Here is a 57,671-nt window from a genome sequence, read left to right on the forward strand (position 1 = left end):
GCCCTTTTTTCTTTTGACATGCTAGACTTAACGAAAATCACGCGAAAGGATGTGCTTTCATGCATCAGCCGAGAATTGGTGTAGCCGTTTGGATTAAATCTGTCAAACAGGCGAGACAGCTGAGAAAGTACGGATTAGTGCACTACGTTTCAAAACAAATGAAATACGCAGTAATATATGTGGATCAGGAAAATGTCGATACAGCTATGAGCCAAATCGGGAATCTTGGTTTTGTGGAAAGAGTGGAACGTTCGGAAAAACCATTTATTCCGCTAGAATACCACAAGGTCGAAAAAGAAAGCCAACCGCAGGATGACAGCATTGGAATATAAATAAGGCTCCTTTTATTGTCCGTGGGGAGACGCTGTTTTATAATAAGGGAGGCGGAAAGAAGGGACCTCTCTTATGGTAAGATGGAGAAAAAATTTATATATATTAATGGCAGCCCAATTTTTTGTAATGGCAGCCATGACGATGATCGTTCCATTCCTGCCGCTGTATCTGCAGGAGCTTGGAGTCACAGACCCTGGGCAGATAAGTATCTGGTCAGGTGTTATTTTTGGCGTCAATTTTTTAACGGCATTTTTATTTGCCCCGCTCTGGGGTAAAATTGCAGACAGACAGGGCCGTAAGCTGATGGTGCTCCGGTCCGGATTCGGGATGGCAATAGTAATGGTATTGATGGGATTTGCCACCGGTCCATGGAGTTTGTTTTTCCTGAGAATGCTAAACGGGACCATCAGCGGCTTTATCCCTGCTTCGATTGCGCTCGTGTCTACAAACACACCGAAGGAGTATGCGGGGCGTGCGCTCGGCATGCTGCAGTCGGGCACTGTGGCAGGAACGATCTGCGGTCCGCTGATCGGCGGCCTTTTGGCAGACGCCTTTGGCTTCCGGGCTATATTTAACATTACCGGAATCGGCATCGCCGTGGCGGCGGTTGCTGTTTTGTTTTTAGTGAAGGAAGATTTCGAGAAACCTGAGCAGGCTGAGAAAACGAAAACGAGTGATGATTTCAAAAGGATTGCAGGCGTGCAGCCTATGATCCCTCTGTATACCGTTATTTTTCTTGTGCAGTTCGCACTGATCGGAGTCAATCCGCTCATTTCCGTATTTGTTGGTGAACTGAGCGGCAGAGAGGAAAATGCTTTTTACGCTGGTCTGGCTGTGGCTTCCCTGGGAGTAGCGAACATGCTTGCTTCGCCAAAGCTTGGTAAACTCAGTGATACGAAAGGGGCGCAATATGTGCTGTTCGGTTCGTTAATCGGTGCAGTGCTCCTTTCCATACCGCAGGCGTTTGTAACAAACCTTTGGCAGCTGATTGCTGCACGTTTTTTTGTTGGTCTGTGTCTTGGCGGCCTTCTGCCGGCGGCTAACACGTTAATCCGCCAGCTGTCCCCCCAGGGGATGGAAAGCAGAGCCTACGGCTTTTCCAACAGTTTTTTGTTTCTGGGAAATATGCTTGGACCGGCCGCCGGAGGGCTGATCAGCGCCGCTCTTGGTATGCGAGGTTTGTTTTTAATCAGTGCCGCCATATTGGGTGCTGCTGTATTTGTTATGTACAAAAAGGTGATTCCAAAGCTGGCGCAGCGCACAGAATCATAGAGTGAGGCGAAACGTATGAGAGTGATAGCAGGAGAGCTTAAAGGGCGGAGGCTGAAAGCGGTGCCCGGGCAGGGCACACGGCCGACATCCGATAAAGTGAAAGAGGCATTGTTTCATAAGCTGGGCCCTTTTTTTACTGAGCAGGAAACGGTCCTTGATTTGTTTGCCGGCACCGGAAACCTCGGAATTGAGGCGCTAAGCAGAGGGTGCGGTTCAGCTGTTTTTGTCGACAAAGCCCAGAGCGCGGTTACGGCCGTCCGGGCTAATATTGACGCGCTCGCGCTGGGTGGTCGCGCGGAGGTTTACCGTTCGGAAGCCTCTAAAGCACTGGATCGTCTTGAGAGCCGGGGACGGCAATTTGATCTGATTTTTTTTGATCCTCCTTATGCAGAAGAAAAAGCAGGGCAGCTGGTGGAAAAAATACTGGACTGCTCTGTGTTAAAAGAAGATGGAATGCTTATATGGGAGCACGCCGCAGCAAAATCAGCAGCGTTTGACGAACGTCTGTCTGTATATGCAGAAAAAAATTATGGAGATACCACACTGACAATATTACAGCTGGCAGGAGGCGCTAAAAATGGCGAATAAAGCAATTTATCCAGGAAGCTTTGATCCGGTTACGAACGGACATCTGGACATCATCGAACGGGCGTACAATGTATTTGACCATGTGGTGGTGGCAGTACTGCATAACCGGAAAAAAGAACCGTTCTTTTCCATTGATCAGCGGGTGAAGCTGATAGAAGAATCAGTCAAGCATATGCCCGGAGTGGAAGTGGATGCTTTTCACGGGCTTTTAGTGGATTATGTAAAAGAAATAAAAGCTGATACGATCGTAAGGGGACTCCGGGCGGTTTCTGATTTTGAATATGAAATGCAGGCAGCGTCAATAAACAGAAAACTCGAACCCGGCGTGGAGACGTTTTTTATGATGACAAATCACCAGTACTCTTATCTGAGCTCGAGTATTGTTAAAGAAGTAGCGGAATACGGAGCGGACGTATCCGGACTTGTGCCTGCGCACGTAGAAGACGCGCTTAGAGAACAGTTTGAGAAGAAAAACCGGGGATAAAAGTGCGATTCATTGTAATTCCCATTCAGTCCTTCGTGTGATGAAGAATAATTGTTTATAAAGGATGAAGATCATGTATCGCACCCGAAGCAGGAAGAAGCGGCGGATTATCACTGCAGCTGTGATGGCAGCTGTGGTGCTTATATTAACTCAGGTGCCTCTTCCGTACTATTATATACAGCCTGGATCAGCAGTCAGTTTGTCTTCGGTGGTGGAAGTGGAGCAGGGAGCAGAGGAGTCCGGTGAAATGTATTTAACGACTGTGTTTCAGCAGGGTGCTACGCCGGCACTTGCTTTATGGTCCGTATTTTCTCCGTACCGCGAGCTTTCCCCGAAAAATTCCTACCAGTTTGAAGATGAAAGTGAAGAGGAATTTTTTGAACGTCAGCGCCAGGTGATGGAGGCCTCCCAGGAGTCTGCAGAAATAGCAGCGTATGAAGCGGCCGGAAAAACTGTCAATGTGGAGTACCGCGGAGTAAGGGCTGCGGACTTTATTGACGGGATGGATGCGGCAGAAAAGCTGGAGGAGGGCGACCTGATACAGGCGGTTGATGGAAAAGAAACCTGGACGCTTGAAGAGTTGAACAGTGAGATTGCAAACATCGAAGCCGGCGAAGAAGCAATGATCACCTTCCGGCGGAATAAAAAGCAGATGGAAGCAGAGATTGCCGTGGAATCGTTTCCGGCTTCGACCGGAGAGGAGGAAAACTCCGGCCTTGGAATACTTTATCCCTATACGGAAAGAACTGTTTCTCTTGATCCCGAGGTTACGATCGACGCAGGATCTATCGGAGGACCATCCGCAGGTTTGATGTTTGCACTTGAAGTATACAATCAGCTCACCGAAGAAGATCTTACAGACGGAGAGAAAATAGCCGGTACCGGTACCATTGATGAACAGGGCGTAGTCGGTCCGATTGGCGGAATAGACAAAAAAATCGTGGCGGCGGACAAAAAGAATATAGATGTCTTTTTTGCCCCTGCGTCCGGCATGGCTTCGCCGTCCAATTACGAAATTGCCAGACAGACGGCGGAAAACATCGGTACTGATATGAAAATCGTACCGGTGGAATCATTTGATGAAGCTTTAAACTATCTAACAGATGAGCAGAAAATGGCTGAAAGCAAATCTTAGAAAAGCAGCAGGGGCGGAAGGTCATAATCCTTTCGCCATTCTTTTTGTCTTTCAGCAGGCGGAAGTAAAAGCGCATAAGCATTATCGGCGCGTTCGCCGAGGGCGAGCTGCGGTGTTTTTTTACTGCTCATTTTCGTATAAAGAGGTACGGATATATGTTTTTTTGCCTGGTTTAAATAGAGGCGGCCCTGCGCGTTCATGCCCAGGATCCGTATATGATCAACGTTCTGGCCGTCAGAGGCTGCAGTGGCTTCATCCTTTGTCAGGCCGGTCAGTATATGCACAGCGGTCCGCTGAAGACGTGTCAATGTATAACGCTTCGTTTTTACCAGGTGCAGCCACTGCTCAAAAGCGTCTGCTTCTTTCATCAGCCGCTTCATACGGTTATGAAGGCCTTCAGACATATCATAGTGGGAAGCAAGCTCTGTATCGGAGGCAGTTACCATCTTGGCCTGCAGGATAGAAAAATAGTCCTCCCAAAACCGAAGACGCGGCAGCTGGGTAAGAATGCGTCTGGAGGCTTCGGGAATAAATGAACTGATGTCTTCCCCCTGCTGAAGCATCCGCCGCAGGCTGGTGGCACTCGCGATAGAAGCATCCTGCGGAGAAACGTCATGATAGGAAGCACCTTTTCGTTTTACGGTGTCAATCCGGAGCTCTGGGTAAGCCTTTGCTGCAGCTTTTGTGTAATGGAAGCCAAGAATATTGTTTGGCTGGCTTAAGTCCGGCAGGGAGCCCGGGGCCTCTAAGTCTCTGTATGCCAGCTCGTTAGCTTTAGCATAGCTGCACCCTCCCTGAATATGAAAGCGTACGCGTTCATCAAAACGGTCCTGGTGAGCGTAAAGAAAATCGACAAGCTTTATAAATGGAGCGGATTCTCCGTGCTCGCTTCCAAAATTTAAATCAGTAACGCCGAGCTCCCTGCAAATGGAAACAGCCCCGGCAGCAAATATGTCGGCATGCTGGCAGGCAAACATATAAGGAAGCTCGATAACAAGGTCAGCCCCGCTCGAGATCGCCATTTCCGCCCGTTCCCTTTTAGGAACGAGAGCGGGTTCGCCCCGTTGAAGAAAAGGGCCGCTCATAATACATACGACTACATCGGCCTTACTCTGGACTGCAGCCTGTTCGAGGTGATACAGGTGGCCGTTGTGAAAAGGATTGTATTCGACAACCACTGCTAGAACGTTCATTATAAGTCCGCCTTTCAAGTAGGGTATTTCGGGAGATATCGCTTTTCACGTTTCTTTATTCATGATACGATGTTTTTCGAGAGTTCAAAAGGGTTTACTGTAAAGAAAAAATGTTGACAAAGGACGTTACGATGGATATAATTACTCTTGTTGTCTGGAGGTGGATCCAATGAAATGGGGTATCCAGCAGTTACTTTCAAAGAAGCACGAACAGGCGTTTAACATCGAAGGAGACGCAGATGTTTCAGAGATGGTTGAGCGCGATAAAGAACTACGGGATATCAGTGCCGTGCATGTGCAGGGTGAAGGGACCATCGTTGAAGAAACCTTTCATGTACACCTGCGGCTGACGGGAACTATGATACTTCCATGTGCACGCACGCTCGCAGACGTCCATCATCCGTTTGATGTAGAAATGTTTGAAGCATTTCGGCTGGACGGGATGCCGGCGGACGAAGAAAACGTTAACGAACACGAGCCAGAAGATGGTTTTGTCGATCTTCTCCCATATATTAAAGAAAACATTTTCCTTGAAATGCCGCTGAGAGTCTTTGCAAAGGAAGGGGACGGTGAGCCGCTTGCTCCCCAGAGCGGAGACGACTGGCGGGTAATCTCGGAGGATGAATTAATAAAGGAACGGGAGCAGGAAGCTCCTAAAGTTGATCCGAGAATGGCTGATTTATCGAAGTATTTCGATAAAGGCTCCAGCTGATCCAAAATCATTCACTGGTTGGAATAATCTTTATCTTATAAGGAGGTGGGAATCATGGCAGTACCTTTTAGACGTACTTCTAAGACCCGTAAACGTATGCGCAGAGCTCATCAAAAAGTAGCAGTACCAGGTATGGTAGAATGCGAACAATGCGGAGAGCAGAAACTATCTCACCGCGTGTGCAGAAATTGCGGTTCTTACAAAGGCGAAACAGTTGTAGAAAAGTAATAAAAAAAGCAGGGTGCCAAAGACGGCACCCTGCTTTTTTATATAGATGCTAAAGAGCAGGATATTACGATTCGGTATCAGAAAGAGGCGGTTCTGCAGTTAATTCTTCTGCTTTTTGCGGCTGTACCCCTTTTGGATACCATACGTATGGATTTTCACCACGGTCTCTGACCGGGTTATATTCTGCAGGCTCAAAACCCATTTTCAGCCAGAAATCATCCGAACGCTGGCGCGCGTTTGTTTTCACTGGCAGTTCAAAGCTTTTTGCGTAGTTAACAAGCTCTTCTCCGAAGCCGCGACCCCGGTAAGGCTCGAGTACTTCGAGCTTCCAAAGCTCAAGGTAATCCTGCGGGGGATCGAAGAAACGGTCATATTTGCCGGTGATTGTATATAAACACATACGTGCAACCAGACGGTCTCCAAAATAGATGCCGTAAAATGGGGAACGGCTGTCGTTTTCCATAATGTTTTCTTCGAGCTCCTCCTGCATGGAAAGCTCCTGAGCGCCAACTTCTTTGAAGTTTTGAAATTCTTCTAGTGTCTTGTAGTTTATGAGTAAGGGTACAACTTCTATTCCACTCATGCGATTGGCCTCCTTCACTAATAACTTCCAACTTCATTATACACGAAAACGTTTTAAATCGAAAAGTGAAAAGTCGGTGTCCCCGATCGCCGGATGCTACTAGTCCGGAGAGAAGAGATATGCTAAAATGCTTGAGACATCTATAATTCATCAATAATATTGGTGTTTAATGTGATAGAGTTAAGAAAATGCGAGCAAACTGGATGAGGGAAAGTGACAAACATGCTACAGCAGATATATGGATGGTTAATGGAAGCAGCTCTGGCCTTTCCGCCGGCTTTTTGGTACATAGCCTATCTGGTCACGGCAAAATTAACGAAAAGAAAAGCATACGCCTTCCGCGCTGCCTGTGATTCAACTACGCTGTTGTTTATCGCTTCGGTGCACAGATGGTCCAGTGACCTGTGGAATGAATCCTACCTGTGGGTCATTTATTTAGTGATTCTGGCCAGTGCCATAGTGATATCCATTATCCATTATCATTCCCGGGAGGAGCTGGAATTTTTCCGGGTGCTGAAGGGCATATGGAGATGCAGCTTTTTTATATTTGCGGCAGGATATGTCCTGTTAGCCGGGTACTGGGTGTATCTGCAGTTCACGGCATAGAACGGAGCAAGGCATAAAGGATGGTAGTTTGATATGAAAGTGCTGTACGATCAACCAATAGAAAACAATCATTTTTTGCATGACTATCAACAGGGAGAACCCAGTGCCAGGCAGCTCTTTCATTACGCTGGGGATACCCAGGGGGTGCAGGACCGGCTTCGTTATTTAGACGGCCGGTCTTTTGAGCGCCGGCGCTTAAAGCAGCTTTTGCAGAAGTATAACGACAGTCTGTACTACGGAGAAAGAGCCGTTGCAGCTCTCGAAAAACTTGAAAGTGAAGAAGCTGTCATTGTAGCCGGCGGCCAGCAGGCCGGTATGCTTACCGGCCCTTCTATGGTTATATCCAAGGCCTTATCGGTGATTAAGCTGGCAGAAAAGGAACAAAAGCGGCTGGGCCGTCCCGTGCTTCCGTTGTTTTGGATCGCGGGCGAGGACCATGACTGGGGGGAAATAAACCATGTCAATTTCCCGGTCGATGGACATCTCGATAAAACAAGATTTGAAGGAAACTTTCTGCCGAACGTGCCTGTGTCCGAGCAGCCGTTTAACGCAGAGGAAGCGGAAGCATTTGTGGAAGAGGCCTTTTCGAAGCTCCGTGAGAGCCCGTTTACAAAGGAATTAAGAAACGAAGTGCGTGTACTTGTTCACCGATCGGTGTCCTGGTCCCAGTTTTTCGCAGAGATGATGCGCTGGCTGTTTAAAGAAACAGATCTCATTATGATGGACCCTCAGCAGCCGGAATGGAGAGAGCTGGGGGCTCCACTTTTTAAAAGCCTGCTCTCTAAGCCGGGAAAAATAAACGAGGCTGTTTATCAAGGCACAGTCGAAAGAGCAAAAGCTGGGTACGGGGATGTCGGGGGCATCAATTTTGACAGCGGGCACCTGTTTTATCATATAAATCATGTGCGGCACCTGCTTGAATATTCAGATGGCGTCTGGCGCAGCCGGAGAACAGGGGATGTGATGAACACGAAGAAATTACTGAGAGAATCGGTGCATTCCCCCTTTCTTTTCAGTACGGATGTAGTCACCCGGCCTTTGATGCAGGAGCAGATGCTTCCGGTTCTTCATTTTGTGGCGGGCCCGGGGGAAATGCAGTACTGGTCTCTTTTGAAGCCGTTGTTTGAAGCACTGGACCTGCGGGTCCCAGTGGTGCAAAAGCGGATGGAGGTGCATTATGTTACCCGGCAGGTGCAGCAGGCCGCCGAAAAAGAACGCATTCCCTTTAGAGAACTGCTGAATTTACCGGCACTAAAACAAAAGCTTCAGGAGGTAAAGCATGCTGCCCTGGAAGTGGACGGGAAAGCTAAAGCAGCAAGGGTAATGGAGGAAATGAAAGAAGCGCATGCCGCTCTTGCGGACGAATGGGTTCGCCAGTTTCCTTCGCAGGAAAGCTTTGCACAAGAAAACTGGCGGCGTATTGAAAAAGAAGTCGGTTATCTTGGAAACCGGCTGGATGCGGAGCAGGAGCGCACAGTTCAGGTTCATATACAGCGGCTCGAATTAATCATTGGGCAGCTGTATCCGCGCCGGGAGCCGGCAGAACGGCAGATCAATATTTTATTTATGCTCAATGAATTTGGCGCCTGTCTTCCGGAACAGGTTTCAGCCAAAACGGATTGGAAGAGCGGCCGGCAGAACATTATATTACTGTAGCATCTTCGTGCTGATTTATATATTATCCGGATGGAAGCTTCCCGAAATAGCGGGAAGTTTTTTTTGTTAAAAAATTTTCCGGAAAAAGTGGTACAAAGTGGGGGAATGTGGTAACTTAAATGTATGGAGTGGTGAAAGGTTGGGTCCATATGTTTATGGGAGAATATCAACATAATATGGACGATAAAGGAAGAATTATTATCCCATCCCGTTTTCGGGAGAAGCTGGGAGATTCTTTCGTCGTTACCCGTGGTCTGGATGGATGCTTGTTTGTTTATCCTTACGACGAATGGGAACGTATTGAAACCAAATTAAAAGCTTTGCCTTTCACAAAAAAAGACGCAAGGGCATTCACACGTTTTTTCTTTTCAGGTGCATCTGAATGTGAACTTGATAAGCAGGGACGTTCGATGATTCCAACCACCCTCCGCCAATATGCAGAATTAAAAAAAGAATGTATGATCATCGGGGTAAGCAGCCGAGTAGAAATATGGGATAAACACAAATGGGACGAATATTACGCAGAATCAGAGGAAGCATTTCCGGATATCGCAGAGAACATGGCCGATTTAGATTTTTAAAAGCAGTATCAAACACGTTTTTGCCGGAGGAATAGAAGTGCCGCCACAATTTGAGCATGAAACCGTATTAAAGGAAGCAGCAGTCCAGGGGCTGAATATACATCCGGATGGGGTGTATGTTGATTGTACTCTCGGGGGCGGCGGACACAGTGAAGAAGTCATGAAGCAGCTTTCTTCCGAGGGCCTTTTAATAGCCTTTGATCAGGATGAGGAAGCGATCGCTCATGCACAGCAGCGGCTTCAGGTTTATGGGGAGAATTTCAGGATCGTACATAGCAATTTCCAGTTTTTAAAAGAAGAACTGCTTGAGCTTCAAGCCGGGCAGGTAAACGGGATATTATTCGATCTTGGAGTTTCATCGCCGCAGTTCGACCGGCCGGAAAGAGGATTCAGCTACCGCTATAATGCCCCTCTTGACATGAGAATGGACAGGCACAGGCAGGAGCGTACAGCAGCACATATCGTCAATGAAGCATCATTTCAGGAGATCTGGCAGATTCTCTCGGAGTACGGGGAAGAGCGTTTTTCAAAGCAGATTGCCAGAAAAATCGAAAAAGCGCGTGAAGATCACCGTATTGAAACCACTGAACAACTAGTTGAAATCATCAAAAGTGCAATACCTGCACCGGCCAGGAGAAAGGGCGGGCATCCGGCGAAGCGGACTTTTCAGGCTTTGCGAATTGCTGTAAATAATGAAATTGATGTGTTTAAAGAAGCGCTTGGCGATGCGCTGACAATGCTAGCGCCGGGCGGAAGATTATGTGTCATAACATTTCATTCGTTAGAAGACAGAATTTGTAAAAGGTTGTTTAAACAGAAAAGTTCTCCACCTCCGCTTCCGAAGGGGCTCCCGGTCGTGCCCGATGAAGCAGAACCAGATTTTAACCTGGTTACAAAGAAACCGATCCTGCCATCAGAAGATGAACTGACGCAAAATCCAAGGGCGGCTTCCGCGAAGCTTCGAATCATCGAAAAACGCGAGGAGGGTAAACAATAATGGAGAATTTGGCACAGCAGATTAAACGCCAGCAGGAAGACAAACAAATCGTACATAAAAAAGTCCAGTACCACGTTCGTGGTGGGATTACAAAGGGTGAAAAACTGATAATGACGGCCGTTATTATCGGGATTTTAATCGCATCCTTTTTCATCGTTTCGAATTTCGCTACGATACACGCCCAGGACCAGCAGATTGACCAGACCGCAACACAGGTCCAGGAGCAGCAGCAGGTGAATCAGAACCTTGAGCTGCAGGTTGCTGAACTTAGTTCACCGGAGCGTATCATGGACTACGCGAAAAATGAGCTGGGTATGGAAATGAAGGATGAAAATATTCAAGTCGTAAACGGAACAGAACAGAACTGATGCAGAAGGGAGGGGAATCCGTGGAAACACGGTAGTACTGCTCCCTTCTTGCAAGTTAACTGCGGCCCCGGCACATGTAAAAACTCAGGTGGTGAACGTTCTCAGCATGAAGAAATTGAAAAGCACGAAAGTACGGGCGCTCTTGCTGGTCATTGCTGTAGCTGTTTTCTTTCTCGTTTTCACCGGCCGTATGGTGTACATCCAGGTGGGAAAAACAGTAGAGGGAAATGACCTTGCAAGTATGGCAGACTCCAGATATACCACGACTGAAACCGTTGATGCGAAACGAGGGACTATTTTTGACAAGCAGGGAGAACCTCTGGCAGAACAGGTGCCCTCTTATTCTGTGTATGCCGTCCTCGATGAATCCTACGATGACCATGTGAAAAACCCGGACAGGGTAGCGAGAGAACTTGGGCCACTGATCGGTATGGAAAATGCAGAGCTGAAAGACATGCTCGAACGCGATCAGTACCAGGTGGAGCTTGGTTCCGGAAGCAAGTATTTAACGCTGTCTGAACGAGAAGAAATCGAGCAGCTTGATCTTGCAGGTATACATTTTCGTGAGGAGCCGACGCGCTACTATCCGAACCAGACGTTTGCAAGCCATGTGCTTGGCTACATGAGTCGGGATATGTCAGAAGCTCACATGGGACTTGAAGCCGGATTGAATGAAGAATTGACCGGAAAAGACGGAACAAGAACAGAATCTGAAGAGAATGCTCTTCTTGACGAAGATGAGACCACAACGAACACAGCTGAAGACGGCAAAGACGTTTACCTGACTTTGGATGGAAATATTCAAAGCGTGCTTGAACAGTCGATGTCAGAGGTGGAAGAAAGCTACAGCCCAAACAAAATTATGGGCATTGTAGCAGACGCAGACAGTGGGGAAATACTCGGTATGAGCAACCGCCCGAGCTTTAACCCGAATGAATACGAAGAAATCGAAAACTACACCAACTATGCTGTCTCCGATCAGTTTGAGCCCGGGTCGACCATGAAAATCTTTACGCTGGCAGCTGCGATTGATAAAGGAGTCTTTGAAGGCAAGGATACTTATGAGTCCGGCACATATAACGTTTCCGGGGAAACAATCCGGGATCATAACAACGGGGAAGGCTGGGGAGAAATCACTTATAATGAAGGTCTCCGGCGTTCTTCGAACGTAGCATTTATGAGGATTGCGCTTGAAATTCTGCCTGAAGGAGCCCTGTTTAATTACCTGGAAAAATTCGGTTTCGGCCAGGAAACCGGAATTGATCTGCCGAATGAGGCGGACGGCGCATTAGCGGAAGAGACACCATTAAACGTTGGTATAACAGCCTTCGGGCAGGCTTCTACAGTTACTCCTATTCAGATGATTCAGGGGGCCACCGCTATAGCCAATGATGGTAAAATGATGCAGCCCTATGTGATCGACCACATTGAAAACCCGAACAACAACGAAACAACGTATGAATCCGAACCCAACGTAGCAGGCAAGCCGATCAGCAAGAAGGCAGCTGAAAAAACTAGGAAAAAGCTTCAAACCGTCATTGAGGGAGAGCATGGCACTGGGGCGCCGTACCAGATTGATGGAGTAGAGGTTGCGGGAAAAACAGGCACAGCTCAAATCTCTGATCCCGAGGGGGGAGGCTACTTGAGCGGGGAAAACCAGAATATCTTTTCTTTCATCGGCATGGCGCCGGTGGACGATCCGGAAATTATTGTCTATGTTGTCGTGGACCGTCCGGAGCTTGAGCCGACAGAAACAGGCTCGGATGCTGTGAGCGCTATTTTTAATCCGGTAATGCAGCAGAGCCTTTCATACATGAATCTTACCCCTTCGGATGTTGAGGATACAAAAGCCTATGAAGAATCAGGTATCGAATTTGAAGACTATACCGGGAAATCGGTGAATAAAGCTGAAAATGCCGCTGAGAACGCGGGACTGCAGCCGGTGGTAATCGGCAGCGGCAGCCAGGTGGAAAATCAGATTCCTACAAATTCGGAACGGCTGATCGTAGGTGAAAAAGTAATCATCCTTACAAATGGACAAAAAAGTATTCCTGATGTCAGCGGGTGGTCACTCCGGGAAATCCAGCGCCTTGAAGCGCTGCTTGAAATCGATATAGACACAAGCGGTTCCGGCTATGTCAGCTCCCAGTCGGTGGACCCCGGCACAGCCGTTAGTGCTGCCGGCAATATGGAAGTCGAGCTGGTTCCGCCGGACGAATTGGAGGACGCTCAGGCAGAGCAGACAGAAGCAGAAGAAACTGACGCGGAAAATGAAAACCGGGGACAACAGCCACAAGAGGCTGAAACAGAGGAACCTGAAGCTCAGGAAAATGATACAGAGGAAAGCTCCGGTGAAGAGCAGCCAGCAGAAAGTGAAGCACCGGTAGAAAATTAATGACGATTGTCCCATGACATGTTTTATCGTTCACATTAGAATGAGTGGGGTGTACGCAGAGAACGAACGCAGTTCTCTGCGTGTATATTCGTTTAAAAACAGCCGGGAAGGACGAAACACGTTTTTTCTATAATTAGTGGTAAACACTTGCTCCGGATAGAAAAGAGGCACGGAAATGAAATATATTACAGACATTATTCCAAGTATAATGGTTCGGGTTGAGCGCGAAGACAAAGAAATCGAGAGCTTACATATGGATTCCAGGGGAGTAATCCCAAATGGTCTGTTTTTTTGTATTGAAGGGACCAAAGTAGACGGCCATGATTTTGCCGCCGACGCAGTAAGTAATGGAGCGGCGGCTGTGATAGCTGAACGGCATGTGGACGTCGAAGCTCCTGTGTGGCTAGTGAAGGATACGCAGAAGGTAATGGCCTACGCGGCGGATCATTTCTACGGGCACCCTACAGAGGATGTCCGCATAATCGGTATTACCGGGACAAATGGTAAAACCACGACCAGTCATTTAGTTGAATCTATCCTAAACGAAGAGCAGACTAAGACAGGGTTAATCGGCACTATGTATGCAAAAATCGGAAGTGAATCCGTAGAGACAAATAACACTACGCCTGAATCCCTGGAGCTGCAGCAGCTGTTTGCGAAGATGCGGGAGGATAAAGTGGAAAGCTGTGTTATGGAGGTTTCTTCTCATGCGCTGCAGATGGGGCGCGTGCGGGGAGTCCAGTTCCGGACAGCAGTTTTTACAAACCTGTCACAGGATCATCTGGATTATCACGGCTCGATGGAAAGCTACAGAAACGCTAAAAGCCTCCTGTTTTCACAGCTGGGCAATAGCTTTGCGGGAGAGCTGAGCACTGCGGTATTAAATGGAGACGACGAAGCCTCCGATTACTTTCAGGCAGTGACCACAGCACCGGTGCTCACATACGGGATCAGTGACCGCAACGATATTTACGCTGAAAATATAAAAACCTCCGGCGGCAAAACATCGTTTACGCTGAACACCCCGTGGGGGAGCACGGAGGTGGAGTATCCACTGCTTGGAAGGTTTAATGTATACAACGCGCTCGCAGCCATCGCTGCATGTATTGCAGAAAACGTTTCTGTCACAAGCATCGTTGATGGCCTGAAGCATGCCCCGGTTGTAAGCGGCAGATTTGAAGCAGTGGAAGCAGGGCAGAAAAGCATCATTGTCGTTGATTATGCCCATACCCCGGGTGGACTGGAAAATGTTGCTCAAACAGCCTTTGATATGACTGAGGGGCGTCTTTATACCGTGATAGGGTGCGGCGGAGACCGGGACAAAGAAAAAAGGCCAAAGATGGCAGCTGCAGCAGAAAAGTTCAGTGACCTGGTCATTCTTACCTCCGACAATCCGCGCTCGGAAGACCCGGCTGAAATATTGGAGCAGATGGAAGCAGGGTTTGCCGGTACAGAATACGAAATCATTGAGGACCGCCGCAAGGCGATCGAACGTGCCGTATTCCTTGCCGGGGACGGGGACACAGTGCTTGTTGCAGGCAAAGGCCACGAAACGTACCAGGTAATAGGGGATCAAACATTGGAATTTGATGACCGCAAAGTAGCAAAAGAAGCGGTCAGAAAGAAAAATAATAAACAGGCTTAGTGCTTCATACTGAAAGGAGCTCCCTCGATGGGTTTTGCAGCTTTAATAGTAACAATAGTATCATTTATTATATGTGCGGTTTCAGCACCGGTCCTTATTCCAGCTTTAAAGCGGCTGAAATTTGGCCAGAGTATCCGGGAAACGGGGCCGGAATCGCATCAAAAAAAAGGCGGTACGCCAACAATGGGAGGCGTAATGATTATTGCCGGCCTTTTGATTACTGCTCTCATCGTGCTGCCGCTTTTTGTCGGCTACACAACAGAAATTTGGCTGCTCCTGCTTGTAACTGTAGGCTTTGGAATACTTGGATTTTTGGATGATTTCATTAAAATTGTCATGAAACGGAACCTCGGCCTTACAAGTATCCAGAAGCTGATTGGCCAGGTGGTTATTGCATTTATCTTTTTTATTGTTTTGTATAACGGCACGTTTGATACAAGTGTGGCTGTGCCGGGAACTGAATGGTCACTCGAATTTGGATGGGCGTATTTTTTTCTAATCATTATTATGCTCGTCGGTGCTTCCAACGCAGTGAATTTGACGGACGGCCTGGATGGACTGCTGGCCGGTACGGGAACGATGGCGTTTGCCGCTTATGCCCTGGTCGCTTTTTCGCTTGGGTATATGGACGTTGGGCTGTTTGCGTTTGCAGTTGTGGGCAGCCTGCTCGGCTTTTTAATCTTCAATAAATACCCGGCAAAGATTTTCATGGGGGACACCGGCTCCCTCGCGCTCGGGGGCGCGATTGCTGCTGTAGCTATTTTAACCAAAACCGAGCTGACGCTGATTGTGATCGGTCTCGTATTTGTTCTGGAGACGCTGAGTGTCATTATCCAGGTGATTTCGTATAAATTAAGAGGGAAAAAGGTATTTAAAATGAGCCCGGTTCATCACCATTTTGAACTGTCAGGCTGGTCGGAGTGGCAGGTTGTTACTGCCTTTTGGGTGGTGGGCGCTGCTGCCGGGCTGTCCGGGGTCGCATTAGAGGTGTTTTTATAATGGATCGCTTAGAAGAATACAAGGGAAAAAAAGTGCTTGTCGTAGGTCTGGCTAAAAGTGGTTTAGCGGCGGCGAAGCTGCTGCACCGTTCTGGGGCGGAGGTGACTGTGAATGACGGAGCAGAGGCGGAAAAAGGAGATGCGAAGGTTCAGGAGCTTGAGAATCTCGGCATTCGGCTGATTACTGGAAGCCACCCAGTCTCCCTGCTCGAAGAACCGTTTTCAGTCATTGTTAAAAATCCGGGTATTCCCTATCACCATCCTTTTATCAAAAAAGCTCTGGAAAAACAATTCAATATTATTACAGAAATTGAACTTGCGGCAGAGCTGTGTGAAGGGACGATGATGGCTATTACCGGCTCCAACGGAAAAACGACCACTACGTCACTGATCCAGGCCATTTTCAAAAAGGACCACAGGGAAGCTGCTGTAGCTGGTAATATTGGGAGTGTGGCATGTGAAGTAGCCCCCCGGATAAAAAAAGACCAGATTATGGTTACAGAGGTTTCCAGCTTTCAGCTGAAAGGGACACAAAAGTTCCGCCCGAAGGTTGGGGTGCTGCTGAATCTTTTCGATGCCCATCTGGATTACCATGGATCGAGGAACGACTACGAGCACTCAAAAGCAAAGCTATTTCAGAACATGACCGCAGAAGATACTGCAGTCTACAACTATGATCAAAAAGAGGTAAAACGAATTGCCGAAAGCTCGGACGCGGCACTTGTGCCTTTTTCCAAAGAGACTGTTTGTGAAAACGGCGCCTATTTGAAGAACGGTATGTTTTATTATAAGACTGAGCCGGTGATGGCTGTGGAGCGTGCCTCTCTTCCGGGGGCGCATAACAAGGAAAATATGCTGGCAGCGATTGCTGCTGCTAAAGTACTTGGCGCCTCCAACCAGGCCATCGATTCGGCCTTATCCGACTTCCACGGCATCGAGCACCGGCTTCAATTCAGCGGGATTGTGAATGGACGCAAAATCTACAATGACTCGAAAGCGACGAACATGCTTTCCACCCAAAAGGCGATCGAAGCTTTTGAAGAGCCGGTAGTGCTTTTGGCCGGTGGCCTTGACCGCGGCAACACCTTCGATGATTTAATTGAATCTTTCCGGAAAATCAAGGCGCTCGTTGCTTACGGCGAGACTCGGGACAAACTCGCGGCCTCCGCACAGGAAGCAGGAGTAACTGAAATCCACCGCACAGAATTTCTGGCAGATGCTGTAGACAAAAGCTTTCAGCTTTCTGAAAGCGGGGACGTGCTGCTGCTTTCACCTGCCTGCGCAAGCTGGGACCAGTTTCGGACGTTTGAAGAGCGGGGCCGGACGTTTATGGAATATGTAGAAAAGTATAAATGACATGGAGTGCAGGTTTGCTCCACTCCTGAAGCTACCTTTAAAAGGTGGTTTCAGGAATGGATCGAAATGATACATTCTTTAAAATAAGCCTATATAAAAATAAACACAAAAAAGTAATGGAATCCAGGGAGCCTGAAATAAACAAATGAATAAACAGGAGGGGACCGTATGGGACAAGAGGCGGAATCAGCACGGAATTTCGAAGACTTTGGCAAGGTATTGAAAAATGAACCACTGGCAAAGCACACAACCTGGAAAATCGGCGGACCGGCGGATTGGCTGGTTGAGCCTACAAGCGTGGAGGAACTGGCGAACGCAATGGAATGGATTCGTGAAGAGAATCTTCCATGGCGTGCCATTGGACGCGGATCGAATCTGCTGGTGGATGATGATGGAATTGAAGGCGTGGTAATAAAATTTGGTACGAAGCTTGCCAATTTGGAAAACGATAACGGTATAGTCACCGTGGAATCGGGCTATCCACTAGTCCGGCTTGCTACGATTTTAAGCCGGGATGGATACGGAGGCATGGAGTTCGCCGGGGGCATCCCGGGGAGCGTCGGCGGGGCAGTATTTATGAATGCAGGCGCCCACGGCTCTGATATGTCGAAGGTACTGATAGAAGCGTTAATTTTATTTCCGGACGGAACAATGGAATGGATTCCCAACGAAGAAATGGGATTTGCCTATCGTACCTCGAGGCTCCAGTCGGACAAAGGTATATGTGTAGCCGCCAGACTCAAGCTTGAGCAGGGAGAAAAAGATGTCATCTTTAAAGAAATGCAGGAATACAAAGAGTACAGAAGAGAAACGCAGCCGTGGGCTCATCCATGTGCCGGAAGCGTGTTTCGGAATCCCCTGCCTGACCATGCCGGTGAACTTATAGAGAACATCGGATTAAAGGGACACGTAATCGGCGGTGCGCAGATATCAGAGCTTCATGCAAACTTTATTGTTAACACAGGGGAAGCCAAAGCATCTGATGTGCTTGCATTAATTGAAAAAGCCCGCTCCTCCGTGAAAGAAGCTTACGGTATTGAGCTTGAAACCGAAGTGGAAATCGTAAACAGAAGATCAGCTGACAGCTGATAAGCGGGGAAATAGAGGAGGACTGCGGTTTGAGGAAGCCAAATGATGGCAAACTGGTCTCGCTCGAAGAGCATCACCCCAGTTTAAAGGAGCAGCGCCGGCAAAAATCACGGCGCCGGCTGTTTATCTATCTGGCTGTATTTTTTGTATTGATCGGACTGGTTATTTATTTTCAATCCCCGTTAAGTCATATCCGCAGTATTGAAACGAGCGGATCCCAATTTACAGATAAACAGGTTATTAAAGAAGACAGCGGGGCCCAGATTGGAACAAATATCTGGGAAATGGACAGAAAGGCGATCAAGAATAATGTAGAAAAGCTGCCGGCAATTGAAAAAGCAGAAGTAACAAGGTCGTGGCCGGCGACTGTAAACATTAAGGTTACTGAGTATGAAAAAGTTGCTTATACGCAGATGGAAGGCGCTTACGCCCCTGTGCTTGAAAATGGCTATGCGCTGACAGATGATGTGAACAGCGAACTTCCGGCTGATGCACCGCTTCTGCAGAATTTTGAAAACGAGGAAAGACTTGAAGCGTTCGCAGAGGAGCTGGGCAAACTGGGGGAAGGGGTGACCAACCGGATTTCAGAAGTGTATTTCGAGCCTTCTGAAAGCGAAGAGGATAACATCACTCTTTACATGAACGACGGTCTTGAGGTCCGCAGTTCTGTTTCCGGATTCTCGGAGTATATGAGCTCATACCCCTCCATTGCGAGAAATATTGATGCTGGGCAAAACGGGGTGCTTTATATGATGAGAGCTCCATACTTTGAAGCAGCAGAAACGCAGGAAAACTCCGGAGATGAAAATGAAGGGACACAGCAGATGCCTGAGGAAAGCTTCATTGAAGGAAATGACACTCCTGAAGAGGCGGAAAACGGAGCTTCCGGCACAGAAGAAAATGATAGTGCCGATGGAGCTGGGCAATAAAAGAATGAATATTGTTTGAAAATTGCCTTTTCCATTGAAGATAGTTGTTGTAGACTGAAAAGAAGGCGTATTTTTCTTAACCCAGATAAAAATACTGCCATATATTATTAATGGAAGCGCAACCGGGATAATTCTGGTGCGTATGGAATTATAAAAGGTACAATAGCTATAAAATTGAAACGAAAATAGATCTATAAGGGGGTGCCCAACCTTGAACAGTGAAAATTTGTATGTCAGTCTTGATGTCGGCACATCGTCTGTCCGAGCGATTATCGGAGATATGAGCGGTGGTGCCTTGAAAATTATCGGAGTCGGCCGGGCGCCGTCTATCGGCATGAGAAAAGGTGCAATCGTCGATATCGATGAAACGGTCAAAGCGATTAAAGAAGCCGTGGATCAGGCGGAACGAATGGTTGATTTAGAAGTAAAGCAGGTTATTGTAGGAATTAACGGTAATCAGGTGGAAATGCGGGCATGTAATGGAATAGTGGCCGTCTCAAGCACCGATCGTGAAATTCAGGACGAGGACGTGGAAAGAGTTATCGACGCGGCACATGTGATGAGCATTCCGCCCGATAGAGAAATTATTGATATTATTCCGGCCCAGTTTATTGTGGACGGGATGGATGGAATTAAAGATCCGCGCGGCATGCTCGGCACTCGTCTCGAAATGGAAGGAACTATTATCACAGGAGCTAAAACCGCTTTACATAACCTACTACGCTGTGTGGAGCGAGCAGGACTGGAAATTGCAGATATTGTGCTTCAGCCGTTGGCTTCAGGGAGCGTAGCCGTTTCAAAGGACGAGCGTTCTCTTGGGGTGGCACTGATTGATATTGGCGGCGGCTCGACGACGGTCTCTGTATTTCAGGAAGGCCAGCTGCAGACAATGTCCTTTCTCCCAATTGGCGGTAGCCACATCTCAAACGATATTTCTGTCGGCATCAGAACGACCGCTGAAGAAGCAGAGCGTCTGAAGCTTGAGCATGGCCATGCCTTTATTGATGATGCTTCTGATGATTTGTCCTTTTCTATTCAGACGCTTGGAAACAATGATCAGAAAAAATTCACGCAGCTCGAACTTGCAGAAATTATTGAACCGAGAATGGAAGAAATTCTTACATTAGTTCAGCAGGAAATCAACCGCATGGGCTATCATGATCTTCCGGGAGGTTATGTATTAACCGGAGGAGCGGTCATGATGCCGGGAACGCTCGAGCTTGCCCAGGACATCTGGAAGCAGCATGTCCGCCTTGCAATGCCGGACTATATCGGCGTGCGGGAGCCTACGTATACAGCCAGTATCGGCCTGATTGAATTTGCATATAAAAGCATGAAGGTTCATAGTGGAGAGGAATCCGTTGTAGCAGCGGGACGCTCTGAGAAATATGCAGAATCAGACCGCCCGGCTTCAGCAGGAGAAGCGAATTACCGCAATGGTTCAAGCACGCGCCAGCAAAACCGGACGAAGGAAAAAGATCCGGAGGAGCCTGGATTTAAAGAGCGTATGCGAAGCGTATTTAAATCTTTCTTTGAATAAGTAATGAAGGATAAAACGACTATATAGGAGGACCACATATGTTGGAATTTGAAATGGATATGGACCAGCTAGCCCAGATTAAAGTCATCGGTGTCGGCGGGGGCGGTTCGAACGCTGTGAACCGTATGATTGAGAACGGTTTACAGGGAGTAGAATTTATTGCGGTAAACACAGACGCCCAGGCGTTAAAATTATCAGAAGCAGAAACAAAGCTTCAATTAGGCGGAAAGCTGACAAGAGGCCTGGGTGCCGGAGCGAACCCGGAAATTGGTAAAAAAGCTGCTGAAGAAAGCAAAGAGCAGCTCGAAGAAGCGCTCACCGGTGCCGATATGGTATTTATCACAGCTGGCATGGGCGGAGGCACAGGCACAGGTGCTGCTCCGGTTATTGCTGAAGTAGCCAAAGAAATTGGGGCCCTGACCGTAGGAGTCGTTACGCGCCCATTTACATTTGAAGGTAAAAAGCGTGCGGTGCAGTCCTCCAACGGTATTTCCTCTTTAAAGGAAAAAGTGGACACGCTGATTGTTATTCCAAACGACCGTCTGCTTGAAATTGTGGACAAAAGCACGCCGATGCTTGAAGCGTTCCGTGAAGCAGACAATGTCCTTCGTCAGGGCGTCCAGGGCATTAGTGATCTGATCGCGGTACCGGGACTTATCAACCTTGACTTTGCCGACGTAAAAACAATTATGAGTGAAAAAGGCTCTGCGTTAATGGGCATCGGTATATCAACCGGAGAAAACCGTGCAGTGGAAGCGGCGAAAAAAGCCATCTCGAGCCCGCTTCTTGAAACGTCCGTGGAAGGCGCTCAGGGTGTGCTGATGAACATTACCGGCGGCTCCAACCTGAGTCTGTTTGAAGTGCACGAAGCAGCAGAGATTGTATCTGAAGCTTCGGACACGGATGTTAATATGATCTTCGGCTCGGTTATTAACGAAAACCTGAAGGACGAAATCGTAGTTACGGTTATTGCGACAGGGTTTCAGGACAGTGAAGACCAGCGGAGCGCGCAGGGAACACGTGGCGGAGGCCGTCAGACTGTTTCCCGGCAGCAGCCGACAAGGCAGCAGGCTCCGCAGCAGCCCCAGCAGTCTGCACCCCAGCAGGACTGGAAGGAAGAGCCTGTTTCTGAAAATGAACCGTCCAGAGATAGAGATGGACAGGAAGAAGACGAAGGACTCGATATTCCAACGTTCCTGCGCAACCGGCGCCGCCGTTAGGCGCGGGCAGGTGATAGAAGAAAAAAGCGGGCCGGATACGGCCCGCTTTTCTTCGCTGATGCTGATGTATTTCCGTTTAAGCCATATAATTGATCAACAAGCAGAAAGGTCGTGATGGCATGAAGCCTGAGCCGTTTCACCTTTTAACAAACGGTATTCTCGAGCTGCAAATGAACAGCAAAGCAGCTGCCGCCGGCTTTACTACAAGAGTAAACGGCGAGGGGAAGCCGCCTTACGAGAGCCGCAATACTGCCCTTCATGTAGGTGAAGACAGGAATGTAACGATAAACAACCGGCTGATCACCGCCGAACATATCGGCCGTCCTCTTTCCACCTGGACTGCTGAAGAGCAGGTTCACGGCAGCCGTATTGTAGAAGTCAGCCGCAGTGATGCCGGCAAAGGGAGTGAGCAGAGGGAAACCTCTGTGGCAGAAGCCGATGGCATGATTACCGAGTCGAAGGAAGTGACGCTTGTCAGTTTTTATGCTGATTGTGTTCCTCTGTTCTTTTATGCAGAAAGCGTTGCGATGGCAGGGCTAGCTCACGCAGGATGGAAAGGAACCGCCGCGGACATTGGGGCTGAAATGATTCGTGCTTTTGCAGATAAGGGGGTCCCGCCTGAACAAATATATGTGGCGATCGGACCGGCTATATCTGGAGCTAATTATGAAGTGGATGAAACGGTCCTGTCAGCATTTAAGAGTCAACTTGATTTTTCCAGCGGGGAGCCTTGGGTCGAAAAGGCAGATGGGCGTTACGCGCTTGATTTAAAGACAGCCAACAGACTGTTGCTTGAACAGGCAGGAATCCCCCCTGAACGTATTGCTGTCAGCGGTTACTGTACTTATGCCGAAGAGGATCTGTTTTTCTCCCACCGTCGTGATAACGGGAAAACTGGACGAATGATGAGTTATATCTATATTATATAGACAAGGAGGATGCTGCAATTTGAACACGGTGGAAGCCAACTGGAAAGTGATAAAGCGTAACATCCGCCTCGCCTGTGAAGCATCCGGCCGGGATACGGAGGATGTCACATGCATTGCTGTTACCAAGTACGTTTCCCCGGAGCGGGCGGTAGAGGCAGTAGAAGCCGGAATAACCAATTTAGGGGAAAACCGTGTGGAAGGAGCGCTTGAAAAATACGAAGCTGTTTCCGGCCGCGCGGACATTCATTTTATTGGCACCCTGCAGTCCAAAAAAGCGAAAAAAATTATCGGCAAATGTGCATACATTCATTCGCTGGACCGTTGGAGTCTGGCAGAGGAAATCAACAAGCGTTCCGGAGAAACAGTCACCGAATGCTTTGTGCAGGTGAATGCCTCTGGGGAAGAAAGCAAGGCAGGGCTTCCGCCAGAGGAAGTGGAGCCGTTTATCGAATCACTCGTGAAACTTTCCGGCCTCCGGATCGTAGGTTTAATGACACTCGCTCCATTTGAAGAGGACGCTGAAAAAACCCGGCCGGTGTTTCGTCAGATGAATGAGTTGCGCAGGCGTATCCAGGAAAACGGCTGGGCGCACGCTCCCTGCCGGTATTTATCCATGGGAATGTCCAACGATTATATGGTAGCTGTGGAAGAAGGCGCTACTCATATCCGTCTTGGTACTTCGCTTGTAGGTGAATAAAGGAACCAGGCGTTAAGTAACAAAACAGCTGTATCTCTGTGTAAAAAGGAGAGGAGAAGATGAGTTTGCGTTCGAAGTTCCGGCGTTTTTTTGAAATGGACGACGATGTGGTCGAACAGGAAGTCCCTCTTTCTGAAGAAGAACAGTACGCCCAGTATGAAAACAGGCAGGGGACATCTCCAAGCAATGTGGTGAGCCTGCAGAGTGTGCAGAAGTCCTCGAAGGTGATGCTTCTGGAGCCGCGCAGCTACGAAGAAGTGCAGGATATCGCCGATCACCTGTGCAGCCGAAAAGCAGTGATCATTAATCTGCAGCGGGTGCCGAAGGAGCAGGGGCGTCGTATCGTAGATTTTTTAAGCGGCACGGTCTATGCCATCGGCGGAGACATTCAGAAGGTCGGCAGTCAGATCTTTTTCTGCGCGCCCGATAATGTGGATATTTCAGGGGCCATTACAGATATTTTATCAGAACGGGATGAACACTATTAAAAAGAAAGGAGAGAGATTATGCAGCTTATAGGTTCCTTGCTGATTAGTTTAATCAGTCTTTACCGGATTGTGTTAATTGTATATATCCTCATGTCGTGGTTCCCAAACGCGAGAGAATCTACAATCGGCCAGTTTATCGGTTCGATCTGTGAACCATATTTGGAGCCGTTCCGCCGCTTTATTCCGCCACTCGGCCCGCTTGATATATCGCCAATCGTGGCAATCATTGTGCTCTTTTTTGCAGAATCAGGCATCCGGGCGCTGTTTTTCAATGCCGGTGCATTGTTTTAATTGAGGTGAATAAAACATGAACATGCTCGAACACTTCCGGCCGGAGGAAAGAGCCTGGGTGGAACAGGCGTCAGACTGGAAAGAAGCAGTCGAAACAAACTTCGAAAGACGGCTGACCGATTTTCTCGATCCGCGGGAGCGGGATATTCTAGCGTCGGTCATCGGAAAAGACGAAACCGTTCACTATGCTTTTGCCGGGGGGAGCGATGATGCTGAACGAAAACGGGCGTTAATTTATCCGTTTTACGAACAGCCGGAGCTGGAGGATTTTCAGCTCATATTGTTTGAAATCTCCTATCCGCAGAAATTTGCTTCTCTTGAACACAAGGATGTTCTCGGGGCTTTGATGGGCATTGGATTAAAACGGGAGAAATTCGGTGATATCCTGGAGGGGGAAGGCTGCTTTCAATTCGTAGCAGCTGCTGAAGTCCGCAGCTATATCGAGCTGAATCTTCCAAAAATTGCCAATGTATCGGTGGCGCCTGTGGAAAAACCATTTTCCGCTATGCTGCCGATAGAAGAACAGTGGGTGGAACGTGAAACCACCGTTTCTTCGCTTCGGCTCGATACCTTTATGGCAGAAGCATACCGGCTTTCAAGAAGCAAAACGCTTCCATTCATAGAAAAGGCCAAGGTGCGCGTGAACTGGAAAAAGGTGGACCAGTCCTCTTATATGCTGCGCCCCGGGGATTACGTTTCGGTACGCGGGCTTGGCCGCTCTAAATTGATGGAGGTGCTGGGACGCACGAAAAAGGATAAGCAGCGGATTGTGTACGGAATTAAAGAACAAAAAAGAAAAAAATAACCTTTTTGGTTTTGAAGGAAGGAACTGCCTTTTTCGCCGCGAATGTAGAAAGAGGCAGCAGGCTTTCGGGCCAGTATACATACTTGAACAGTAGAAAGGGTGAAAGATTTTGCCTTTAACACCACTGGATATTCATAATAAGGAATTCACAAGAGGATTCCGGGGATACGACGAAGATGAAGTAAACGATTTTCTAAAGCAGCTGATTAAGGATTTTGAAGATGTGATTCGTGAACGCGACGAGCTGTACGATCGCACAAAAGAGCTCGAAGACCGCATCAATCATTTCTCAAGCATTGAAGAGACGCTGAATAAGTCGATCTATGTAGCCCAGGAATCGGCAGAAGAGGTGCGGAAAAATGCCCAGAAGGAAGGACAGCTGAAGGTGCAGGAAGCGGAGAAAAATGCGGACCGCATTATTAACGAAGCCCTAAACAAATCACGACGGATTGAGCTTGAAATTGAAGAACTGAAAAAGCAGGCTTCTGTTTACCAGACCAAGTTCAAAATGCTGCTCGAAGCACAAATGGAAATGCTTCATTCGGATGAATGGCAGAATCTTGCCGAAGAGGAACCGGCTGAGGCAAACGTTTATGCCGGCGACGGCGAACGCCTTGACTAACACCGGTAACTAGATTATACTTTTGCATTATCATATTCGATAAACGTTGAAGGGGAGAAGGCAGTAATGCACCGGTCTCAGCGATCTGCGGTTGGTGTAAGCGCAGAACCAGGACATTTTTGTTATCACCCTGGAGTTCCTTAACTGAACAAAGCAGTAAGTTAAGGCGGCTTAAAAAAAGCCGTTATTGCCAATGAAGAGACGAGAAGGGGGCCGTATAGCCTCCTGCGCTCATCAGGGTGGTACCGCGAGTCATTCTCGCCCCTATGCTATGCACAGGGGGCTTGGAATGGCTCTTTTTATTGTAAAAAAAGAGGAGGATGCGGAAATGAGTTATAAAGAATCGCTGTTAATGCCGAAAACCAAATTTCCAATGCGCGGCAATCTGCCAAATAAAGAACCGGAACGCCAGAAAACATGGAACGAGCAGGACATTTATGAGCAGGTGCAGGCCCGCACAGAAGGGCGCCCGCTGTTTGTGCTGCACGACGGGCCTCCCTATGCTAACGGGGACATCCATATGGGGCATGCGCTGAATAAAGTGCTGAAGGACTTTATTGTCCGCTATAAATCGATGACAGGCTACCATGCACCGTACGTTCCGGGCTGGGACGTTCACGGGCTTCCGATTGAAACGGCGCTTACGAAAAATAAAAAAGTGGACCGGAAAAAAATGACAACAGCTGAATTCCGTGCCGCGTGTGAAGAATATGCGGAGAAACAAATTGACCGGCAGCGGGAGCAGTTTAAACGCCTCGGGGTCAGAGGGGATTGGGAAAGCCCGTATGTGACGATGAATCATGAGTACGAAGCCCAGCAGATCCAGGTTTTCGGGGAAATGGCCAAGCGCGGCCATATTTATAAAGGCAAAAAGCCGGTCTACTGGTCCCCGTCCTCGGAATCGGCCCTGGCAGAAGCAGAAATCGAATACCACGATATGCGCTCTCCGTCGATTTATGTGTCGTTTGCGGTTAAAGAAGGAAAAAATGTTCTCGAAGGCGATGAGAAGTTTATCATCTGGACAACGACCCCTTGGACGATTCCGGCAAACCTGGCAATCACTGTTCATCCGGAGCTTGACTACGTTGTCGTGCAGGTGAACGGAGAAAAGTACGTCGTTGCTGAAGGGCTGCTCGAGGAGCTCGAACAAAGGCTGGAGTGGGACGGCTATGAAATCACAAAGCGTATGAAGGGGCGTGACCTTGAATACGTGATGGCTGAGCACCCTATTTATGGCCGGGATTCGCTCGTCATTCTCGGGGAACACGTGACGCTCGATGCTGGTACCGGCTGCGTGCACACAGCGCCCGGCCACGGGGAAGAAGACTTTGTGGTAGGACAGCAGTACGGTCTGGAAACACTCTGTCCTGTAGATGACAAAGGGGTATTTACCGACGAAGCCCCGGGCTTTGAAGGACTGTTTTACGATAAGGCAAATAAATCAATCACGGATAAACTCGATCAGCTCGGGGCGCTCCTGCAGCTGAACTTCTTCAGTCACTCGTATCCGCATGACTGGAGAACGAAAAAGCCGGTCATTTACCGGGCGACCGATCAGTGGTTTGCATCGATCGAAAACATCCGGGGCGAGCTTCTGGATGAAATCAGCCAGGTGACATGGACTCCGGCCTGGGGAGAAACGCGCCTGTACAACATGGTGCGCGACCGGGGCGACTGGTGCATTTCGAGACAGCGTGCATGGGGCGTGCCGATTCCGGTCTTTTATGCAGAGGACGGCGAAGCGCTCATTAACGATGAGACTATTCAGCACGTTTCCGAACTGTTCCGCAGCCACGGCTCCAACGTATGGTTTGAGTGGGACACAGCCGATCTGCTTCCGGACGGGTTTACGTCGGAACACAGCCCGAACGGCACCTTTACGAGAGAAATGGATATTATGGACGTGTGGTTTGACAGCGGATCGTCCCATCAGTCAGTGCTTGAGGCGTCTCCGCTTCTGCAGCGTCCGGCTGATATGTATCTTGAAGGCTCCGACCAGTACCGCGGCTGGTTTAACTCTTCTCTTACAACGAGTGTCGCGGTTACCGGCAAGGCACCGTACCGCTCTGTACTGAGCCACGGCTTTACGATGGACGGAGAAGGCAAAAAAATGAGCAAGTCGCTCGGAAATACCATTTCGCCAAACGACATCACAAAGCAGCTCGGTGCGGATATTCTCCGGCTCTGGGTCTCGAGTGTCGACTACCAGGCGGATCACCGGCTCTCAGACAACATTTTAAAGCAAATAGCAGAAGCGTACCGCAAGATCCGTAACACGTTCCGGTTCATGCTCGGAAACCTGAGCGACTTTGAGCCGGAGAAGCACCGGGTCGCGCCGTCGGACTGGAGCGAGCTTGATCAGTATATGCATCTGCGCCTGCAGGATTTAATCGCAAAAATCCGTGCCGGATATGAAGAGTATCAGTTCGTGAATGTCTATCAGACGTTCCATAATTTCTGCACCGTGGATCTGAGCTCGTTTTACCTTGATATTGCCAAGGATACACTCTATGTGGAGCATGAAGATGACGTCCGCCGCCGGGCTGTGCAGACAGTGCTTTATGACACGTTAACAGCTCTCGTGCAGATGATCGCCCCGATCATTCCGCATACGGCCGAGGAGGTGTGGGAGTTTATCCCTCACACAGAGGCTGAAAGCGTACAGCTGACGGATATGCCGCAGGCGGACCGTTCGACGGAGGATGAAGAGCTCCGCCGGAAGTGGGACCGTCTTATGGACGTCCGGGACGATGTATTAAAGGCGCTGGAGACAGCGAGAGGAGAAAAAGTGATTGGCAAGTCGCTCGAAGCCTCGGTTGATATTTATGCCGACGGCGAAGTGAGAGATATGCTTCAGAGCGTAACCCGCTTAAAGACGCTGTTTATTGTGTCAAAGGCAGAGGTTGCCGGATCAGCGTCTGAGGCCCCGGCAGAAGCCGCGAAGCTTGATGAAGTAAGCGTCGTTGTAAAGGCAGCGGAAGGTGAACGCTGCGAACGCTGCTGGGAGGTTACCGACACAGTGGGAGAAGACCCGGCGTATCCGGATCTCTGCAGCCGCTGTGCTTCGGTCATGCATCAAAAAGAGAACGTCAATCAGTCATAGCACGTGCTGAGCCCCTTTACTGCAAGGGGGCTCTTTTTTATAAAAAGTAAAGGGCCGGAAGGATCGCCCTGAGCGCTGTTCGCCCCGGCGAATATATGCTAAAATGCTAAGGATGGAACGCACACCGCAAGAGAGGATGACAGAGTCCGTATGAAAATTATTAAGTGGCATTACCTGCTGGCTGCGCTGATTATTATTTTCGATCAGGTAACCAAATACATAGTAGCTGCCTCCATGCGTATTGGAGAAAGCATTGAAGTTATCCCGTCTTTTTTATACCTGACCTCTCACCGGAACGCAGGAGCGGCCTTTGGCATACTGCAGGGCCAGCGCTGGTTTTTCTTAATCATTACGGTTGCCGTAATAGCGGTAGTGGTGTATTACATGCAGAAGTATGGTACGCTCTCATTTACTTTTGGAATTCCATTGGCTCTTGTGCTTGGAGGAGCCGTTGGAAATTTCATTGACCGTATGCTGTTCGGTGAAGTCGTCGACTTTGTTGATGTCTACCTGCTTGCCTACAATTTTCCTATTTTCAACGTCGCAGACGCTGCTCTGACGGTAGGTGTAGTCTGGCTGATTATCGGTATGTTTTTAGATGAAAGATCACGAAAGAAGGAAGAAGCGCATGAATCCACGAATTATTGACGAAGAAGAGCAGGGAATAAGAATTGACCGTCTGATGACAGATGAACTCGAAGAATCACGTTCGGTCGTGCAGCAATGGGTAAAAGACGGCTGGATCACGGTTAACGGGGGCCGCGTGAAAAATAATTACAAGCTCCAGGCCGCCGACCGGGTCGATGTCACTATACCTGAAGATAATCATGAAGAAATGACGCCGGAAGAAATGGATCTTGATGTACGATACGAGGATGACGACGTAGTGGTGATTTACAAACCACGGGGGATGGTCGTGCATCCGGCGCCGGGACATACCCGTGGAACACTGATGAACGGGCTCCTGCACCGCTATCCGGCATGGCAGCACCATCCCGAAGCCCGGGCAGGACTGATTCACCGACTGGATAAGGATACGTCCGGCCTGCTGATAGCAGCAAAGCATCCTAAGGCTTATGAGCAGCTGTCCGCTCAAATGAAGGACCGGAAAATTGAGCGGAAATATAAAGCAATTGTGCACGGAGAGGTGCCGCACGAAACGGGGAAAATTGATATGCCGATTGGCCGTGATCCTCATGACCGTCAGAAAATGGCGGCAGTGCGGGAAAACTCCAAGCCGGCGGTCACTCATTTTCAGGTGCTGCAGTGGTGGCACAAATATACGTTTGTGGAGTGTGAACTCGAAACCGGCCGGATGCATCAGATCCGTGTGCATTTTGCACAGATTGGCCATCCGGTGGCCGCTGATCCGAAATACGGACGCCGGAAGACTCTCTCTCTTCCGGGCCAGGCGCTGCATGCGTACCGCCTCCGGTTTGAGCACCCTGTGAGTGGAGAGTGGATCGAGGTGGAGGCTGAGCTGCCGGAGGAGATGCAGGCCGCTATTGATGAACTTAACAAAACTAGTTGACCGCACAGAAAAAGACTGTCATACTACGTAATAACGAAAAAAACGAATGCCTTTTTAACACAGTCCCGTGAGGCTGAGAAGAGGTTGTGTCTGAGCGCAGAAGGACCCAGGGCGGCGTATGTGTAAATACCCGGCCTGCGGATGAATGTGCCCGGAGCCGCAAGCTCTCATCCTTACGGGATGGGGGCTTTTTTGATGAAATAAAGGAGGATGATGCAGTTGGAACGGGTGCTTTTGGATGAACAGGCAATCCGGAGAGCTCTGACAAGGGTGTCACACGAAATTATTGAACGAAATAAAGGCGTGGAAGACTGCGTTCTGGTCGGCATCAAAACGCGCGGCATTTACATTGCCAACCGGCTCGCGGAAAATATCAAACGGATTGAAGGAAACGACATTCCGATTGGCGAAGTGGACATTACGATGTACCGTGATGATTTATCCCATAACAATAACAGCCAGGAGCCGGAGCTGCACGGGGCTGTACTTCCAGGAGACATCACCGGAAAAACAGTAATTCTGGTGGACGACGTGCTATACACTGGACGGACGGTGCGGGCAGCCATGGACGCCATGATGGACAGCGGCCGGCCGGCACAGATTCAGCTGGCCGTGCTCGTGGACCGGGGCCACCGGGAGCTTCCCGTGCGGCCGGACTACATCGGCAAAAACGTACCGACCTCCCGCGAGGAAATCATCGCTGTCAATATGGCAGAAGAAGACGGCGAAGATCAGGTAAGTATTCATTCTGCGTAATAAGAGTTCTCTTTAATTTGAACCAGAGAGTTCAAAAAGGGATGAGACGAAAGCGTTTCTTCCCTCCATGCCAATATTAATGGAGGTTTATCATGAAAAATAACGACGATATCCATATCCAGACCCGCCCGGCTCCCGCTACCTGGCTGATTTTGAGCCTGCAGCACCTGTTCGCCATGTTCGGATCTACAATACTCGTGCCGGCGCTCACCGGGCTCAGTCCGGCCGTAGCCCTTGTTTCCAGCGGTCTTGGAACACTTGCGTATCTGGCAATCACCAAAGGACAGATACCGGCTTACCTCGGGTCATCATTTGCTTTTATTTTCCCGATCATTGCCGCGTTATCCATCGGGGGTCCGGGGGGCGTCATGCTCGGCTCGCTCGCTGCGGGGCTTGTTTACGGCATTACGGCACTGATTATCCGTAAAGCCGGGGTAGGCTGGCTGATGAACATTCTGCCGCCGGTAGTAGTCGGTCCGGTCATTATGGTCATCGGGCTCGGTCTTGCGACGACAGCGATCGAAATGTCGATGAACTACAATGCAGACACCGGAAACTACAATGAACCAATGCGCCATATGAGCGTAGCCGCCGTAACACTTGCGATTGTCATCGTCGCTTCCGTGTTTTTCCGCGGCTTCTTCCGCATCATTCCCGTGCTGTTCGGCATCATCGGCGGATACCTGACGGCGCTTGCTGCCGGTATGGTAAATACAGGTGCCATCGGAGAGGCTTCCTGGATTCAGGTGCCGGATTTCTCCGTACCGTTTGCCACGTACAGTCCGGATTGGAGCTGGAGCGTTATCGCGATCATGGCGCCAATTGCGTTGGTGACCATCGCTGAACATATCGGCGATCAGCTTGTATTAAGCAAAGTAGCGGAAAAAAACTTTCTGAAGTCCCCGGGGCTGCACCGTTCCATCATGGGCGACGGGGTGGCAACCATGTTTGCCGCAGTGCTCGGCGGGCCGCCGAACACGACGTACGGGGAAAACATCGGAGTGCTTGCCATCACCCGTGTATTCAGCGTGTATGTGATCGGCGGAGCGGCCGTACTTGCCATCAGCTTTGGATTTATCGGAAAGGTGGAGGCCTTTATCGCAAGCATTCCCGGAGCGGTAATGGGCGGGGTTTCGATTCTGCTGTTTGGCATCATTGCCTCGAACGGACTCCGTATGCTGATTGACAACAACATTGACCTCGGCATAAAGCGGAACCTGATCATCAGCTCCGTGATTCTGGTGACCGGAATCGGGGGTGCGTTCATTGAAGTCGGGGAATACTTTGAAGTTTCAAGCATGGCGCTTGCTACAGTCATCGGTATGGTGCTGCACGCAGTACTGCCGGGGAAGGAAGATTCCTACGGCAACCGGTCGATGTTTGAATCCGTCAGTCCATCTACATCAAAAAATAAGGCAGCTTGATCATCCTTTAAGGAAGTACAGAGAGACATCCAAGGTTGAACGGCATGGAAACACTTCCGTCAGCAGACTATCCTGCGCGGGGCGTTTCTTCATACCCGTAAACCTGGAGTCTTTCCGACTCCGGGTTTTTTATATAGGATCGAGGCGCTTAAAAAGGAGCGGAAAAGATGATGAGTATAAAATCTTCAAGAACAGCATCAGTCCAGCATGTGCTGACAATGGAAGAATGGGATGTGCGGCAGATTCATGAACTGCTGGCGAAGGCCAACGCCTTCGCAGAGACGGACCGGGAACGGAAAAGCCTGCCCTTGTACGCAGCGAACTTATTTTTTGAGCCGAGCACCCGGACCAAGCTCAGCTTTGAAGCGGCCGAACAGAATCTCGGTCTCGGGATCCTCCATTTCGATGCTGCCACCTCAAGCGTAAAAAAGGGAGAGAGCCTGTACGATACGGTGCGCACGCTCGAAAGCATCGGCGCGGATGTAGTTGTTATCCGTCACGAGCAGGAGCGGTACTTTGATGAACTGCGGGACTTTATCAACATTCCCATCATTAACGGCGGGGATGGCTGCGGGCATCACCCCACCCAGTCTTTTCTGGATTTAATGACCATCCAGCAGGAGTTTGGACGGTTTGCCGGGGTGAAGGTCGTCATTGCCGGCGATATCCGGCACAGCCGGGTCGCCCGTTCAAACGTGGAGGTATTGGAGCGTCTCGGAGCGAAGGTATACGTATCGGGACCAAGAGAATGGATGGATGAAGCCATGAGCAGCCGTTTTATTCCGATGGATGAAGCGGTAGAGGTGGCGGACGTCATGATGATGCTCCGCATTCAGCATGAACGGCATACTGTACAGCTGATAGCCGGCCCGAACGATTATCACGAAGCATACGGACTCACAATAGAACGGGCGCAGCGCATGAAGGACAAAAGCATTATTATGCACCCTGCCCCAATCAACCGGGGTGTGGAAATCGCGGACTCGCTCGTGGAGGGCAGCCGCTCAAGAATCTTTAAGCAGATGACAAATGGTGTGTTTATTCGTATGGCTGTGCTTGATCACGTATTAAGACAGGCTAAAGGAGGAGATTGGAAATGAACGGATGGATTATCAATGCGCAGGTGTTTACCTCCGGGGAAATCATTGGACCGAAGGATGTACTGATTGAAAACGGGCGTATCCAGGACATAGGCCGGGCGCCGGAGGGAGCTGAAGTGGTGCTCGATGCAAAAGGGCGGCTGCTCAGCCCGGGTCTGGTCGATGTGCATGTGCATCTTCGTGAGCCGGGAGGCGAGCATAAAGAAACGATCTATTCAGGTACAAAGGCGGCGGCCAAAGGCGGATTCACCACCGTTTGTCCGATGCCAAATACGCATCCGGTACCGGACTCCGCAGGAAAGCTTGATCTGCTATATGAACGCATCGAAGCGACGGCTGTTGTGCGTGTTCTTCCCTACGCCTCGATTACGGAAAAACAGCAGGGAACCGGACGTACGAACATGAAAGCACTGAAAGAGCACGGGGCCTTTGCTTTTACAGATGACGGAGTGGGCGTTCAGGACGCCTCTGTCATGTACGAAGCCATGATGGAAGCAGCAGCGGTCGATATGCCGGTGGTGGCGCACTGTGAAGAAAATACGCTCGTATACGGCGGCAGCGTGCACGCCGGCAGGTTTGCGGAAAAGAACGGACTAAAGGGCATACCGGCGGTAGCTGAATCGGTTCATATCGCCCGCGATATTCTGCTTGCTGAAGCGGCCGGCTGCCATTATCACGTGTGTCACGTGAGCACGAAGGAATCCGTGCGGCTGATCCGCGATGCCAAGCGTGCCGGCATCCATGTAACAGCTGAAGTGACGCCGCATCATCTGCTGCTGAGCGAAGACGACATACCTGAGGTGGACACGAACTATAAAATGAATCCGCCGCTGCGGTCCCGCGGTGACCGGCAGGCACTGCTTGAAGCCTGGCTCGAGGGCACCATTGATTTTATAGCGACCGACCATGCGCCTCACGCGGCGGAAGAAAAAGCACGGCCTATCGGCGAAGCCCCGTTTGGAATTACGGGATTTGAAACGGCCTTTCCGCTTTTATATAACGAACTGGTTTTAAACGAAGTATGTACGCTGGAGTATCTGCTCGCCTCAATGACGGAGCGGCCGGCCCGGGTGTTCGGACTTGGTGCCGGGACGCTTGCCCCCGGTGCTGCTGCAGATCTGACGCTCATTGACCTCGAGCACGAAGAAGCAGTTGACCCAGCGCAGTTTGTGTCAAAAGGAAAAAACACGCCGTTTACCGGCTGGAAACTGAAAGGCTGGCCGGTACTCACGATCGTAGACGGACAGACAGTGTATGAAAAGGAAGAGGTGCAGCAATGAAGCGCAAATTAATACTGGAAAATGGAGCAGTTTTTCACGGAGAAGGCATTGGAAGCGAACGGGAAACGGTAGGGGAAGTCGTATTCAACACCGGCATGACCGGTTATCAGGAGATTTTATCCGATCCGTCCTACTGCGATCAGCTGGTGACGCTGACGTATCCGCTGATCGGCAACTACGGCATTAACCGGGATGACTTCGAAACGATGCACTCCTCTGCCGGTGGAGTGATCGTCAAGGAAGCGGCATCGCATCCAAGCAATTTCCGAAGCATTGGAACACTCAGCGAATGGCTGCATGAAAAAGATATTCCTGGTCTGTGCGGCATTGATACAAGACGTCTGACGAAAATGATCCGGACGGCCGGCACGCTGCGGGGCAGACTGTGCGCAGAAGAAGCGGAAGAAGAGGAAATCGTCCGGGAGCTGCAGCAGTGGCTCGACCCCCGGGACCAGGTGTCCAGGGTCAGTACGAAAAATGCCTACCACGCACCGGGCAACGGCAAACGGGTCGTTTTGATGGATTACGGGGCCAAGCATGGTATCACCCGGAATCTGCTCAGCCGCGGCTGCGATGTGTTTGTGCTTCCATACAACGCCACGGCGAAGGAAGTGCTCGCCCTGAACCCGGACGGAGTAATGCTAAGTAACGGCCCCGGGGACCCTGAAGACGTACCGGAGGCCGTGGAGACGCTGCGTGGTTTGATCGGTGAAGTGCCGGTGTTTGGGATATGTCTCGGCCATCAGCTGCTGAGTCTAGCCTGCGGGGCCACCTCGTCGAAGCTCAAATTCGGCCACCGCGGGGGGAACCATCCGGTCAAGCAGGTGAAAACCGGCCGGGTGGATATAACCTCCCAGAACCACGGCTATACCGTGGACCGGGATTCCCTGATGGGCACAGACCTTATACTGACACACGTCAACGTTAACGACGGCACGGTGGAAGGCGTCGAACACCGGGAGTATCCGGCCTTCAGTGTCCAGTACCATCCGGAGGCCTGCCCGGGACCGAGCGATGCCAACGACCTGTTCGACCAGTTTGTCCGCTTAATGAACCGCTACGAAAAAGTACCTACTCGAATGTAAAAGGGGAGTCACCATGCCAAAACGTACAGATATCCAAAAAATATTAGTGATTGGCTCTGGCCCTATCGTGATCGGCCAGGCTGCGGAGTTTGACTATGCAGGAACCCAGGCGTGCCAGGCGTTAAAGGAAGAAGGATACGAGGTCATTTTAATTAATTCCAACCCGGCAACCATCATGACAGACACCAACATTGCCGACCAGGTGTACATGGAGCCGCTGACGCTTGAGTTTGTTGACCGGGTGATACGCAAAGAACGTCCCGATGCCATCCTTCCTACTCTCGGCGGCCAAACCGGGCTGAATATGGCGATGGAGCTGCACCGCCACGGACTGCTCGAGCGGTATGATATTTCCCTTCTTGGCACCGAGCTGTCTGCAATCGAGCAGGCAGAGGACCGGGAGTCCTTCCGGAACCTGATGTACGAGCTGAATGAGCCGGTTCCGGAAAGCACCATCGTGCACAACCTGCAGGAAGCAGAGGCCTTTGTGGAGGAAATCGGCTATCCGGTTATCGTGCGGCCGGCCTATACACTTGGCGGCACCGGCGGCGGCCTGGTCGACAATCACGACGAGCTCGTGGAAATTGTCGGCTCCGGGCTCAAGTACAGCCCGGTGACCCAGTGCCTGCTTGAAAAAAGCATCGCAGGCTTTAAAGAGCTTGAATACGAGGTGATGCGCGACAGCTCCGGGCAGGCCATTGTTGTCTGTAACATGGAAAACATCGACGCGGTCGGTATTCATACCGGCGACTCAATCGTCACCGCCCCGAGCCAGACGCTTGCCGACCGGGAGTACCACATGCTCCGGGATTCGTCTTTGAAAATCATCCGCGCGCTTGAAATCGAAGGCGGATGCAACGTGCAGTTTGCCCTCTCTCCGGACAGCTTTGAATATTACATCATCGAGGTGAATCCGCGGGTGAGCCGTTCGTCGGCACTTGCGTCCAAAGCGACCGGCTACCCGATTGCCAAGCTGGCAGCAAAGATTGCGGCGGGCTATAAGCTCGATGAGTTAAAGAATCCGATTACAGGGACGACGTACGCAAGCTTTGAGCCGGCCCTTGATTATGTAGTAACGAAAATTCCCCGCTGGCCGTTTGACAAATTTGAAGCAGCGAACCGCCGGCTCGGTACGCAGATGAAGGCAACAGGAGAAGTGATGGCCATCGGACGCTCATTTGAAGAGTCCATTTTAAAAGGTATCCGGTCGCTTGAACTCGGACGGGCTTTTCTGACGCATCCGGACTACGCCGAGGATTCTGAAGACAAGCTCATAGACAAGCTTATTCGTGCGGATGATGAGCGGCTGTTTTATATCGGGGAGGCGCTGAAGCGGGGCTACTCGCTTGAACAGCTGCACAGCTGGACAAAAATTGATTTGTTTTTCCTCGAAAAATTTGCCGGCATTGTCAAAGTGGCCGAGATGGCACGTGCGTATCCAAATGACGAAGAGATTCTCCGGGTGGCCAAGACGACGGGAATCGCCGACGAAACGCTCGCAGCCTACTGGAATACAACAGAGAAAAAGGTGCGCAGCCAGCGCCTCGATCTGGGTATTACGCCCGTGTATAAAATGGTCGACACGTGTGCGGCGGAATTCGAATCCGAAACGCCGTATTACTACTCCTCCTATGAGGAAGAAAACGAAAGCAGCAAAACGGGGCGTCCGTCTGTTATCGTTCTCGGCTCCGGCCCGATCCGTATCGGACAGGGCGTGGAATTTGACTACGCGACGGTGCATACCGTCTGGGCGCTCCAGGAAGCGGGATACGAAGCGATTATTATCAACAACAATCCGGAAACCGTGTCGACAGACTTCAGCGTCTCCGACAAGCTGTACTTTGAGCCGCTGACCGTAGAGGACGTGATGCACGTGGTCGATGTGGAACAGCCGGAGGGCGTTATCGTTCAGTTCGGCGGACAGACGGCGATTAACCTTGCGGATGGTCTCGCCGACCACGGCGTCAAGATTCTCGGCACTACACTCGAAGACATGGACCGGGCGGAGGACCGGGATAAATTTGAAGCAGCGCTGCAGTCGCTCAAAATCCCTCAGCCGCTCGGCCGTACAGCCGTCAGCACAGAAGAGGCACGAGTGGTGGCTGCTGATATCGGCTACCCAGTTCTGGTACGCCCGTCGTACGTTCTGGGCGGACGGGCAATGGAAATTGTCGGAAATGAAAAAGAACTGCTTAACTACATGGAACGGGCTGTACGCGTTAACCGCAAGCACCCGGTACTGATCGACCGTTATATGGTCGGAAAGGAAGTGGAGGTTGACGCAATTTCAGACGGTGAGACGGTGCTAATACCGGGAATCATGGAGCATATCGAACGCGCCGGCGTGCATTCAGGCGATTCGATTGCGGTCTATCCATCGCAGACGCTTTCGGAGCATACGAAACAAACGCTTGCAGAGCGGACGGTCGCTATCGGAAAAGGGCTGAATATTAAAGGACTGCTCAACATTCAGTTCGTCATACACGAAGACGAAGTGTATGTGCTTGAAGTGAATCCGCGAGCGAGCCGCACCCTGCCGTTTTTAAGTAAAATTACCGGGTGCCCGATCGCCAAGCTTGCCACCCGGGTGATGGTTGGCGAACCCCTGGCTTCGCTCGGGTACGAAAGCGGACTGCTGCCGGAGGCAGAAGGCGTTTCGGTCAAGGTGCCGGTCTTTTCCTTCGCCAAGCTCCGCCAGGTGGAAATATCGCTCGGCCCGGAAATGAAATCGACCGGAGAAGTGATGGGCCGGGATCAGACACTCGAGAAAGCCTTGTATAAAGGACTGATCGCTTCCGGGATGAAAATTCCAAATCACGGCACCGTGCTGTTTACTATCGCCGACGAATGGAAAAAGGAGGCGCTTGCGCTCGCCAGAAGGTTTCATGCAATCGGCTATGCGATTACAGCGACCCAGGGAACCGCAGCGTGGCTGAACAAGGAAGGCATACCGGCTTCGTCGGTGGCAAAAGTGGAGGAAGAGTCGCCAAACATTCTGGACTTTATCCGGGAAGGCAAAGCCCAGTTTGTGATCAATACTATGGAAAAACAGAAAAAAGCGGCGGCGGACGGCTTTCGGATCCGTCGGGAAGCGGTGGAAAATGAAGTAGTATGTCTCACCTCGCTCGACACAGCTGGAGCCCTGCTGAAGGTGCTTGAGATGATTACCTTTTCCACAGAAGCCATGCCGGCGATGAAAGAAGACCGTACAAATGAGGTGATGGCGTGATTCAAAAAGAATGGATGAGCGTCGTTTCTATTGACGAAATCGCAGCATCGATTTTTGAAGTCGTGCTCGAAGGCGATATGCCGGAGCGCATTCAGGCGCCAGGACAGTTCGTGCATGTGAAAACATCCCCGCACGTCGCCCCGCTCCTCCGCCGTCCGGTCAGTATTAGTGAATACTGGCCGGAACAGCGGCGAATGGCGCTTGTGTTCCGGGCCGAGGGCGAAGGCACAAGCCGGATGGCAGCCTGGCGTACAGGCGACGAAGTGGATGTGCTCGGGCCGCTCGGCAACGGATTTGATACGAGTGACGTGAGCGAAGGAGAAAAGGCGCTGATTGTCGGGGGCGGCGTCGGCGTCCCGCCGCTGCTCGGTCTCGCTAAGCAGCTGGAGGGCCAGGGTGTCCGTGTACAGACCGTGCTCGGGTTTGCCGATGCCTCCAGTGCTTTCTTTCAGGAAAGATTCAGCTCGCTCGGGGACTGTTTTGTGAGCACCATCGACGGGAGCGTCGGAGATACCGGATTTGTCACAGACGTGATTGACCAACGCGGGCTTTCCTACGACGCTATTTTTGCCTGCGGGCCGCTGCCGATGCTCCGGGCGCTTGACGGCTCCTATGCGACGGCGAAGGGAAAGCTTTCCCTTGAGGAGCGCATGGGCTGTGGCATCGGTGCCTGCTTTGCCTGTGTATGTCACACGACAGATGATCCGGACGGAACGGACTACCGGAAGGTCTGCAGCGACGGACCGGTCTTTCCGTGGGGAGAGGTGGTGCTGTCATGAAACTGCATGTGAGCCTGCCCGGACTTGAGATGAAAAACCCGGTTATGCCGGCAAGCGGATGCTTTGGCTTTGGAAAAGAGTTTGCCCAGCTGTATGACCTTAATGACCTTGGAGCTATTGCGATTAAAGCCACCACCGAAGAAGCGCGATTCGGGAATGAAACACCGCGGGTGGCAGAAACAGAAGCAGGCATGCTGAATGCCATCGGTCTGCAGAATCCGGGGCTTAAGGGAGTCACTGAACAGGAGCTTCCGTGGCTCCAGCAGTTAGATACACCGGTCCTTGCAAATGTCGCTGGGACGAAAATGGAAGATTATGAAGCGGTAGCCGCCGGGCTGTCGGAATCCGGAATGGCTGCGGCGCTGGAGCTCAATATTTCCTGCCCGAATGTTAAAGAGGGCGGCATTACGTTTGGGACCGATCCGAAGCTTGCGGCAGAGCTGACGAAAAGGGTGAAGCGTGTCTCTGAGGTTCCTGTGTATGTTAAGCTCTCTCCCAACGTGACGGATATTACCGAGATTGCCAGAGCGGTGGAACACGCAGGCGCGGACGGGCTCTCGCTGATTAATACATTATCGGGCATGAAAATCGATCCGCGGACGCGCAAGCCGCTGCTCGCCAATGAAATCGGCGGCCTTTCGGGACCCGCCATTAAGCCGGTGGCCATCCGGATGGTGTATCAGGTGCGGCAGGTGACGGATCTGCCTATTATCGGCATGGGCGGAATTATGGGCATGGAGGACGTGCTGGAGTTTATGATGGCCGGAGCCGATGCAGTGGCTGTCGGAACAGCAAACATCAGCAACCCGTTTGCCTGCCCGGAAATTATTCAGGAGCTGACAGACTGGGCCAGCACGGAGTCGGCCGCAGATTGGGCCGGCTGGAAGCAGGGCGGGGTGAAGGCATGAATGACCGTCCGCTGATTATCGCAATGGACGTGCCGGACAAATCAGAGGCGGATGCTCTGCTCGCTTCATTCGGGCAGAGGCCGCTGTTTTTAAAAGTCGGCATGGAATTATTTTATAAAGAAGGCCCGGCGCTTGTAGAGGAATGGAAAGCGAAGGGCCACCGGGTGTTTCTTGATTTGAAGCTGCATGATATCCCTAATACGGTTCAGCGGGCTGCAGCCCAGCTTGCCCGGCTGCATGTGGATCTTATCACGGTTCATGCCGCGGGTGGGGTCCGGATGATGGCGCGGGCTGTAGAAGGCTTGGAGCAGGGCACGCTGTCCGGTCAAAAGAGGCCTGCCTGTATAGCGGTCACTCAGCTGACAAGTACCTCGGTAACGATGCTGAACGAGGAGCTTGGCATCCCACTTTCGATGAATGAAGCAGTGACGGCTTACGCAGATCTTGCCGAACGGTCGGGGCAGGACGGCGTTGTCTGTGCGGCCGGGGAAGTACCTATCATTAAAAACGCCCGAAGCACCTCTTTTATGACCGTGACACCGGGAATTCGCGGCACTGGCGAAGAGGCGGGGGACCAGGCCCGGGTAGTGACCCCGGGTGCCGCGGCAGATCTCGGCAGTGACGCGATCGTCGTCGGCCGCAGCATTACAAAAGCTGCAGATCCGGCGTCGGCCTACGAACAAATGGAACAGGAATGGAGAATGCCCAATGCAGAATGAAGAACTTCTCAGCAGAGATCTGCTGACCATCGAAGCAGTGACCCTGCGACCGGATGAACCGTTTACCTGGTCTTCCGGTATCCGCTCCCCGATATACTGCGATAACCGGCTGACGCTTTCATATCCGGATGTACGGACCCGGGTGGCAGAAGGCCTGGCGGAGCTGATCCGGGTCAATTACCCTGAGGCTACGATTGTTGCCGGCACCGCGACGGCCGGTATCGCTCATGCGGCGCTTGCAGCAGACAGGCTCGGCCTGCCGATGTGCTATGTACGCGGATCCTCCAAATCCCACGGTAAAGGCAATCAAATAGAAGGGCGGGTCACGCCGGAGGATAAAGTCGTAATTGTTGAAGATTTAATCTCGACCGGCAAAAGCATGATAACGGTCCAACAGGCGCTTCTGGAAGCCGGAGCCGAGGTGCTCGGAGCCGCTGCGATTTTCACATATGAGCTCGAGGAAGCCGCAAGGCAGCTTAAAGAAGCACAGCTGCCGGCAAAAACACTGACCAACTACTCTGCGCTGATTCAGATTGCTGCTGAGGAAGGCTACGTGCAGGAAAAAGACATCGAGCGTCTGCAGGAATGGAAGCAGGCCCCGGCGTCCTGGGCGTAAATACGAATGAAAAAAAGCTCCTCCCGGACAGCTCAGCTGTACCGGAAGGAGCCGTTTTTTATTTTGCAGCAGTCTGGCCCTTGGCCCGGTTTTTCATTTCGAGAACGAGGCTTTCCTCCGGCGTGACAAACAGGGTGGACTGCTGATCATAGGTCACAAACCCGGGCTTGGCGCCGTTTGGTTTTCGTACGTGACGGATCAGAGTGTAGTCGACCGGCACAGAGGACGAGGAGCGCGCTTTGGAGAAATAGGCGGCAAGGACAGCCGCCTCCTTTAGCGTTTCCTCATCCACGTCTGTGGAGCGGATCACTACGTGGGAGCCGGGGATATCTTTAGTGTGCAGCCAGGTGTCCCCAACATTTGCCACCCGGTTGGTGACGTATTCGTTCTGCCGGTTGTTTTTACCTACGAGCAGAAGGATGCCGGCGGAGGAAACGTACTGTTCCACCTGCGGTTTCGTATTTTTCTTCTGCTTTTTCTTTTGCACACGTTTTTTCAGGTAACCGCCGTCCGACAATTCTTCACGAATGTCGTCAATGTCAGATGGAGCCGCCGTTTCGACCTGCTGAATCAGCCGGTCGAGGTAATCGATTTCGCGCCGGGTCAGCTTAATCTGTTTTTTGGCCTCGGAGAGCGAGGTTTTGGCTTTATTATACCGTTTAAAATAACGCTGGGCATTATCTGATGGTGACAGTTCAGGCTCAAGCTCAATGGTAAGCGTGCCGCCTTCGGGATCGTAATAATCCGTTACTTCTATTTCGTTTTCACCACCGCGGAGCTGGTGCATGTGCGCGGTTAACAGCTCTCCGTATTTCTGGTAGACGAGGCGGTTTTCAGCCTGCGTAATCGTCTGGCGCAGTTTTTTCAGCTTGCGCTCATTTTTTTCACGTTCGTTCTGGAGAAACCGTTCGAGGTCATGAGCCTGCTGGTGGACGCGGTCACGTTCGGCTTTGCCGTTATGATAGCGGTCGAGCATAGCGCTCACCGAGTCAAAGGTTTCTTTCGTACCATCTACATGAGTGAGGTCAATGGCACTGTAATATTCCTTGCTCGCCTCGGTGGTCACAATCTGCGGCTGGAAATTTCCAATTTTTACGTCGCTCATGAGCTCGGTAAACGTATCGGCGAGCTTTTGCAGCGAACCAAGACCGGCCCGGTGCGCGGTCTCTTTGGCACTCTGGGGAGAAATTCCTTCAAATGCCTGCATCAGCTGGCGGTCGAGCTTGCCCTGATTGGCGTCCAGTGCTCTCAGCACATCGCCGGCTTCGGCCTCGAGGGGGTTCGCCTTATGCTGGGAGGGTGGTTCAATATACGTCTGGCCGGGAAGAATCGTACGGACCGTATTCTGGGCCGGAGAAATATGCTTCATGCTGTCCAGGATGTGCGTGCGGTCCTCATTAAGGAGCACGACGTTACTATGCTTGCCCATGATTTCCATCACCAGTGTCCGTTCCGTAAGATCGCCGATTTCATCCTTGTTTTCAATGCGCAGCGAAACGATCCGCTCGAGTCCCTGCTGCGACACCTCCCGTACGAATCCGCCTTCGAGGTGCTTGCGCAGCAGCATGCAGAACATGGAGGGCTCCGGAGGATTCTGGTATTTTTCGTCTGTCAGATGCATTCTCGACAGGGAAGGGTTCACCGACAGCAGCAGCTGGTGGTTTTTGCGGTTTGCCCGCACTGTAATGACGAGGTCGGTTTTGTAGGGCTGGTGTATTTTTGTAATCCGGCCGCTTTGGAGCGTCTGCTGGACCTCCTGGACAACGGCCTGGGTCATGATTCCGTCAAAGCTCACGTTCGATCATCCTTTACTCGTGCAAGCAGGAGAAAACCTTCTGCTGCTTGCGTTCTGTACGGTGGATTATAGCATAATGTAAAGCACGCCGTCTTGTTTGCTGAATAAACTTTGGTTGTGGGCCGGAAAGATATTGTTTACAATATAGAGGTACATAATGTTCGGGCCTCGCTGCGAAGCATCGTTTGTGACGCTTGAAATAATCATGCTATACTGAAGCAGGAGAACAACTCGTCAAAAATCGCAGAAGAAACATACATGAACCATTTTTTCAGGCAGCAGCTAGAGGGATGGTCCGACCAGGAGGGGTAGTTTTGAGCATTAAGCTAATCAACATTGGATTTGGAAATATTGTGTCGGCAAACCGGATTATTTCTATTGTCAGCCCGGAATCAGCACCAATCAAACGGATTATTCAGGAAGCAAGAGACCGGAACATGCTGATCGATGCCACCTACGGCAGAAGGACGAGAGCGGTTATCATTGCAGACAGCGACCATGTGGTTCTTTCTGCAGTTCAGCCGGAAACAGTCGCCCAGCGGCTGCATACAAAAGACGATGATTCATCGGACGAATAAGATTGTGAAATGAGGCGTGTCAACCTATGAAAGATGATAAAGGGTTATTGATTGTTCTTTCCGGCCCGGCCGGTGTAGGGAAGGGTACAGTGTGCAAAGCGCTGCGTGAAGAGGATACCAACATCGAGTATTCCGTTTCCGCCACCACACGGGCTCCCCGTCCGGGAGAGGAGCACGGTGTAAATTATTTCTTTCATTCGAAGGAAGAGTTTGAAAAAATGATTGAGGAAGGACGGCTGCTTGAGTGGGCGCAGTATGTAGACAACTACTATGGGACTCCGCTTGATTACGTCGAGGAAACCATCGACCGCGGCAAGGATATTATTCTCGAGATTGAAGTGCAGGGCGCAGAAAAGGTGAAGGAGCGTTATCCGGAAGGAACATTTATTTTCTTAATGCCTCCGAGCCTCGCCGAGCTCCGCAGCAGGATTGTCGGACGCGGCACGGAAACATCCGAGTTGATTGACAAACGGATGACGGTGGCCAAAAATGAAATTGACATGATGCAGATGTATGATTATGTAGTGGAGAACGATGAGATTGAAAAAGCGGTCTCGCGCATCCGCTCTATTGTCACTGCAGAACACTGTAAGCAGGAACGCCTGATTGAAAAATATAAAGAATTAGCGGAGGTGGAATAATGGCTTCAAACAGAAACGACGAAGGAATGCTGTATCCGTCCATTGACCAGCTGCTCGGTCATATCAATTCCAAATATACGCTGGTATCCGTATCGGCACGGCGCGCGAGAGATCTCGAAGAAATCGACGGAGCACTTCCGATGATCGACAATGCAAAATCCGTGAAGGCAGTAGGCATTGCTCTCGAAGAAATCCAGGCCGGCGTGCTCAGCTACCGCCAGGGTGACTACAAAGAACATGACTACGAAGAATAACGGAAAATGAACGGGCACCAGATATGAAGAAGCAACCTATGGCATTACGTAGGTTGCTTTTTTTAGCCTGGAAGTGCCTGTAAAAGGAGGACAAAGCTGTGAAGGGAAAAAAAATTGTACTTGGTGTTACAGGAGGAATAGCTGCCTTTAAAGCCGCGGCTCTTGCAAGCAGGCTGTACCAGGCAGGGGCAGAGCTGCGTATTATTATGACTCCGGAAGCGAAAGAGTTTATCACTCCGCTTACATTTCAGGCGCTGACCCGCTCAAGAGTGTATGACGATACGTTTGCAGAAGCCGACCCTTCGGTTGTTTCCCATATTGATGTGGCAGACTGGGCGGATGTGTTTATTGTAGCTCCTGCGTCAGCCAACACGCTTGGAAAGCTTGCGAACGGGTTGGCAGACGATATGCTCACGACTACAATGATGGCGACGCTTGCCAACGTCTATGTCGCACCGGCGATGAACGTCAACATGTATAATCATCCTAGCTTTCAGCGCAACAAGGAAACATTAAAGCAGGACGGCTACCGGTTCATTGAACCCGGGGAGGGCTATCTTGCCTGCGGCTGGATCGGCAAAGGCCGGATGGCAGAGCCCGAGGATATTATGCAGTTTGTGCAGGATGCCGAGGATGTGGGCACTCCGCTTGCAGGCAAACGGGTGCTTGTCACAGCTGGCCCAACGCATGAGCATATTGATCCGTTCCGGGTCGTTACCAACCCGTCGAGCGGAAAAATGGGTTTTGCGATTGCAGAGGAAGCAGCCCGGCGGGGAGCAGAGGTGACGCTGGTGGCGGGGCCGGTGACGCTCTCCACCCCCGGCGGCGTCCAGACAAGAATCGACGTGGAAAGCGTGGAGGATATGCGCGAAGCCGTGCTGACCCATTACGATACGTCGGATGTGGTTATTAAAGCTGCCGCTGTATCTGATTACCGGCCCGAGACCGTTTATGAAAAGAAGCAGAAGAAAAAGGGCGACAGCCTTGAGATACCGATGGTGAAAACACCGGATATTCTCCAGGAGCTCGGAGAAAAAAAGAAGCATCAGCTTTTGATTGGCTTCGCTGCAGAATCGGAACACCTCGTGGAATACGCAGAAAGCAAGCGGCAGCGTAAAAACGCCGATTTAATTGTAGCCAATGAAATCGGCAAAGCGGCCTCCGGCTTCCGTGCCGATGAAAATACAATCACCTTCGTGGATGAAAACGGAGCCGTTTCTTTTCCTGCCCAGTCGAAGCATGAGGCGGCGGCAGAAATTATGGCCTGGCTGCAGAAACGAATAGGAGACGCGTAACTATGTACGCCAAAGTTATTGTTGATATAGCGACCGGCCAGACGAACCGGGCATTTGATTATGAGATCCCGGCATCTCTCGAAATGCTCGCGCGCCCCGGGTCGAGAGTGACGGTGCCATTTGGCGCCCGGAAAATTCAGGGGTTTATCTGGCGGATCGAAGAAAAAACAGAGCTTGCCCGGGTGAAGCCGATCACGGATGTGCTTGATCCCCATCCGGTGCTCACCCAGGAGCTGCTTGAGCTAGGAGAATACCTCGCCGTGGAAACGGTATGCTTTTTAATCACCGCCTACCAGTCGATGATCCCGGCGGCTATCCGGGCAAAGCCAAAAAAGAAAATTGAGCGGCTCGTATCTGTGGAAACTCTGCCGCCTGTGCTGCAGGCGGTGTTTCAGAAGCAGACAACAGTCGACTGGAAGGACCTCCCGGACGAAAAAGCTGTGATGCAGCACGTGCAGGAAGCTGTCCGGCATGAACAGATCCGGATCGACTACCAGGTGAAGGACCAGACGAAAAAGCAGACCAGGCGGATGCTGCGGCTTCATCCGGAGCACCGGGCGCATGCGGCTTCGCTTACCGCGAAAGCGAAAAAGCAGCTCGAGCTGTATGACTGGTTTCTTTCGATTGGGGACGAAGAGGCAGCTGTGCCTGCTGCACAGCTGCTGCACGAGCAGACGGCGAGCCGGGCCGTCATTCAGGGCCTTGTGGAAAAAAATATCCTAATGGAACGGGATCAGGAATCATACCGGGACCCGTTCGAAGACCGCTTATTTGAGACTACCCCCCCGCAGGAGCTGACACATGATCAGCAGCAGGCGCTTGCCCCGATTACGGAAAAAGCGTCCCGGCAGCAGCACCATACGTTTTTGCTGCACGGGGTCACCGGAAGCGGAAAGACAGAAGTGTACCTGCAGGCCATAGACCGTGTGCTGCAGCAGGGGCGGGAGGCGATTGTGCTCGTGCCGGAAATTTCGCTCACCCCCCAAATGGTTGAACGCTTTAAAGGGCGGTTTGGTGACCAGGTGGCGGTGATGCACAGCGCTCTTTCAAGAGGCGAGCGTTATGACGAATGGCGCAGGGTGCATGCCGGAGACGCGAAAGTAGCGGTCGGAGCGCGGTCGGCGATTTTTGCCCCCTTCAAAAATGTCGGCCTGATTATCATTGATGAAGAGCATGAAGGCAGCTACAAGCAGGAGGACCACCCCCGGTACCATGCCCGCGAGGTAGCGATCTGGAGAGGCAGGTATCACGGAGCTCCGGTCGTATTGGGGAGCGCCACGCCGTCGCTGGAGTCTTACGCCCGTGCCGGCCGGGAAGTTTATCAGCTGCTTGAAATGCCGGAGAGAATCAATCAGAAACAGCTGCCTGCCATCGATGTGGTGGATATGCGAGACGAGCTTCATAAGGGCAACCGGTCGGTATTTTCCGAAACGCTGCTTGAAAAGCTGAAGGATCGTCTGGAAAAAGGAGAGCAGAGCATTCTGTTTTTAAACCGGCGCGGCTACTCTTCGTTTGTGATGTGCCGTTCATGCGGCTATACTGCCGAATGCCCGCACTGTGAAATTACGCTCACATACCATCAGACAAAGCACCAGCTGAAGTGTCACTACTGCGGCTATGAAGAAGCGATGCCTTCGACTTGTCCGTCCTGTGAAAGCGAACAGATCCGCTATTTCGGTACAGGCACCCAGAAGGTGGAGGAAGAGCTGACGAAGGTGCTGCCGGAGGCGCGGATTATCCGTATGGATATGGATACGACGACGAAAAAAGGATCCCACGAGCAAATGCTTCGCCGGTTCGGAAACGGAGAGGCGGACATTCTGCTCGGTACCCAGATGATTGCCAAAGGACTGGATTTCCCAATGATCACACTGGTCGGTGTGCTTGCCGCAGACACTATGTTGCATCTGCCTGATTTCCGGGCGCCGGAGCGGACCTTTCAGCTGCTTACCCAGGTGAGCGGCCGGGCCGGCCGGGACAAGCTGCAGGGTGAAGTCGTGATTCAATCCTACAGCCCTGATCATTACAGCATCCAGTTTGCTAAAAATCACGACTACCCGTCGTTCAGCCGGCATGAAATGGGCCAGCGCAAGCGGGGCGGCTATCCGCCGTACTACTATTTAACGATGGTCAACGTCTCTCACGAAGAGATCGGGGTAGCGTTAAAGACGGCGGAAAAAGTGACGAGCCGGCTGCGGGAGGAATTGTCGCCGCAGGCAAAAATTCTCGGGCCGACCGTTTCTCCGATCGCAAGGATCAAGGATAGATATCGGTACCAATGCATGATAAAATACAGGGATGAGCCTGAATTAACGAAAATCCTGAATGATATTGCTGTACATTATCAAAAAGAGACAGCTCAGGATAAGCTGTTTATTACGATTGATATGTACCCGCAGTTGTTTCTATAAGGTAAACGCCAGCCCCGCTGCTTCGATAGTGACCGACGCACGGGGCTGTGTATTGTGAAAAGAGGGATAAATATGAACATTTTATTTATGGGAACGCCGGACTTTTCGGTCCCAATCCTGCGGCGTCTGCTTGAAGAGGGCTATCCGGTAACTGCGGTGGTCACTCAGCCGGACCGCCCGAAAGGAAGAAAAAAAGAGCTGACCCCGCCGCCGGTCAAAGCAGAAGCAGAAGCGTGGAAGCTTCCTGTACTGCAGCCGGAGAAGCTGAAAAACGAAGCTTCATTAAACGAAGTGCTGGCAGAGAAGCCGGATTTAATTATTACAGCGGCCTTCGGCCAGATTCTGCCGAAGAAGCTTCTTGAAGCTCCGTCCATTGCAGCGGTGAATGTGCACGCTTCCCTGCTTCCTGAATACCGCGGAGGCGCCCCGATTCACCAGGCGGTCATCGACGGCCGGGAAAAAACAGGCGTCACGATCATGGATATGGTGTCGAAGCTTGATGCCGGCGACATCATCCGTCAGCAGGAAGTGACGATTGAATGGGAGGATACGGTCGGGGATGTGCATGACAAGCTGAGTGCCGTCGGAGCAGATCTTTTGATCGACACGCTGCCCGCGGTTATTGACGGGACGGCGGAACGGACTCCGCAGCATGAAGATGAAGTAACGTTTGCGTCAAATATCCAGCGCGGTCAGGAAAGAATCGACTGGAAGCAGAGCGGCCGCTCGATTTATAACCAGATCCGCGGAATGAACCCGTGGCCGGTGGCCTATACAGAGAAAGAGGGAAAGTCGATCAAGCTGTGGCGGGCTGAATGGATTGACGCGTCCGTCAGTGCTTACGGGGGAACCATTACCGCTATCGCGGATGACTACATTGATGTGGCAGCCGGTGACGGCACGGCGGTCCGGCTGTGGGAGATTCAGCCGGCCGGAAAAAAACGGATGAAAACGGCCGAATTTTTGCGTGGCAGCCACGGCTGGTCCAAAGGAGAGAGTTTTAATGAATAAAACGGAGCCTTCCTATTCCCTCCGTTATACAGCTGCTGCCCTGCTCGAGCGGGTGGAGACCGGCCAGGCCTTCAGCCACCTGCTGCTCTATCACGAGCTCGCCGGGAAAGCATGGTCGAGGGAGGATGCCGGCCTGCTGACCGAAATTGTTTACGGCACCCTGCGCCGCCAGAACACCCTCGACTACGTGCTCGGGGTTTTTGTGAACAAACCGCTAACGAAGCTTGACGCCTGGGTACGCGTGCTTTTGCGCATGAGTGTGTATCAGATGCGCTATCTTGACCGGGTGCCGGACCACGCCGTTGTGGATGAGGCGGTGAAAATCGCTAAGCAGCGGGGAAACAAAGGGGTGAGCGGTTTTGTGAACGGGGTGCTCCGCTCCCTTCAGCGCAAAGGATTTCCCGACACCTCTGCAATCAAAAATGCAGAGGAACGGTTGGCCGTCGATTACAGCCATCCGGCATGGATGCTGAAGGAGTGGCAGAACGCCTACGGAGAAGAAACAGCCCTCCGTATTGCCGAAGCAAACAATGTCACGCCAAAAACGAGCGTGCGGGTCTCCCCGGAGGCTGAACTCGAAGACGTGCAGGAAATGCTTGAGCAGGAAGGCATTCAGACAACCCGCGGGGCTATTGCGGAGAAAGCATTAATTGTAGAAAAAGGAAATGTTCTCGTCACCGAAGCGTATCAGAACGGCTATATAACGGTGCAGGACGAAAGCTCCATGAAGGCCGGCGAAGCACTGAAGGTTGAAGAAAGCATGGATATTCTCGACGCCTGCGCCGCCCCGGGCGGAAAATCAACGGACCTGGCTGAGCGTACCGGACCGGGCGGAAGCGTGACCGCCCATGACCTGAGTGCAAAAAAGCTAAACCAGATTGAAGAGCAGGCGGCAAGGCTGCAGCTTGAAAATATCGCAACTGCCGCCGGGGATGCACGTCAATTGACAACGACTTTTCCGGCGCGTACATTTGACCGGGTGCTCGTCGATGCTCCGTGCAGCGGACTTGGCGTTATCCGGAAAAAGCCCGAGCAGAAATGGGCCAAAAAAGCAGAGGATTTTGAACGCCTGCCGGAGATACAGCAGGAAATATTGAATGAAGCTGTAAGTATGTTACGATTTAATGGAAGGATTGTGTACAGCACATGTACCATTCGTCCAGAAGAGAACGAACAGGTGTGGGAAGCATTTTTGCACCGGCATCCAGAACTTACGCCAGACCATGAACTGACCGACAAACTAAACATTTCAGAAATAGAGCATTTTTCCAGCGACTACGGATGGTGCACGATTCTTCCCTATGAATACGGCACAGACGGATTTTTCATTGCTGCGGCGGTAAAAAATAATCAGTAAGAAACGGAAGGAGCATAAGCATGCAGATTTTAAAAAAGGAGGCGCCTGCCCCGCAAACGGACAGCCCCTCCATGTACAGCTTGAAATACGAGGAACTTGAACAATGGTTAAAAGAAAACGGGGAGCCGGCATTCCGGGCGAAGCAGCTGTTTGAATGGATGTATCAAAAGCGCTTAACCTCCTTTGAGGAAATGACCAACATCCCGAAAACGCTTCGCGAAAAGCTCGAAAGCACATTTACACTGACGACGTTAAAAGAGGTCATCCATCAGCAGTCCCAGGACGGCACGATTAAGATTTTGTTTGAGCTGCAGGACGGCTATACGATCGAAACCGTACTGATGAAGCATGATTACGGCTACAGCGTCTGTGTAACCACCCAGGTAGGCTGCCGGCTCGGCTGCACCTTCTGTGCTTCCACACTCGGCGGCCTGAAAAGAAACCTCGAAGGCGGCGAAATTACCGCCCAGGTTCTTGAATCCCAGCGTCTGCTTGACGAAAGAGACGAACGTGTCAGTTCGATCGTTGTAATGGGAATCGGCGAGCCGTTCGATAACTACGACGGTCTGATGAACTTTCTGCGCGTAGTCAATCATAACGATGGTTTAAACATCGGTGCACGTCACATTACCGTTTCCACCAGCGGGGTCGTGCCGCGCATTTATGATTTTGCCAACGAAAACATGCAGATCAATTTCGCAGTATCCCTTCACGCAGCGAACACAGAAACCCGCAGCCGTCTGATGCCGATCAACCGCGCATGGGACGTCTCTGAGCTGATGGATTCGATCCGCTACTATCAGAAGAAAACGAACCGGAGAGTGACGTTTGAGTACGGATTGTTCGGCCAGGTAAACGACCAGAAAGAGGATGCAGACGAACTCGCTGACCTGATCGGTGATTTGAAATGCCACGTCAATCTGATCCCTGTGAACGACGTTCCGGAAAGAAATTACGTGCGTACCACAAGAAATGACATTTTCGCGTTTGAAAAGGCATTAAAAGACCGCGGGGTGAACGTAACGATCCGGCGTGAGCAGGGGCACGATATCGATGCAGCCTGTGGACAGCTGCGTGCCAACCAGCGGAAGGAAGAAACGGAGGCTAATTCCCAGTGAACCATATGTTCTTAACAGACCGGGGGAAAATCCGTCCCCATAATGAAGATACCGGAGGCATTGTCACGCATGCTTCCGGCATTGTTTTAGCTGTCGTAGCCGATGGAATGGGCGGTCACTCGGCCGGGGATGTGGCAAGTGCCATGGCCTATCAGACGTTAAAGGATGCATGGGAGGAAAACCCGTCTGTTGATTCCATTGAACAGGCGTCCGAGTGGCTGACTGACAACATGATGAAAGCAAATGAAGCCATCATCCGCCACGCCGATCATTATCCGGAGCATGCGGGAATGGGAACGACCCTTGTCGCAGCTATCTGCCATCCGTCGTTTACCGTGACCGGAAATATCGGCGACAGCCGCAGCTACATCTGGACGGACCGTACTGTTCAGCAGCAGAGTGAAGACCACTCCCTTGTACAGGAGCTGTATAACAAGGGACAGATTTCAGCACTCGAAGCGGAGTCGCATCCGCAGAAAAATATATTAACGAAAGCACTCGGCACGGACCGCGGCCTTTCCCCTGACATCTACACGTATGAATGGGGCGAAGGGGACGGCGTGCTTCTTTGTACCGACGGGCTGACAAATAAGCTCGGTTCTGAAGACATGACCCGGATGCTCGATTCCCACAAACACCTTCGTGAAGGTGTGGAAGCAATGGTGCAGGCAGCTAACGACCGCGGAGGCGAAGACAATATAACGATTGCGGTGGTATTGCGGGAGGAAGAGGTATGGACCAACTGATCGGACGCCGTATCAGTGACCGTTATCATATTAAGCGCCTCCTTGGAAGCGGCGGTATGGCGTACGTGTATCTCGGAGAGGATATGATTTTGGAACGGCTGGTGGCAATTAAAATTCTTCAGCCGCAGTTTAACGGCGATGAGGAATTTCTGCAGCGTTTCCGGCGGGAATCCCGGGCAGCCACTATTCTGGGCCACAGAAACACGGTCAATATTTATGACGTTGGCGAAGAACGGGAACTGCATTATATTGTCATGGAATACGTGGAGGGCCAGACGGTGAAGGAAATGATCCGTCTGCATGGGCCTCTGCCGCTTGAACAGGCGGTCCATATGACCAAGCAGCTGCTTGAGGCATTGATGCAGGCGCACAGCCATGGCATCATCCACCGGGACATTAAGCCCCACAATCTTCTTTCTAACGACCGCGGGGAAATAAAAGTAGCTGATTTTGGTATTGCCCGTGCTGCGTCTGCTTCTACGATCACGCAGACTAATACGATGATGGGGTCCGTGCATTATATTTCGCCGGAGCAGGCCAGAGGCGGCATGGTAAGTGCGCGCTCGGACATCTATGCAGCCGGTGTCGTTCTGTTTGAAATGGTAACCGGGATGGTTCCCTACAATGCAGAATCCGCCGTGAGTATTGCTTTAAAACATATCCAGGAGCCGCTTCCGGATCCTGCACAGCTCCGGCAGGGCCTGCCGCAGAGTCTGTCGAACGTTATTTTAAAAGCTGCGGCGAAAAGCCCGGATGACCGTTACGCGAGCGCCGAAGAAATGTATGAGGATATCCGTTCTGCGCTGTCGGACGAGAGAAGAAGCGAACGCCCTTATTTCATCCAGAACGGTTATGCCAATGCCCATGATCGGGAATGGGCGGATCCCCAGGCGGCTGAAGAGGATACGATGGTAGCAGCGCCGGCTGTTCAAAAAGAGGATCAGAGTGCTCCCGGCCCGGAAACGACAGTGGACCGGCAGTCGGAAAAAACGAAAAAATGGCCGTATGTTGTGGCCTGTATACTCGTATTTTCAGGAGCAGCCTTTTTCTACTGGCTGCTTCCAGAGATGTTTGTGGTAAGCGGTGCTGTGAAAGTATTTCCCTTAGTGCAGACAACAGGGTGGAACGTGGCTGATGCAGAGCCGGTTCAAGTATTACAAGAAGGGGCGAAGGTATGGCGACAGGTCGAATTGTAAAAGCAGTCAGCGGTTTCTACTATGTAGATAGTGAAGAAGGGTATTTCCAGTGCCGGGGCCGCGGACTGTTCCGCAAACAGAAAATCAAACCGCTTGTAGGTGATTTTGTACGGTTTGAAGCAGAAAATCATACAGACGGATACGTACTCGAAATTAAAGAACGCAGTAATGAACTGGTGCGCCCGCCGGTCGCAAATATTGACCAGGCGCTGCTTATATTTTCCGCTGTCGAGCCCGATTTTTCCACCTGGCTGCTCGACCGTTTTCTTGTGCACGTGGAAAACGAAGAAATTCAGCCGGTGATTTTGGTGAGTAAATGGGATAAAGCAGACGAGGCAAAAAAAGAGACGCTGCGGGTTATTCAGAAGGATTATGAGCATATCGGGTATCCGTTTCACTTTTACTCGACGAAAACAGGCGAAGGCCTCGAGGAGGCAGCCGCTTATTTCCCAGAGAAGTATTCTCTATTGTCCGGGCAGTCGGGAGTGGGGAAATCCTCGCTGTTGAACGCGGTAGCGCCTGACCTTGATCTTGAGACAGCGAACATTTCCGGAGCGCTCGGGCGTGGAAAGCATACGACAAGGCATGTGGAGTTTCTGCGGGTGAATGACGGATGGGTGGCAGATACGCCAGGATTCAGCTCGCTTGATTTTGGCTCAATCACAGCTGAAGATCTTGATATCTGTTTTCCGGAAATGCGGGCAAGAATGCCTGACTGCAAGTTCCGCGGTTGCTCCCACAGGCAGGAGCCGGGCTGCGCCATACGGCTAGACGTGGAAGAAGGACGTATTCCGTCCCATCGCTACGAGCATTATAAACAGTTCCACGAAGAAATTTCATCCACTCCGAGGAGGTATTAATGATGATAAAAATAGCGCCTTCTATCCTGTCAGCTGATTTTGCGGACTTGGGCCGGGCGGTGAAGGAAATTGACGAAGCCGGGGCGGATTACATACATATCGATGTCATGGACGGCCACTTCGTTCCGAACATCACGTTCGGGCTTCCGGTTATCGAAGCAATTCGCCCGTACAGTGATAAACCGTTTGACGTGCATTTAATGATTGAAAAACCGGAACGCTATATTGCAGATTTTGCCCGGGCGGGGGCCGACATCATTTCGGTGCATGTGGAAGCATGCCCCCACGTGCACCGTACAATCCAGCAGATTAAAGAAGCCGGCTGCCGGGCCGGTGTAGTGTTAAACCCGGCAACACCGGTGGAAATGGTCACCCATATTTTGCCGGATGTGGATCTTGTGCTTTTAATGACTGTGAATCCGGGCTTTGGCGGCCAGGCGTTTATTCCAAACGTACTCGACAAAATCAGGGCAGTGAAAAAGGCGGCGGATGTCGTTAATCCGGAGCTCGAGATTGAAGTGGATGGCGGAGTCACCCGGGAAACAGCGAAAGATTGTCTTGAAGCCGGAGCAAATGTGCTTGTGTCGGGCTCGGCTCTATTCAGGCAGGAGGATAAAGCAAAGGCGATCAAAGAATTAAAACAGTAAATAATATTATTATGTAAACTGAAAAAACCTATAAAAAAAGCGGCGCTTTAGCCGCTTTTTGCTTTATACGCGTGTGACTTTACCGGATTTTAATGCTCTCGCGGAAACGTATACGCGTTTTGGCTTACCGTTTACAAGAATACGGACTTTTTGCACGTTAGCTCCCCAACGGCGTTTCGTTGCATTGTTGGCGTGAGAACGGTTATTTCCAGCTTTAGGGCCTTTCCCTGTTACATAGCACTTGCGGGACATATGCGGCACCTCCTTATTAATATCAAACAAAATTACCCATACTCAAATATATTAGCACAGAGCCTGTACACACGCAATGTTGATTCACCAAAAATACAATTATGCTTTTCTTTTAAGGCAAACGTGGTTATAGTGATAATGGCAGAGTTTACTTTGAAAAGAAGCTGGATTGTCCGGGGATTGCGGGCGTCTGGAAAGGAAGGAAACGAGACATGAGCTTCGAAATATATTCGTCAAACGGAACCATCGATATCACACTCGAAGTGCTTGCCACTGCTGTGGGAGCGGCAGCCATGGACTGCTACGGCATCGTAGGCATGGCGTCCAGAAAACATTTTAAGGACAATTTGTCGGAACTGCTGCGAAGAGAAAATTATTCCAGGGGAGTAGTTGTTCGGGAAGAGAACGATCTTATCTATATTGATATGTATATTATCGTAAGCTATGGTACGAAAATTTCTGAAGTGGCTCATAATGTGCAGCGGAAAGTAAAGTACCAGCTGCATAAAATGCTTGGGCTGGATGTGGCTGCTGTGAATGTATATGTACAGGGTGTCCAGATTGAATCAGCCTTACCATAGGAAGAGACGGATGAAGGAGAGAGAAAAATGGATCAATTAGTACGCGGTCCTGAGCTGGGAAGGATGCTGAAGCAGGGAGCTTCTGCACTGCAAAAACACAGCAAAGAGGTAGACGCAATGAATGTGTTTCCAGTTCCGGATGGGGATACAGGCACCAATATGAGCTTGACGATCCGCTCGGGCGTTGAGCAGCTCCAGGAGAACGATCATGCCGGGGACACGGCCAAGCGTTTTTCCAAAGGGCTGCTGATGGGCGCGCGGGGGAACTCCGGCGTTATTTTGTCACAGCTGTTCCGTGGCTTTGCCAAATCGATGGAAAAAAAAGCTGAGCTGCGTACAGAGGACGTGGCAGAAGCTTTTGAGCAGGGAGTGGATGCTGCGTACCGGGCAGTAATGAAACCGGTGGAAGGAACAATCCTCACGGTGGCCAGGGAAGCTTCTCTGGCTATGAAAAATGAACATGATGCCAGCGGGCTTGGGCTTGAGGAGTGGATGAGGCGGTTTTTGAAAGCGGCAAAGGAAGCGCTTGCGTACACGCCGGAGCAGCTGCCGGTTCTAAAGGAGGTTGGTGTGGTTGACTCTGGTGGCCAGGGGCTTGTGTACATATATGAAGGGATGCTGCACGCGCTCACCGGGGAGGAGGAGGAAGAAGGAGAATC

57 protein-coding genes and 1 other annotated feature (1 of these 58 running past the window's edge) are annotated in these 57,671 nt (G+C 51.0%); of the genes, 53 read left to right on the plus strand and 4 right to left on the minus strand.

What is annotated here, in order from left to right:
• Nucleotides 1-59 precede the first annotated feature (59 nt).
• The 5 genes from SIC45_RS05230 to SIC45_RS05250 all read left to right on the plus strand — a co-directional run bounded on the left by SIC45_RS05230 (nt 60) and on the right by SIC45_RS05250 (nt 3,812).
• The gene (locus tag SIC45_RS05230) at nt 60-332 is read left to right on the plus strand and encodes a YlbG family protein (RefSeq protein WP_091610181.1); all 273 of its coding nucleotides are present in this window, start codon (nt 60-62) and stop codon (nt 330-332) included.
• Between the two features lie 73 nt (nt 333-405).
• Nucleotides 406-1,605, plus strand: coding sequence for an MFS transporter (locus SIC45_RS05235; protein ID WP_319631322.1), 1,200 nt, complete (start codon nt 406-408; stop codon nt 1,603-1,605).
• Nucleotides 1,606-1,620: 15 nt separating this feature from the next.
• The gene (rsmD, locus tag SIC45_RS05240) at nt 1,621-2,193 is read left to right on the plus strand and encodes a 16S rRNA (guanine(966)-N(2))-methyltransferase RsmD (RefSeq protein WP_298784167.1); all 573 of its coding nucleotides are present in this window, start codon (nt 1,621-1,623) and stop codon (nt 2,191-2,193) included.
• Nucleotides 2,183-2,677, plus strand: coding sequence for a pantetheine-phosphate adenylyltransferase (gene coaD, locus SIC45_RS05245; protein ID WP_298784168.1), 495 nt, complete (start codon nt 2,183-2,185; stop codon nt 2,675-2,677). The genes rsmD and coaD overlap by 11 nt, the downstream gene beginning before the upstream one ends.
• A 73-nt stretch (nt 2,678-2,750) precedes the next feature.
• Nucleotides 2,751-3,812 (plus strand): SepM family pheromone-processing serine protease, encoded by a 1,062-nt coding sequence (locus SIC45_RS05250; protein WP_319631323.1) that lies wholly within the window; start codon nt 2,751-2,753, stop codon nt 3,810-3,812.
• On the opposite strand, the gene SIC45_RS05255 is transcribed toward SIC45_RS05250, so the two are convergent.
• Complete coding sequence (locus tag SIC45_RS05255; RefSeq protein WP_319631324.1) at nt 3,809-5,005, minus strand: nucleotidyltransferase; 1,197 nt, start codon at nt 5,003-5,005, stop codon at nt 3,809-3,811. The genes SIC45_RS05250 and SIC45_RS05255 overlap by 4 nt on opposite strands.
• 169 nt (nt 5,006-5,174) lie before the next feature.
• Here SIC45_RS05255 and SIC45_RS05260 point away from each other — a divergent pair, with 169 nt between their 5' ends.
• Together SIC45_RS05260 and rpmF are read left to right on the plus strand one after the other, a co-directional pair.
• Complete coding sequence (locus tag SIC45_RS05260) at nt 5,175-5,717, plus strand: YceD family protein (RefSeq protein WP_298784171.1); 543 nt, start codon at nt 5,175-5,177, stop codon at nt 5,715-5,717.
• Between the two features lie 54 nt (nt 5,718-5,771).
• On the plus strand, nt 5,772-5,945 hold the full coding sequence (gene rpmF, locus SIC45_RS05265) for a 50S ribosomal protein L32 (protein ID WP_079476087.1): 174 nt from the start codon (nt 5,772-5,774) through the stop codon (nt 5,943-5,945).
• Nucleotides 5,946-6,009: 64 nt separating this feature from the next.
• On the opposite strand, the gene SIC45_RS05270 is transcribed toward rpmF, so the two are convergent.
• Nucleotides 6,010-6,528, minus strand: coding sequence for an N-acetyltransferase (locus tag SIC45_RS05270; protein ID WP_022792685.1), 519 nt, complete (start codon nt 6,526-6,528; stop codon nt 6,010-6,012).
• A 222-nt stretch (nt 6,529-6,750) separates the two neighbouring features.
• Here SIC45_RS05270 and SIC45_RS05275 point away from each other — a divergent pair, with 222 nt between their 5' ends.
• The 32 genes from SIC45_RS05275 to pyrE all read left to right on the plus strand — a co-directional run bounded on the left by SIC45_RS05275 (nt 6,751) and on the right by pyrE (nt 42,270).
• On the plus strand, nt 6,751-7,134 hold the full coding sequence (locus SIC45_RS05275; protein WP_298784500.1) for a DUF3397 domain-containing protein: 384 nt from the start codon (nt 6,751-6,753) through the stop codon (nt 7,132-7,134).
• A 33-nt stretch (nt 7,135-7,167) separates the two neighbouring features.
• Entirely contained in the window at nt 7,168-8,790 is a 1,623-nt protein-coding gene (gene bshC, locus SIC45_RS05280; protein ID WP_319631325.1) for a bacillithiol biosynthesis cysteine-adding enzyme BshC, read from the plus strand.
• A 149-nt stretch (nt 8,791-8,939) separates the two neighbouring features.
• On the plus strand, nt 8,940-9,371 hold the full coding sequence (mraZ, locus tag SIC45_RS05285) for a division/cell wall cluster transcriptional repressor MraZ (protein ID WP_298784502.1): 432 nt from the start codon (nt 8,940-8,942) through the stop codon (nt 9,369-9,371).
• A 37-nt stretch (nt 9,372-9,408) separates the two neighbouring features.
• Nucleotides 9,409-10,368, plus strand: a complete 960-nt coding sequence (rsmH, locus tag SIC45_RS05290) for a 16S rRNA (cytosine(1402)-N(4))-methyltransferase RsmH (protein ID WP_298784184.1) — start codon at nt 9,409-9,411, stop codon at nt 10,366-10,368.
• Nucleotides 10,368-10,736, plus strand: coding sequence for a cell division protein FtsL (gene ftsL, locus SIC45_RS05295; protein ID WP_298784185.1), 369 nt, complete (start codon nt 10,368-10,370; stop codon nt 10,734-10,736). Before rsmH ends, ftsL begins: the two co-directional genes overlap by 1 nt.
• Before the next feature lie 106 nt (nt 10,737-10,842).
• Nucleotides 10,843-13,131 (plus strand): penicillin-binding protein, encoded by a 2,289-nt coding sequence (locus SIC45_RS05300; RefSeq protein ID WP_319631326.1) that lies wholly within the window; start codon nt 10,843-10,845, stop codon nt 13,129-13,131.
• Nucleotides 13,132-13,306: 175 nt separating this feature from the next.
• On the plus strand, nt 13,307-14,776 hold the full coding sequence (locus SIC45_RS05305) for a UDP-N-acetylmuramoyl-L-alanyl-D-glutamate--2,6-diaminopimelate ligase (RefSeq protein WP_319631327.1): 1,470 nt from the start codon (nt 13,307-13,309) through the stop codon (nt 14,774-14,776).
• Nucleotides 14,777-14,803: 27 nt separating this feature from the next.
• On the plus strand, nt 14,804-15,775 hold the full coding sequence (gene mraY, locus SIC45_RS05310) for a phospho-N-acetylmuramoyl-pentapeptide-transferase (protein WP_298784190.1): 972 nt from the start codon (nt 14,804-14,806) through the stop codon (nt 15,773-15,775).
• Nucleotides 15,775-17,130 carry a UDP-N-acetylmuramoyl-L-alanine--D-glutamate ligase gene (gene murD / locus SIC45_RS05315; RefSeq protein ID WP_319631328.1) on the plus strand — a complete coding sequence of 452 codons (1,356 nt, stop codon included), beginning with the start codon at nt 15,775-15,777 and terminating at the stop codon, nt 17,128-17,130. The genes mraY and murD overlap by 1 nt, the downstream gene beginning before the upstream one ends.
• A 168-nt stretch (nt 17,131-17,298) precedes the next feature.
• Nucleotides 17,299-18,219, plus strand: coding sequence for a UDP-N-acetylmuramate dehydrogenase (gene murB / locus SIC45_RS05320; RefSeq protein WP_319631329.1), 921 nt, complete (start codon nt 17,299-17,301; stop codon nt 18,217-18,219).
• 29 nt (nt 18,220-18,248) lie between these two features.
• Nucleotides 18,249-19,148 carry a cell division protein FtsQ/DivIB gene (locus tag SIC45_RS05325; RefSeq protein ID WP_298784195.1) on the plus strand — a complete coding sequence of 300 codons (900 nt, stop codon included), beginning with the start codon at nt 18,249-18,251 and terminating at the stop codon, nt 19,146-19,148.
• 211 nt (nt 19,149-19,359) lie between these two features.
• Complete coding sequence (gene ftsA, locus SIC45_RS05330) at nt 19,360-20,688, plus strand: cell division protein FtsA (RefSeq protein WP_091610215.1); 1,329 nt, start codon at nt 19,360-19,362, stop codon at nt 20,686-20,688.
• Between the two features lie 38 nt (nt 20,689-20,726).
• Nucleotides 20,727-21,908, plus strand: a complete 1,182-nt coding sequence (gene ftsZ, locus SIC45_RS05335; protein WP_298784199.1) for a cell division protein FtsZ — start codon at nt 20,727-20,729, stop codon at nt 21,906-21,908.
• A 119-nt stretch (nt 21,909-22,027) separates the two neighbouring features.
• Nucleotides 22,028-22,837 (plus strand): peptidoglycan editing factor PgeF, encoded by an 810-nt coding sequence (pgeF, locus tag SIC45_RS05340; protein ID WP_319631330.1) that lies wholly within the window; start codon nt 22,028-22,030, stop codon nt 22,835-22,837.
• Between the two features lie 19 nt (nt 22,838-22,856).
• On the plus strand, nt 22,857-23,534 hold the full coding sequence (locus SIC45_RS05345; RefSeq protein WP_319631331.1) for a YggS family pyridoxal phosphate-dependent enzyme: 678 nt from the start codon (nt 22,857-22,859) through the stop codon (nt 23,532-23,534).
• Nucleotides 23,535-23,593: 59 nt separating this feature from the next.
• On the plus strand, nt 23,594-24,022 hold the full coding sequence (locus tag SIC45_RS05350; protein ID WP_298784206.1) for a cell division protein SepF: 429 nt from the start codon (nt 23,594-23,596) through the stop codon (nt 24,020-24,022).
• Nucleotides 24,023-24,040: 18 nt separating this feature from the next.
• Nucleotides 24,041-24,313: a YggT family protein gene (locus SIC45_RS05355; protein WP_298784208.1), complete on the plus strand. Its 273-nt coding sequence runs from the start codon at nt 24,041-24,043 to the stop codon at nt 24,311-24,313.
• Between the two features lie 16 nt (nt 24,314-24,329).
• Entirely contained in the window at nt 24,330-25,118 is a 789-nt protein-coding gene (locus SIC45_RS05360; RefSeq protein ID WP_319631332.1) for an RNA-binding protein, read from the plus strand.
• A gap of 109 nt (nt 25,119-25,227) precedes the next feature.
• Nucleotides 25,228-25,740, plus strand: a complete 513-nt coding sequence (locus tag SIC45_RS05365; protein WP_298784212.1) for a DivIVA domain-containing protein — start codon at nt 25,228-25,230, stop codon at nt 25,738-25,740.
• Between the two features lie 37 nt (nt 25,741-25,777).
• Nucleotides 25,778-26,009: a binding site (T-box leader), on the plus strand.
• 59 nt (nt 26,010-26,068) lie between these two features.
• Entirely contained in the window at nt 26,069-28,843 is a 2,775-nt protein-coding gene (gene ileS, locus SIC45_RS05370) for an isoleucine--tRNA ligase (protein ID WP_319631333.1), read from the plus strand.
• Between the two features lie 150 nt (nt 28,844-28,993).
• Nucleotides 28,994-29,491 (plus strand): signal peptidase II, encoded by a 498-nt coding sequence (lspA, locus tag SIC45_RS05375; protein WP_319631334.1) that lies wholly within the window; start codon nt 28,994-28,996, stop codon nt 29,489-29,491.
• Nucleotides 29,472-30,374 carry an RluA family pseudouridine synthase gene (locus SIC45_RS05380; RefSeq protein WP_319631335.1) on the plus strand — a complete coding sequence of 301 codons (903 nt, stop codon included), beginning with the start codon at nt 29,472-29,474 and terminating at the stop codon, nt 30,372-30,374. Before lspA ends, SIC45_RS05380 begins: the two co-directional genes overlap by 20 nt.
• 213 nt (nt 30,375-30,587) lie before the next feature.
• Entirely contained in the window at nt 30,588-31,130 is a 543-nt protein-coding gene (gene pyrR / locus SIC45_RS05385) for a bifunctional pyr operon transcriptional regulator/uracil phosphoribosyltransferase PyrR (RefSeq protein WP_319632931.1), read from the plus strand.
• A 92-nt stretch (nt 31,131-31,222) separates the two neighbouring features.
• Nucleotides 31,223-32,554, plus strand: coding sequence for a solute carrier family 23 protein (locus tag SIC45_RS05390; protein ID WP_319631336.1), 1,332 nt, complete (start codon nt 31,223-31,225; stop codon nt 32,552-32,554).
• Nucleotides 32,555-32,721: 167 nt separating this feature from the next.
• Nucleotides 32,722-33,654, plus strand: a complete 933-nt coding sequence (locus SIC45_RS05395; RefSeq protein ID WP_319631337.1) for an aspartate carbamoyltransferase catalytic subunit — start codon at nt 32,722-32,724, stop codon at nt 33,652-33,654.
• A complete protein-coding gene (locus SIC45_RS05400; RefSeq protein ID WP_319631338.1) occupies nt 33,651-34,934 on the plus strand; it encodes a dihydroorotase in 1,284 nt (427 codons plus the stop codon). Before SIC45_RS05395 ends, SIC45_RS05400 begins: the two co-directional genes overlap by 4 nt.
• Entirely contained in the window at nt 34,931-36,019 is a 1,089-nt protein-coding gene (locus SIC45_RS05405) for a carbamoyl phosphate synthase small subunit (protein ID WP_319631339.1), read from the plus strand. The genes SIC45_RS05400 and SIC45_RS05405 overlap by 4 nt, the downstream gene beginning before the upstream one ends.
• A gap of 13 nt (nt 36,020-36,032) precedes the next feature.
• Nucleotides 36,033-39,248 carry a carbamoyl-phosphate synthase large subunit gene (carB, locus tag SIC45_RS05410; RefSeq protein WP_319631340.1) on the plus strand — a complete coding sequence of 1,072 codons (3,216 nt, stop codon included), beginning with the start codon at nt 36,033-36,035 and terminating at the stop codon, nt 39,246-39,248.
• Entirely contained in the window at nt 39,245-40,027 is a 783-nt protein-coding gene (locus tag SIC45_RS05415; protein ID WP_298784229.1) for a dihydroorotate dehydrogenase electron transfer subunit, read from the plus strand. The genes carB and SIC45_RS05415 overlap by 4 nt, the downstream gene beginning before the upstream one ends.
• Nucleotides 40,024-40,935 carry a dihydroorotate dehydrogenase gene (locus SIC45_RS05420; RefSeq protein WP_413645499.1) on the plus strand — a complete coding sequence of 304 codons (912 nt, stop codon included), beginning with the start codon at nt 40,024-40,026 and terminating at the stop codon, nt 40,933-40,935. Before SIC45_RS05415 ends, SIC45_RS05420 begins: the two co-directional genes overlap by 4 nt.
• Nucleotides 40,932-41,654 (plus strand): orotidine-5'-phosphate decarboxylase, encoded by a 723-nt coding sequence (gene pyrF / locus SIC45_RS05425; RefSeq protein ID WP_319631341.1) that lies wholly within the window; start codon nt 40,932-40,934, stop codon nt 41,652-41,654. The genes SIC45_RS05420 and pyrF overlap by 4 nt, the downstream gene beginning before the upstream one ends.
• Nucleotides 41,644-42,270: an orotate phosphoribosyltransferase gene (gene pyrE / locus SIC45_RS05430; protein WP_319631342.1), complete on the plus strand. Its 627-nt coding sequence runs from the start codon at nt 41,644-41,646 to the stop codon at nt 42,268-42,270. The genes pyrF and pyrE overlap by 11 nt, the downstream gene beginning before the upstream one ends.
• A 58-nt stretch (nt 42,271-42,328) precedes the next feature.
• Here pyrE and SIC45_RS05435 read toward each other — a convergent pair whose 3' ends face one another.
• Nucleotides 42,329-44,065, minus strand: coding sequence for an NFACT family protein (locus SIC45_RS05435; RefSeq protein ID WP_319631343.1), 1,737 nt, complete (start codon nt 44,063-44,065; stop codon nt 42,329-42,331).
• 314 nt (nt 44,066-44,379) lie between these two features.
• On the opposite strand from SIC45_RS05435, the gene remA reads away from it, so the two are divergent.
• The 12 genes from remA (at nt 44,380) to rpe (ending at nt 56,179) form a co-directional block, all read left to right on the plus strand.
• Nucleotides 44,380-44,643: an extracellular matrix/biofilm regulator RemA gene (gene remA / locus SIC45_RS05440; protein ID WP_022792719.1), complete on the plus strand. Its 264-nt coding sequence runs from the start codon at nt 44,380-44,382 to the stop codon at nt 44,641-44,643.
• Nucleotides 44,644-44,669: 26 nt separating this feature from the next.
• Nucleotides 44,670-45,284, plus strand: a complete 615-nt coding sequence (gmk, locus tag SIC45_RS05445; protein WP_298784239.1) for a guanylate kinase — start codon at nt 44,670-44,672, stop codon at nt 45,282-45,284.
• Complete coding sequence (gene rpoZ, locus SIC45_RS05450) at nt 45,284-45,538, plus strand: DNA-directed RNA polymerase subunit omega (protein WP_319631344.1); 255 nt, start codon at nt 45,284-45,286, stop codon at nt 45,536-45,538. The genes gmk and rpoZ overlap by 1 nt, the downstream gene beginning before the upstream one ends.
• A gap of 98 nt (nt 45,539-45,636) precedes the next feature.
• Nucleotides 45,637-46,833, plus strand: a complete 1,197-nt coding sequence (gene coaBC, locus SIC45_RS05455) for a bifunctional phosphopantothenoylcysteine decarboxylase/phosphopantothenate--cysteine ligase CoaBC (protein WP_298784241.1) — start codon at nt 45,637-45,639, stop codon at nt 46,831-46,833.
• A gap of 2 nt (nt 46,834-46,835) precedes the next feature.
• The gene (priA, locus tag SIC45_RS05460; protein ID WP_319631345.1) at nt 46,836-49,244 is read left to right on the plus strand and encodes a primosomal protein N'; all 2,409 of its coding nucleotides are present in this window, start codon (nt 46,836-46,838) and stop codon (nt 49,242-49,244) included.
• Nucleotides 49,245-49,316: 72 nt separating this feature from the next.
• Nucleotides 49,317-50,255 (plus strand): methionyl-tRNA formyltransferase, encoded by a 939-nt coding sequence (fmt, locus tag SIC45_RS05465; RefSeq protein ID WP_319631346.1) that lies wholly within the window; start codon nt 49,317-49,319, stop codon nt 50,253-50,255.
• A complete protein-coding gene (gene rsmB, locus SIC45_RS05470) occupies nt 50,248-51,612 on the plus strand; it encodes a 16S rRNA (cytosine(967)-C(5))-methyltransferase RsmB (RefSeq protein ID WP_319631347.1) in 1,365 nt (454 codons plus the stop codon). Before fmt ends, rsmB begins: the two co-directional genes overlap by 8 nt.
• A 20-nt stretch (nt 51,613-51,632) precedes the next feature.
• Nucleotides 51,633-52,730: a 23S rRNA (adenine(2503)-C(2))-methyltransferase RlmN gene (rlmN, locus tag SIC45_RS05475; protein ID WP_319631348.1), complete on the plus strand. Its 1,098-nt coding sequence runs from the start codon at nt 51,633-51,635 to the stop codon at nt 52,728-52,730.
• Between the two features lie 5 nt (nt 52,731-52,735).
• On the plus strand, nt 52,736-53,476 hold the full coding sequence (locus SIC45_RS05480; protein ID WP_319632932.1) for a Stp1/IreP family PP2C-type Ser/Thr phosphatase: 741 nt from the start codon (nt 52,736-52,738) through the stop codon (nt 53,474-53,476).
• Nucleotides 53,464-54,672: a Stk1 family PASTA domain-containing Ser/Thr kinase gene (pknB, locus tag SIC45_RS05485; protein WP_319631349.1), complete on the plus strand. Its 1,209-nt coding sequence runs from the start codon at nt 53,464-53,466 to the stop codon at nt 54,670-54,672. The genes SIC45_RS05480 and pknB overlap by 13 nt, the downstream gene beginning before the upstream one ends.
• Entirely contained in the window at nt 54,651-55,532 is an 882-nt protein-coding gene (rsgA, locus tag SIC45_RS05490; RefSeq protein ID WP_319631350.1) for a ribosome small subunit-dependent GTPase A, read from the plus strand. The genes pknB and rsgA overlap by 22 nt, the downstream gene beginning before the upstream one ends.
• Nucleotides 55,533-55,534: 2 nt before the next feature.
• Nucleotides 55,535-56,179, plus strand: coding sequence for a ribulose-phosphate 3-epimerase (gene rpe, locus SIC45_RS05495; protein ID WP_298784258.1), 645 nt, complete (start codon nt 55,535-55,537; stop codon nt 56,177-56,179).
• A 63-nt stretch (nt 56,180-56,242) separates the two neighbouring features.
• Here rpe and rpmB read toward each other — a convergent pair whose 3' ends face one another.
• On the minus strand, nt 56,243-56,431 hold the full coding sequence (rpmB, locus tag SIC45_RS05500; protein ID WP_022792731.1) for a 50S ribosomal protein L28: 189 nt from the start codon (nt 56,429-56,431) through the stop codon (nt 56,243-56,245).
• Between the two features lie 212 nt (nt 56,432-56,643).
• Between rpmB and SIC45_RS05505 the strand changes: the two genes are divergently transcribed.
• Nucleotides 56,644-57,012 (plus strand): Asp23/Gls24 family envelope stress response protein, encoded by a 369-nt coding sequence (locus SIC45_RS05505; protein WP_298784263.1) that lies wholly within the window; start codon nt 56,644-56,646, stop codon nt 57,010-57,012.
• Between the two features lie 27 nt (nt 57,013-57,039).
• Nucleotides 57,040-57,671 carry the 5' end (the start) of a DAK2 domain-containing protein gene (locus SIC45_RS05510; RefSeq protein WP_319631351.1) on the plus strand. It continues 1,018 nt past the right edge of the window, so only the first 632 of its 1,650 coding nucleotides appear in the window; it begins with the start codon at nt 57,040-57,042; its stop codon lies off the right edge, out of view.

The organism is Marinococcus sp. PL1-022, from assembly GCF_033845285.1.
Lineage (GTDB): Bacteria > Bacillota > Bacilli > Bacillales > Marinococcaceae > Marinococcus.

Bases quoted from the DNA above. Each gene is read 5' to 3' on its own strand.
- SIC45_RS05230 (WP_091610181.1), top strand. From the start codon at position 60: ATGCATCAGCCGAGAATTGGTGTAGCCGTTTGGATTAAATCTGTCAAA.
- SIC45_RS05235 (WP_319631322.1), top strand. From the start codon at position 406: ATGGTAAGATGGAGAAAAAATTTATATATATTAATGGCAGCCCAATTT.
- rsmD (WP_298784167.1), top strand. From the start codon at position 1,621: ATGAGAGTGATAGCAGGAGAGCTTAAAGGGCGGAGGCTGAAAGCGGTG.
- coaD (WP_298784168.1), top strand. From the start codon at position 2,183: ATGGCGAATAAAGCAATTTATCCAGGAAGCTTTGATCCGGTTACGAAC.
- SIC45_RS05250 (WP_319631323.1), top strand. From the start codon at position 2,751: ATGTATCGCACCCGAAGCAGGAAGAAGCGGCGGATTATCACTGCAGCT.
- SIC45_RS05255 (WP_319631324.1), bottom strand. From the start codon at position 5,005: ATGAACGTTCTAGCAGTGGTTGTCGAATACAATCCTTTTCACAACGGC.
- SIC45_RS05260 (WP_298784171.1), top strand. From the start codon at position 5,175: ATGAAATGGGGTATCCAGCAGTTACTTTCAAAGAAGCACGAACAGGCG.
- rpmF (WP_079476087.1), top strand. From the start codon at position 5,772: ATGGCAGTACCTTTTAGACGTACTTCTAAGACCCGTAAACGTATGCGC.
- SIC45_RS05270 (WP_022792685.1), bottom strand. From the start codon at position 6,528: ATGAGTGGAATAGAAGTTGTACCCTTACTCATAAACTACAAGACACTA.
- SIC45_RS05275 (WP_298784500.1), top strand. From the start codon at position 6,751: ATGCTACAGCAGATATATGGATGGTTAATGGAAGCAGCTCTGGCCTTT.
- bshC (WP_319631325.1), top strand. From the start codon at position 7,168: ATGAAAGTGCTGTACGATCAACCAATAGAAAACAATCATTTTTTGCAT.
- mraZ (WP_298784502.1), top strand. From the start codon at position 8,940: ATGTTTATGGGAGAATATCAACATAATATGGACGATAAAGGAAGAATT.
- ftsL (WP_298784185.1), top strand. From the start codon at position 10,368: ATGGAGAATTTGGCACAGCAGATTAAACGCCAGCAGGAAGACAAACAA.
- SIC45_RS05300 (WP_319631326.1), top strand. From the start codon at position 10,843: ATGAAGAAATTGAAAAGCACGAAAGTACGGGCGCTCTTGCTGGTCATT.
- SIC45_RS05305 (WP_319631327.1), top strand. From the start codon at position 13,307: ATGAAATATATTACAGACATTATTCCAAGTATAATGGTTCGGGTTGAG.
- mraY (WP_298784190.1), top strand. From the start codon at position 14,804: ATGGGTTTTGCAGCTTTAATAGTAACAATAGTATCATTTATTATATGT.
- murD (WP_319631328.1), top strand. From the start codon at position 15,775: ATGGATCGCTTAGAAGAATACAAGGGAAAAAAAGTGCTTGTCGTAGGT.
- murB (WP_319631329.1), top strand. From the start codon at position 17,299: ATGGGACAAGAGGCGGAATCAGCACGGAATTTCGAAGACTTTGGCAAG.
- ftsZ (WP_298784199.1), top strand. From the start codon at position 20,727: ATGTTGGAATTTGAAATGGATATGGACCAGCTAGCCCAGATTAAAGTC.
- pgeF (WP_319631330.1), top strand. From the start codon at position 22,028: ATGAAGCCTGAGCCGTTTCACCTTTTAACAAACGGTATTCTCGAGCTG.
- SIC45_RS05350 (WP_298784206.1), top strand. From the start codon at position 23,594: ATGAGTTTGCGTTCGAAGTTCCGGCGTTTTTTTGAAATGGACGACGAT.
- SIC45_RS05355 (WP_298784208.1), top strand. From the start codon at position 24,041: ATGCAGCTTATAGGTTCCTTGCTGATTAGTTTAATCAGTCTTTACCGG.
- SIC45_RS05360 (WP_319631332.1), top strand. From the start codon at position 24,330: ATGAACATGCTCGAACACTTCCGGCCGGAGGAAAGAGCCTGGGTGGAA.
- ileS (WP_319631333.1), top strand. From the start codon at position 26,069: ATGAGTTATAAAGAATCGCTGTTAATGCCGAAAACCAAATTTCCAATG.
- lspA (WP_319631334.1), top strand. From the start codon at position 28,994: ATGAAAATTATTAAGTGGCATTACCTGCTGGCTGCGCTGATTATTATT.
- SIC45_RS05380 (WP_319631335.1), top strand. From the start codon at position 29,472: ATGAATCCACGAATTATTGACGAAGAAGAGCAGGGAATAAGAATTGAC.
- pyrR (WP_319632931.1), top strand. From the start codon at position 30,588: ATGCAGTTGGAACGGGTGCTTTTGGATGAACAGGCAATCCGGAGAGCT.
- SIC45_RS05390 (WP_319631336.1), top strand. From the start codon at position 31,223: ATGAAAAATAACGACGATATCCATATCCAGACCCGCCCGGCTCCCGCT.
- SIC45_RS05395 (WP_319631337.1), top strand. From the start codon at position 32,722: ATGATGAGTATAAAATCTTCAAGAACAGCATCAGTCCAGCATGTGCTG.
- SIC45_RS05400 (WP_319631338.1), top strand. From the start codon at position 33,651: ATGAACGGATGGATTATCAATGCGCAGGTGTTTACCTCCGGGGAAATC.
- SIC45_RS05405 (WP_319631339.1), top strand. From the start codon at position 34,931: ATGAAGCGCAAATTAATACTGGAAAATGGAGCAGTTTTTCACGGAGAA.
- carB (WP_319631340.1), top strand. From the start codon at position 36,033: ATGCCAAAACGTACAGATATCCAAAAAATATTAGTGATTGGCTCTGGC.
- SIC45_RS05420 (WP_413645499.1), top strand. From the start codon at position 40,024: ATGAAACTGCATGTGAGCCTGCCCGGACTTGAGATGAAAAACCCGGTT.
- pyrF (WP_319631341.1), top strand. From the start codon at position 40,932: ATGAATGACCGTCCGCTGATTATCGCAATGGACGTGCCGGACAAATCA.
- pyrE (WP_319631342.1), top strand. From the start codon at position 41,644: ATGCAGAATGAAGAACTTCTCAGCAGAGATCTGCTGACCATCGAAGCA.
- gmk (WP_298784239.1), top strand. From the start codon at position 44,670: ATGAAAGATGATAAAGGGTTATTGATTGTTCTTTCCGGCCCGGCCGGT.
- rpoZ (WP_319631344.1), top strand. From the start codon at position 45,284: ATGGCTTCAAACAGAAACGACGAAGGAATGCTGTATCCGTCCATTGAC.
- priA (WP_319631345.1), top strand. From the start codon at position 46,836: ATGTACGCCAAAGTTATTGTTGATATAGCGACCGGCCAGACGAACCGG.
- fmt (WP_319631346.1), top strand. From the start codon at position 49,317: ATGAACATTTTATTTATGGGAACGCCGGACTTTTCGGTCCCAATCCTG.
- rsmB (WP_319631347.1), top strand. From the start codon at position 50,248: ATGAATAAAACGGAGCCTTCCTATTCCCTCCGTTATACAGCTGCTGCC.
- rlmN (WP_319631348.1), top strand. From the start codon at position 51,633: ATGCAGATTTTAAAAAAGGAGGCGCCTGCCCCGCAAACGGACAGCCCC.
- SIC45_RS05480 (WP_319632932.1), top strand. From the start codon at position 52,736: ATGTTCTTAACAGACCGGGGGAAAATCCGTCCCCATAATGAAGATACC.
- pknB (WP_319631349.1), top strand. From the start codon at position 53,464: ATGGACCAACTGATCGGACGCCGTATCAGTGACCGTTATCATATTAAG.
- rsgA (WP_319631350.1), top strand. From the start codon at position 54,651: ATGGCGACAGGTCGAATTGTAAAAGCAGTCAGCGGTTTCTACTATGTA.
- rpe (WP_298784258.1), top strand. From the start codon at position 55,535: ATGATAAAAATAGCGCCTTCTATCCTGTCAGCTGATTTTGCGGACTTG.
- rpmB (WP_022792731.1), bottom strand. From the start codon at position 56,431: ATGTCCCGCAAGTGCTATGTAACAGGGAAAGGCCCTAAAGCTGGAAAT.
- SIC45_RS05505 (WP_298784263.1), top strand. From the start codon at position 56,644: ATGAGCTTCGAAATATATTCGTCAAACGGAACCATCGATATCACACTC.